Annotated in this window: 43 protein-coding genes and 1 other RNA gene (2 of these 44 cut by a window edge); 20 read left to right on the forward strand and 24 right to left on the reverse strand. The window is 60.0% G+C overall.

Translation table 11 applies throughout. From position 1 onward, the window contains the following. The 6 genes from carB to grpE form a co-directional block, all read right to left on the reverse strand. A protein-coding gene (carB, locus tag ACLEJU_RS10140; protein WP_435423101.1) for a carbamoyl-phosphate synthase large subunit crosses the window boundary here: on the reverse strand, positions 1 to 994 show its 5' end (the start). It extends 2,228 nt beyond the left edge of the window; the window shows 994 of its 3,222 coding nt (coding positions 1-994); the start codon lies at positions 992 to 994; its stop codon lies off the left edge, out of view. A 106-nt stretch (positions 995 to 1,100) separates the two neighbouring features. Then, the gene (gene carA / locus ACLEJU_RS10145) at positions 1,101 to 2,237 is read right to left on the reverse strand and encodes a glutamine-hydrolyzing carbamoyl-phosphate synthase small subunit (protein ID WP_435423102.1); all 1,137 of its coding nucleotides are present in this window, start codon (positions 2,235 to 2,237) and stop codon (positions 1,101 to 1,103) included. Positions 2,238 to 2,460: 223 nt separating this feature from the next. Then, entirely contained in the window at positions 2,461 to 3,264 is an 804-nt protein-coding gene (dapB, locus tag ACLEJU_RS10150; RefSeq protein WP_435423103.1) for a 4-hydroxy-tetrahydrodipicolinate reductase, read from the reverse strand. 14 nt (positions 3,265 to 3,278) lie between these two features. Further along, complete coding sequence (dnaJ, locus tag ACLEJU_RS10155; protein ID WP_435423104.1) at positions 3,279 to 4,397, reverse strand: molecular chaperone DnaJ; 1,119 nt, start codon at positions 4,395 to 4,397, stop codon at positions 3,279 to 3,281. Between the two features lie 197 nt (positions 4,398 to 4,594). After that, complete coding sequence (dnaK, locus tag ACLEJU_RS10160; RefSeq protein ID WP_435423105.1) at positions 4,595 to 6,520, reverse strand: molecular chaperone DnaK; 1,926 nt, start codon at positions 6,518 to 6,520, stop codon at positions 4,595 to 4,597. Positions 6,521 to 6,622: 102 nt separating this feature from the next. Continuing rightward, positions 6,623 to 7,177, reverse strand: a complete 555-nt coding sequence (grpE, locus tag ACLEJU_RS10165; protein ID WP_435423106.1) for a nucleotide exchange factor GrpE — start codon at positions 7,175 to 7,177, stop codon at positions 6,623 to 6,625. 191 nt (positions 7,178 to 7,368) lie between these two features. Here grpE and recN point away from each other — a divergent pair, with 191 nt between their 5' ends. Further along, the gene (gene recN / locus ACLEJU_RS10170) at positions 7,369 to 9,042 is read left to right on the forward strand and encodes a DNA repair protein RecN (protein WP_435423107.1); all 1,674 of its coding nucleotides are present in this window, start codon (positions 7,369 to 7,371) and stop codon (positions 9,040 to 9,042) included. 74 nt (positions 9,043 to 9,116) lie between these two features. Here the strand turns inward: recN and fur are convergent, their stop codons facing one another. Further along, positions 9,117 to 9,521, reverse strand: coding sequence for a ferric iron uptake transcriptional regulator (gene fur / locus ACLEJU_RS10175; RefSeq protein ID WP_046788147.1), 405 nt, complete (start codon positions 9,519 to 9,521; stop codon positions 9,117 to 9,119). 97 nt (positions 9,522 to 9,618) lie between these two features. Between fur and ACLEJU_RS10180 the strand changes: the two genes are divergently transcribed. Further along, complete coding sequence (locus ACLEJU_RS10180) at positions 9,619 to 10,152, forward strand: outer membrane protein assembly factor BamE (protein WP_103448896.1); 534 nt, start codon at positions 9,619 to 9,621, stop codon at positions 10,150 to 10,152. A 61-nt stretch (positions 10,153 to 10,213) separates the two neighbouring features. Here the strand turns inward: ACLEJU_RS10180 and ACLEJU_RS10185 are convergent, their stop codons facing one another. Together ACLEJU_RS10185 and ACLEJU_RS10190 are read right to left on the reverse strand one after the other, a co-directional pair. Further along, positions 10,214 to 10,504, reverse strand: coding sequence for an RnfH family protein (locus ACLEJU_RS10185; protein ID WP_435423108.1), 291 nt, complete (start codon positions 10,502 to 10,504; stop codon positions 10,214 to 10,216). Beyond that, complete coding sequence (locus ACLEJU_RS10190) at positions 10,491 to 10,931, reverse strand: type II toxin-antitoxin system RatA family toxin (protein WP_110639672.1); 441 nt, start codon at positions 10,929 to 10,931, stop codon at positions 10,491 to 10,493. The genes ACLEJU_RS10185 and ACLEJU_RS10190 overlap by 14 nt, the downstream gene beginning before the upstream one ends. Positions 10,932 to 11,094: 163 nt before the next feature. Between ACLEJU_RS10190 and smpB the strand changes: the two genes are divergently transcribed. Next, positions 11,095 to 11,577, forward strand: a complete 483-nt coding sequence (gene smpB / locus ACLEJU_RS10195) for an SsrA-binding protein SmpB (protein ID WP_435423109.1) — start codon at positions 11,095 to 11,097, stop codon at positions 11,575 to 11,577. Between the two features lie 167 nt (positions 11,578 to 11,744). On the opposite strand, the gene ACLEJU_RS10200 is transcribed toward smpB, so the two are convergent. Further along, positions 11,745 to 12,512 (reverse strand): FCD domain-containing protein, encoded by a 768-nt coding sequence (locus ACLEJU_RS10200; RefSeq protein WP_085677195.1) that lies wholly within the window; start codon positions 12,510 to 12,512, stop codon positions 11,745 to 11,747. A gap of 257 nt (positions 12,513 to 12,769) precedes the next feature. Between ACLEJU_RS10200 and ACLEJU_RS10205 the strand changes: the two genes are divergently transcribed. From ACLEJU_RS10205 to ACLEJU_RS10245, 9 genes are all read left to right on the forward strand, one after another. Next, positions 12,770 to 14,440 carry a lactate permease LctP family transporter gene (locus tag ACLEJU_RS10205; protein WP_027917705.1) on the forward strand — a complete coding sequence of 557 codons (1,671 nt, stop codon included), beginning with the start codon at positions 12,770 to 12,772 and terminating at the stop codon, positions 14,438 to 14,440. Between the two features lie 63 nt (positions 14,441 to 14,503). Further along, positions 14,504 to 15,649, forward strand: coding sequence for an FMN-dependent L-lactate dehydrogenase LldD (lldD, locus tag ACLEJU_RS10210; RefSeq protein WP_435423110.1), 1,146 nt, complete (start codon positions 14,504 to 14,506; stop codon positions 15,647 to 15,649). A 75-nt stretch (positions 15,650 to 15,724) separates the two neighbouring features. Continuing rightward, entirely contained in the window at positions 15,725 to 18,535 is a 2,811-nt protein-coding gene (locus tag ACLEJU_RS10215; protein WP_435423111.1) for an FAD-binding and (Fe-S)-binding domain-containing protein, read from the forward strand. Between the two features lie 293 nt (positions 18,536 to 18,828). After that, entirely contained in the window at positions 18,829 to 19,125 is a 297-nt protein-coding gene (locus tag ACLEJU_RS10220) for a hypothetical protein (protein WP_159408791.1), read from the forward strand. A 102-nt stretch (positions 19,126 to 19,227) separates the two neighbouring features. Next, positions 19,228 to 19,619: a transfer-messenger RNA gene (gene ssrA / locus ACLEJU_RS10225) on the forward strand. A gap of 187 nt (positions 19,620 to 19,806) precedes the next feature. Beyond that, a complete protein-coding gene (locus tag ACLEJU_RS10230; protein WP_435422953.1) occupies positions 19,807 to 21,063 on the forward strand; it encodes an integrase domain-containing protein in 1,257 nt (418 codons plus the stop codon). Positions 21,064 to 22,009: 946 nt separating this feature from the next. Then, a complete protein-coding gene (locus ACLEJU_RS10235) occupies positions 22,010 to 22,993 on the forward strand; it encodes an integrase domain-containing protein (protein ID WP_435422954.1) in 984 nt (327 codons plus the stop codon). Next, on the forward strand, positions 22,986 to 23,201 hold the full coding sequence (locus tag ACLEJU_RS10240; protein ID WP_435422955.1) for a hypothetical protein: 216 nt from the start codon (positions 22,986 to 22,988) through the stop codon (positions 23,199 to 23,201). The genes ACLEJU_RS10235 and ACLEJU_RS10240 overlap by 8 nt, the downstream gene beginning before the upstream one ends. A gap of 155 nt (positions 23,202 to 23,356) precedes the next feature. Further along, a complete protein-coding gene (locus ACLEJU_RS10245; RefSeq protein ID WP_435422956.1) occupies positions 23,357 to 25,117 on the forward strand; it encodes a hypothetical protein in 1,761 nt (586 codons plus the stop codon). A gap of 175 nt (positions 25,118 to 25,292) precedes the next feature. On the opposite strand, the gene ACLEJU_RS10250 is transcribed toward ACLEJU_RS10245, so the two are convergent. From ACLEJU_RS10250 to ACLEJU_RS10260, 3 genes are all read right to left on the reverse strand, one after another. Beyond that, the gene (locus ACLEJU_RS10250; RefSeq protein WP_435422957.1) at positions 25,293 to 26,234 is read right to left on the reverse strand and encodes a hypothetical protein; all 942 of its coding nucleotides are present in this window, start codon (positions 26,232 to 26,234) and stop codon (positions 25,293 to 25,295) included. Positions 26,235 to 26,358: 124 nt separating this feature from the next. Beyond that, positions 26,359 to 27,831 (reverse strand): N-6 DNA methylase, encoded by a 1,473-nt coding sequence (locus ACLEJU_RS10255; protein WP_435422958.1) that lies wholly within the window; start codon positions 27,829 to 27,831, stop codon positions 26,359 to 26,361. Next, positions 27,824 to 28,417 carry a hypothetical protein gene (locus ACLEJU_RS10260; protein ID WP_213673524.1) on the reverse strand — a complete coding sequence of 198 codons (594 nt, stop codon included), beginning with the start codon at positions 28,415 to 28,417 and terminating at the stop codon, positions 27,824 to 27,826. Before ACLEJU_RS10260 ends, ACLEJU_RS10255 begins: the two co-directional genes overlap by 8 nt. A gap of 352 nt (positions 28,418 to 28,769) precedes the next feature. On the opposite strand from ACLEJU_RS10260, the gene hsdR reads away from it, so the two are divergent. The 4 genes from hsdR to ACLEJU_RS10280 all read left to right on the forward strand — a co-directional run bounded on the left by hsdR (position 28,770) and on the right by ACLEJU_RS10280 (position 35,566). Beyond that, complete coding sequence (hsdR, locus tag ACLEJU_RS10265; protein ID WP_435422959.1) at positions 28,770 to 31,133, forward strand: EcoAI/FtnUII family type I restriction enzme subunit R; 2,364 nt, start codon at positions 28,770 to 28,772, stop codon at positions 31,131 to 31,133. Between the two features lie 100 nt (positions 31,134 to 31,233). Further along, a complete protein-coding gene (locus ACLEJU_RS10270) occupies positions 31,234 to 32,703 on the forward strand; it encodes a type I restriction-modification system subunit M (RefSeq protein ID WP_248670377.1) in 1,470 nt (489 codons plus the stop codon). After that, the gene (locus ACLEJU_RS10275; RefSeq protein ID WP_435422960.1) at positions 32,700 to 34,442 is read left to right on the forward strand and encodes a restriction endonuclease subunit S; all 1,743 of its coding nucleotides are present in this window, start codon (positions 32,700 to 32,702) and stop codon (positions 34,440 to 34,442) included. Before ACLEJU_RS10270 ends, ACLEJU_RS10275 begins: the two co-directional genes overlap by 4 nt. Before the next feature lie 35 nt (positions 34,443 to 34,477). After that, entirely contained in the window at positions 34,478 to 35,566 is a 1,089-nt protein-coding gene (locus ACLEJU_RS10280; protein ID WP_435422961.1) for an endonuclease NucS domain-containing protein, read from the forward strand. Positions 35,567 to 36,013: 447 nt separating this feature from the next. Here ACLEJU_RS10280 and ACLEJU_RS10285 read toward each other — a convergent pair whose 3' ends face one another. The 3 genes from ACLEJU_RS10285 to ACLEJU_RS10295 form a co-directional block, all read right to left on the reverse strand. Further along, a complete protein-coding gene (locus tag ACLEJU_RS10285; RefSeq protein ID WP_435422962.1) occupies positions 36,014 to 36,580 on the reverse strand; it encodes a hypothetical protein in 567 nt (188 codons plus the stop codon). 234 nt (positions 36,581 to 36,814) lie between these two features. Then, positions 36,815 to 37,063: a hypothetical protein gene (locus tag ACLEJU_RS10290; protein ID WP_435422963.1), complete on the reverse strand. Its 249-nt coding sequence runs from the start codon at positions 37,061 to 37,063 to the stop codon at positions 36,815 to 36,817. A 182-nt stretch (positions 37,064 to 37,245) separates the two neighbouring features. After that, positions 37,246 to 37,437 (reverse strand): hypothetical protein, encoded by a 192-nt coding sequence (locus tag ACLEJU_RS10295; RefSeq protein ID WP_435422964.1) that lies wholly within the window; start codon positions 37,435 to 37,437, stop codon positions 37,246 to 37,248. Positions 37,438 to 38,201: 764 nt separating this feature from the next. On the opposite strand from ACLEJU_RS10295, the gene ACLEJU_RS10300 reads away from it, so the two are divergent. Further along, the gene (locus ACLEJU_RS10300) at positions 38,202 to 40,406 is read left to right on the forward strand and encodes a hypothetical protein (protein ID WP_435422965.1); all 2,205 of its coding nucleotides are present in this window, start codon (positions 38,202 to 38,204) and stop codon (positions 40,404 to 40,406) included. Further along, on the forward strand, positions 40,403 to 42,109 hold the full coding sequence (locus ACLEJU_RS10305) for a LeoA/HP0731 family dynamin-like GTPase (RefSeq protein WP_435422966.1): 1,707 nt from the start codon (positions 40,403 to 40,405) through the stop codon (positions 42,107 to 42,109). The genes ACLEJU_RS10300 and ACLEJU_RS10305 overlap by 4 nt, the downstream gene beginning before the upstream one ends. A 120-nt stretch (positions 42,110 to 42,229) precedes the next feature. Here ACLEJU_RS10305 and ACLEJU_RS10310 read toward each other — a convergent pair whose 3' ends face one another. From ACLEJU_RS10310 to ACLEJU_RS10325, 4 genes are all read right to left on the reverse strand, one after another. After that, positions 42,230 to 44,980: a helicase-related protein gene (locus ACLEJU_RS10310; RefSeq protein WP_435422967.1), complete on the reverse strand. Its 2,751-nt coding sequence runs from the start codon at positions 44,978 to 44,980 to the stop codon at positions 42,230 to 42,232. Next, positions 44,977 to 46,974 (reverse strand): hypothetical protein, encoded by a 1,998-nt coding sequence (locus tag ACLEJU_RS10315; protein WP_435422968.1) that lies wholly within the window; start codon positions 46,972 to 46,974, stop codon positions 44,977 to 44,979. Before ACLEJU_RS10315 ends, ACLEJU_RS10310 begins: the two co-directional genes overlap by 4 nt. Then, entirely contained in the window at positions 46,967 to 48,262 is a 1,296-nt protein-coding gene (locus ACLEJU_RS10320) for a hypothetical protein (protein ID WP_435422969.1), read from the reverse strand. The genes ACLEJU_RS10315 and ACLEJU_RS10320 overlap by 8 nt, the downstream gene beginning before the upstream one ends. A gap of 710 nt (positions 48,263 to 48,972) precedes the next feature. Continuing rightward, positions 48,973 to 50,496 carry an MFS transporter gene (locus ACLEJU_RS10325; RefSeq protein ID WP_435422970.1) on the reverse strand — a complete coding sequence of 508 codons (1,524 nt, stop codon included), beginning with the start codon at positions 50,494 to 50,496 and terminating at the stop codon, positions 48,973 to 48,975. Positions 50,497 to 50,738: 242 nt separating this feature from the next. On the opposite strand from ACLEJU_RS10325, the gene ACLEJU_RS10330 reads away from it, so the two are divergent. Continuing rightward, positions 50,739 to 51,602: a LysR family transcriptional regulator gene (locus ACLEJU_RS10330; RefSeq protein WP_435422971.1), complete on the forward strand. Its 864-nt coding sequence runs from the start codon at positions 50,739 to 50,741 to the stop codon at positions 51,600 to 51,602. A gap of 158 nt (positions 51,603 to 51,760) precedes the next feature. On the opposite strand, the gene gabP is transcribed toward ACLEJU_RS10330, so the two are convergent. The 3 genes from gabP to ACLEJU_RS10345 form a co-directional block, all read right to left on the reverse strand. After that, the gene (gene gabP, locus ACLEJU_RS10335) at positions 51,761 to 53,152 is read right to left on the reverse strand and encodes a GABA permease (protein ID WP_435422972.1); all 1,392 of its coding nucleotides are present in this window, start codon (positions 53,150 to 53,152) and stop codon (positions 51,761 to 51,763) included. 365 nt (positions 53,153 to 53,517) lie between these two features. Beyond that, positions 53,518 to 54,861, reverse strand: coding sequence for an MFS transporter (locus ACLEJU_RS10340; RefSeq protein WP_435422973.1), 1,344 nt, complete (start codon positions 54,859 to 54,861; stop codon positions 53,518 to 53,520). Positions 54,862 to 55,021: 160 nt separating this feature from the next. After that, on the reverse strand, positions 55,022 to 55,972 hold the full coding sequence (locus tag ACLEJU_RS10345; protein ID WP_435422974.1) for a 2-hydroxyacid dehydrogenase: 951 nt from the start codon (positions 55,970 to 55,972) through the stop codon (positions 55,022 to 55,024). Between the two features lie 99 nt (positions 55,973 to 56,071). On the opposite strand from ACLEJU_RS10345, the gene ACLEJU_RS10350 reads away from it, so the two are divergent. Beyond that, positions 56,072 to 56,959: a LysR substrate-binding domain-containing protein gene (locus ACLEJU_RS10350; RefSeq protein ID WP_435422975.1), complete on the forward strand. Its 888-nt coding sequence runs from the start codon at positions 56,072 to 56,074 to the stop codon at positions 56,957 to 56,959. A gap of 157 nt (positions 56,960 to 57,116) precedes the next feature. Here ACLEJU_RS10350 and gudD read toward each other — a convergent pair whose 3' ends face one another. Further along, positions 57,117 to 57,671: the final stretch of a glucarate dehydratase gene (gudD, locus tag ACLEJU_RS10355; RefSeq protein WP_435422976.1), read on the reverse strand. 801 nt of this gene lie beyond the right edge of the window; the window shows 555 of its 1,356 coding nt (coding positions 802-1,356); the start codon falls outside the window, past its right edge; its stop codon occupies positions 57,117 to 57,119.

A 57,671-nucleotide genomic window follows, 5' to 3' on the forward strand; every position in this document is an offset into this window, starting at 1 on the left:
GGGTGTAACCAATGGCCAGCTTGGCGGCGATCTTGGCGATCGGGAAGCCGGTGGCCTTGGACGCCAGGGCGGACGAACGCGAAACACGCGGGTTCATCTCGATCACGACCATGCGGCCAGTGTTTGGGCAGATACCGAACTGCACGTTGGAACCGCCGGTTTCGACACCGATTTCACGCAGCACCGCCAGCGAGGCGTTGCGCATGATCTGGTATTCCTTGTCGGTCAGGGTCTGTGCCGGAGCCACGGTGATCGAGTCACCGGTGTGCACGCCCATCGGGTCGAAGTTCTCGATGGAGCAGACGATGATGCAGTTGTCCTTCTTGTCGCGGACCACCTCCATCTCGTATTCCTTCCAACCGATCAGCGATTCGTCGATCAGCAGTTCCTTGGTCGGCGACAGGTCCAGACCACGGGTGCAGATTTCTTCGAATTCTTCACGGTTGTAGGCGATACCGCCGCCAGTGCCGCCCATGGTGAACGACGGACGGATGATGCACGGGAAGCCAAGCTTCTCGAGGACCGCATTGGCCTCTTCCATGCTGTGGGCGATACCGGAGCGCGGGCACTCCAGGCCGATGTCCTTCATGGCCTTGTCGAAGCGCGAACGGTCTTCGGCCTTGTCGATGGTGTCGGCGTTGGCACCGATCATCTCTACGCCGAACTTCTCCAGAACGCCGTGGCGCTCCAGGTCCAGGGCGCAGTTCAGAGCAGTCTGGCCACCCATGGTCGGCAGCACTGCGTCCGGGCGCTCTTTCTCGATGATCTTGGCCACCGACTGCCACTTGATCGGCTCGATGTAGGTGGCGTCGGCCATGGCCGGGTCGGTCATGATGGTGGCTGGGTTGGAGTTTACCAGGATGACGCGGAAACCTTCCTCGCGCAGGGCTTTACAGGCCTGGGCGCCGGAATAGTCGAATTCGCAGGCCTGGCCGATCACGATCGGGCCAGCGCCGAGAATCAGGATGCTTTTGATGTCTGTACGTTTTGGCATGGTTGTCACTCAAATCCGCGGGTCAGTCGGCAAGCCGTCTTGAACAATCTGGGTCAGGCGCTTCCGGGCGCGGCGCGAGCCGGCCCGGGGCCTTGATGCAGGATGCTCAGCGGCGCTTGGCCATGGCATCGGTGAAACGATCGAACAGTGGCGCGACGTCGGTCGGGCCTGGGCTCGCTTCAGGGTGGCCCTGGAAGCTGAACGCGCTCTTGTCGGTGCGCTCGATACCCTGCAGGGTGCCGTCGAACAGCGACTTGTGGATGGCGCGGACGTTGCCCGGCAGGGTGGTTTCGTCAACGGCGAAACCGTGGTTCTGGCTGGTGATCATGACCACGCCGGTATCCAGGTCCTGAACCGGGTGGTTGGCACCGTGGTGACCGTGGCCCATCTTCACGGTCTTGGCGCCGGAGGCCAGGGCCAGCAGCTGGTGGCCGAGGCAGATGCCAAATACCGGAATCTCGGTCTCGAGGATTTCCTTGATCGCCTGGATCGCGTAGTCGCAAGGCTCCGGATCACCAGGGCCGTTGGACAGGAACACGCCGTCCGGATTCAGTGCCAGCACTTCGCTGGCCGGGGTCTGGGCAGGCACCACGGTCACGCGGCAGCCGCGAGCAACCAGCATGCGCAGGATGTTCAGCTTGACGCCGTAGTCGAAGGCGACCACGTGGTATGGCAGGTCGGCAGCGTCGATGGTCGGGTGGCTGTCGGTTTTCAGTTCCCACACGCTGGAGCGCCACTCGTAGCGTTCATTGGTGGAAACGACCTTGGCCAGGTCCATGCCCTTCAAGCCCGGGAAGCCGCGGGCAGCAGCGATGGCGGCTTCTTCGCTGATGTTGTCACCAGCCAGGATGCAGCCGTTCTGAGCGCCTTTTTCGCGCAGGATACGAGTCAGGCGACGGGTGTCGATGCCGGCGATGGCAACGACGTTGTTGGCCTTGAGGTACTCAGGCAGCGACTGGGTGTTACGCCAGTTGCTGGCCAGCAGCGGCAGGTCACGGATGACCAGGCCAGCGGACCAGACACGGTTCGACTCGGCGTCTTCCGGCGTGGTGCCGGTGTTGCCGATGTGCGGGTAAGTCAGGGTAACGATTTGCTGCGCGTAGGAAGGGTCTGTAAGGATTTCCTGGTAGCCGGTCATAGCGGTGTTGAATACCACCTCACCAACGGTCTGACCGTCGGCACCGATGGCTTCACCGCGGAAAATACTGCCGTCGGCAAGGGCGAGTATGGCTGGCTTTGTCAAGAAGACCTCCCGTAAATCAAGCATGAAAGGGCGATCGCAGGTTGCAAAAAAGCGGAGTGACGTATGGACACGTCACCCCGCTTTTATGTGCTGAATTCAATTCGCTGCGCGCTTTTAGTGGACACACTAAAGCTGTAGCTTACAGAAAAGTGCGTTTTCGGTCTACCGCATATGTGTCTCTAAAACACATGATTGCGACAGAGGGCGCAGCGAGCCGAACTGATCAGCGCAGCTCGAGCACGTCCTGCATGTCGTACAGGCCTGGCTCGCGCCCGTCCAGCCACAGCGCCGCACGCACCGCGCCCTTGGCGAAGGTCATGCGACTGGAAGCCTTGTGGGTGATTTCCAGGCGCTCACCTTCAGCAGCGAACAGCACGGTATGGTCACCGACCACATCGCCGGCGCGCACGGTGGCGAAGCCGATGGTCTTGCGATCACGCGCGCCGGTCTGGCCTTCACGGCCATACACCGCCACTTCCTGCAGATCGCGCCCCAGCGCATTGGCAACCACTTCACCCATGCGCAGCGCGGTACCCGACGGTGCATCGACCTTGTGGCGGTGGTGCGCCTCGATGATCTCGATGTCGACATCATCACCCAATACCCGCGCAGCCATGTCCAGCAGTTTGAGGCTGAGATTGACACCAACACTGAAGTTGGCAGCGAACACGATCGGGATGTCCTTGCCCGCCTCGACGAGCAATTGCTTTTCCTCGACAGTGAAACCGGTGGTACCGATGATCATCGCCTTGCCGTGCTTGCGGCAGAACGCCAGGTTCTTCAGCGTCACCGAAGGGTGAGTGAAATCGATCAGCACGTCGAATTCGTCGGCAACCTTGGCCAGGTCATCGGACAGCAGCACGCCGATCCGGCCCAGCGCTGCCAGTTCCCCCGCATCTGCCCCCACCAGCGAGCTGTCCGGACGATCGATCGCCGCCGTCAGCCCCGCACCCGGGGTTTGCTGAACGGCTTCGATGAGGGTCTTGCCCATCCGCCCCGCTGCGCCCATCACTGCAATACGTCGCATAGCCATATTCCTTGTCAGAGATCGCCGAAGAAGCGCTTCACGCCATCGAACCAGCCACTGGCCTTGGGCGAGTTGTCGCCCTCCAGCGAGCTGCGCAGCTCTTCGAGCAGTTCACGCTGGCGACGGGTCAGGTTGACCGGGGTCTCGACCGCCACGCGGCACAGCAGGTCACCGGCACCACCACCGCGCACCGGGGCAACGCCCTTGCCACGCAAGCGGAACTGCTTGCCGGTCTGGGTGCCTTCCGGAATTTTCAGCTTCACGCGACCATCGAGGGTCGGCACTTCCAGCTCGCCACCCAGGGCAGCATCGGTGTAGCTGATCGGCACTTCGCAATACAGGTGCTTGCCGTCACGCTGGAAGATCTCGTGCTCGCGCACGTTGATCACAACGTACAGATCGCCGGTCGGACCACCATGGGTGCCCGCCTCGCCCTCGCCGGACAGGCGAATGCGGTCGCCGGTATCGACGCCCGCCGGCACCTTGACCGACAGGGTCTTGTATTCCTCGACACGGCCTTCGCCATGGCAAGAGGTACATGGGTCGGTGATGATCTTGCCCTGGCCGTGGCAGCGCGGGCAGGTCTGCTGCACCGAGAAGAACCCCTGCTGCATGCGCACCTGGCCGATGCCGCCGCAGGTCGGGCAGGTCGACGGGGTCGAGCCCTTCTTGGCGCCGGAGCCGTCACATGGCTTGCAGTTGACCAGCGTTGGCACGCGGATGCTGACCGTGGTGCCGCGCACCGCTTCTTCCAGGTTCAGCTCCAGGGTGTAGCGCAGGTCACTGCCACGCTGGGCACCGCCACGTCCGCCACCGCGACCGCCACCGAAGAAGTCGCTGAAAACGTCGCCGAAGATATCGGAGAAGTTGGCGCCGCCGAAGCCGGCACCGCCACCACCCATGCTCGGGTCGACGCCGGCATGGCCGTACTGGTCGAACGCCGCGCGCTTGCTGGCATCGGACAGTACTTCGTAGGCCTCGTTGGCTTCCTTGAACTTGTCTTCCGACTCTTTATCGCCCGGGTTGCGGTCCGGGTGGTACTTCATCGCCAGGCGGCGGTAGGCCTTCTTGAGGTCAGCTTCAGTGGCGCCGCGCTCGACACCCAGGACCTCATAATAATCACGCTTGGACATAGGTCATTTGCACCTTGTGGGGCGTCCGGCATCTGCGCCGCGCCATCAGCACCTGCCTGCACACCACGAATGGCCCAGACAAATGCTGTAAAAAATCTCGAATTCCAGATACGCCAACGCGGGAGCAAGCCCCCGCGCGGCGACATCCTACCAGTTCACCGGCACAAGCCGGTGAACGGGTCGACAGCATGCAACGATTACTTCTTGTCGTCGCCTTTCACTTCTTCGAACTCGGCGTCAACCACGTCATCGTGCTTGGCTTCCGGCTCGGCTTGCTGAGCACCACCCTGAGGCTGTTCGGCTTGCTGCTCGGCGTACATCTTCTGAGCAACCGGAGCCGAAACCTTGGACAGCTCTTCGACCTTGGCGTCGATGGCAGCCTTGTCGTCGCCTTTGACAGCGGCTTCCAGGGCAACCACGGCGGCTTCGATCGCAGTCTTCTCTTCAGCAGTGACCTTGTCACCGGCGTCAACGACCATCTTGCGAGTCGAGTGCACCAGCGCGTCACCCTGGTTACGGGCAGCGGCCAGCTCTTCGAACTTGCGGTCTTCCTCGGCGTTGGCCTCGGCGTCACGCACCATGCGCTCGATTTCTTCGTCGGACAGGCCGGAGTTGGCCTTGATCACGATCGACTGAGCCTTGCCGGTGGCCTTGTCTTTGGCGCCGACATGCAGGATGCCGTTGGCGTCGATGTCGAAGGTCACTTCAATTTGCGGCACGCCACGTGGCGCTGGCGGAATGTCAGCCAGGTCGAACTTGCCCAGCGACTTGTTCTGCGCAGCCTGCTTACGCTCGCCCTGCAGCACGTGAATGGTCACAGCGCCTTGGTTGTCGTCGGCAGTCGAGAACACCTGCGACTTCTTGGTCGGGATGGTGGTGTTCTTCTCGATCAGCGCAGTCATCACGCCACCCATGGTTTCGATACCCAGGGTCAGCGGGCTGACGTCCAGCAGCAGCACGTCTTTCACGTCACCGGCCAGCACGGCGCCCTGGATGGCAGCACCCATGGCCACGGCTTCGTCCGGGTTGACGTCCTTGCGCGCTTCTTTACCGAAGAAGTCGGCAACGGCCTTCTGCACCATCGGCATACGGGTCTGGCCACCGACCAGGATCACGTCGTCGATCTTGCTGACGTCGATGCCGGCGTCTTTCAGGGCGATGCGGCAAGGCTCGATGGTACGGTTGACCAGGTCTTCTACCAGCGACTCCAGCTTGGCGCGGGAGATCTTCACGTTCAGGTGCTTCGGCCCGGTAGCGTCTGCAGTGATGTACGGCAGGTTGACGTCGGTCGACTGCGCCGAAGACAGCTCGATCTTGGCCTTTTCAGCAGCTTCTTTCAGACGCTGCAGGGCCAGTGGATCGTTCTTCAGGTCCATACCGGACTCTTTCTTGAACTCGTCCACGAGGTAGTCGATCAGGCGCATGTCGAAGTCTTCGCCACCCAGGAAGGTGTCGCCGTTGGTAGCCAGCACTTCGAACTGATGCTCACCGTCGACTTCGGCGATTTCGATGACCGAAACGTCGAAGGTACCACCACCCAGGTCATAAACGATGACAGTGTGGTCGCCCTTGGCCTTGTCCATGCCGTACGCCAGTGCAGCAGCGGTCGGTTCGTTGATGATGCGCTTGACGTCCAGACCGGCGATGCGACCGGCATCCTTGGTGGCCTGACGCTGGCTGTCGTTGAAGTACGCCGGAACGGTGATGACCGCTTCGGTCACGGCCTCGCCGAGGTAGTCTTCGGCGGTCTTCTTCATTTTCTTCAGCACTTCGGCGCTGATCTGCGGGGGAGCCATGTCCTTGCCGCTGGCCTGCACCCAGGCGTCACCGTTGCCGCCCTTGACGATCTTGTACGGCACCAGCTTGATGTCTTTCTGTACGACGTCTTCATCGAAGCGGCGGCCGATCAGGCGCTTCACGGCGAACAGGGTGTTGTGCGGGTTGGTGACAGCCTGACGCTTGGCCGACTGACCTACCAGGATTTCGCCGTCGTTGGCATAGGCCACGATCGAAGGGGTAGTACGCGCGCCTTCGGCGTTTTCGATGACCTTGACGTTACCGTTTTCCAGAATGGAGACGCACGAGTTGGTGGTCCCCAGGTCGATACCGATGATTTTGCCCATGTTAACTCTCCCGAAACTTGAATTTGGCGGCAGCGGCTACTTCTGGCCAACTGCGGTAATACTTGAACGCTTGACACCTAAATGGGGATGCCCCGACAGATTTCAAGCCTTCTCATCGATAGAAGGTTGCGCTGCGGCCGGCGCCTTGCTCACCACCACCATGGCGGGGCGCAGCAGGCGACCGTTGAGCAGGTAACCCTTCTGGAACACGTTGAGCACGCTGTTCGGCTCGACGTCGGCGTTTTCCTGCATGGCCATGGCCTGGTGGTGCTCAGGGTTGAACGGCTGGCCGTGCGGCTCGATGGCTTCGAGGTTGTAGCGCTTGAGGGTGTCCTGGAACATTTTCAGGGTCAGCTCGACGCCATCACGAATGGTTTTGACCTGTTCGTCTTCGGCACTGGAGTGCGCCAGGGCCAGCTCCAGGCTGTCGATCACCGGCAGCAGGTCGCCAGCGAACTTCTCGAGGGCGAACTTGCGGGCCTTGTCGACTTCCTGTTCGGCGCGGCGAATGCTGTTCTGCGCTTCGGCAGCAACACGCAGGGACTGATCCTTGGCTGCGGCCAGCTGCTCCTCGAGCTCCTGAACGCGGGCGCCGTTATCCACTGCACCAGCCTCTTCGGCGTTAAGGTCTTTTTCATTCAGCTGTTCGTCAGCCATGGGTTCTCTCCTCCGCAATTTCTGTTGTACGAGCAAAGCTCGCCGTGTCTGCCGGCTATATGGGGCCGGAAAAACCAGCTTCAAGGGGCAAGTGGGTTTTGCAGGCCGCAACAGAATCCGCCAGAGGGCATTGGCAGGGCTGAAAAAAGTACTGTATAAATAACCAGACCTGAACTTCGGGAGCCGCCCCCATGCTGGTGCACCTGTCCATCCACAACTACGCCATCGTCGAACACCTCGACCTCGAAATCGCCCGCGGCATGTCGGTCATCACCGGCGAGACCGGTGCGGGCAAATCGATCATGCTCGACGCCCTCGGCCTGGCCCTGGGCGACCGTGCCGACAGCGGCGCGGTGCGCCCCGGCACCGACAAGGCGGACATCCTGGCCACGTTCGACCTGGTGGACATCCCCGAAGCCCATGCCTGGCTGGCCGAGCGCGACCTGGACAACGACGGCCTGTGCATCCTGCGCCGGGTCATCACCGCCGAAGGCCGCAGCCGTGGCTACATCAACGGCACACCCTGCCCTCTCGGCGACCTCAAGGCGCTTGGCGAGCTGCTGATCGACATCCACAGCCAGCATGAACACCAGTCGTTGCTGAAGACCGACACCCACCGCCGCCTGGTGGACGAATACGCCGGCGCCATCGACCTGGCCCGCCAGGTACAGCTTGCCGCCAAGCGCTGGAACCAGACCCGCCTGGAGCTGGAACGGCTGAGCAATTCCGGGGACGAGCAACGTGCCCGCCATCAGCTGCTCAGTTACCAGCTTGAAGAGCTCGACAACCTCGGCCTGGGCGAAAACGAACTGGAGCAGCTGGAGCAGGAACACAAGAACCTGACCAATGCCGAAGCCCTGTTCGGCATCTGCCGGCAGGTCATCGACCAGTGCAGCGAAAGCGATTCGGGCAACGTGCTCAGCGCCCTCACCTCCAGCCTCAATCGCCTCGGCGCTGCAGCAAACGCCCCGCGCGCACTGGGCGAAGCCGCGAACATGATCGCCAGCGCACAAATTCAGGTAGAAGAAGCGATGGGCGAGCTCAACCGCTTCCTCGACAACTTCGATGCCGACCCCATGCGCCTGCAAGCCCTGGAAGAGCGCCTCGACACGATCTACACCCTGGCGCGCAAGCACCGCGTGCATCCCACCGAGCTGCCGCACCTGCAGCAGCAGCTGATGGACGAACTCGAAGGCCTGAACGCCAGTGACGAGTCGATCGAACGCCTGGGCGAGGAGCTTGGCGCCTTTGCCCAGCACTATAAAGTGAAGGCACTGGAGCTGAGCGCCCTGCGCCAGCAGGCAGCCAAACAGCTGGCTGTCGCCGTGGAGCAGGAGATTCAGCGCCTGGGCATGCCGGGCGGCCGGTTCTGCATCGAACTCACCCCCAACGAAGGCAACGACCTGTCGCCGCACGGCCTGGAACAGATCGAACTGCTGGTCAGTGCCAACCCCGGGCAACCACTCAAGGGCTTGGCCAAGGTAGCGTCCGGGGGCGAGCTGTCACGCATCAGCCTGGCAATCCAGGTGATCACGGCGCAGACCTCGCGCATACCAACCCTGGTGTTCGACGAAGTCGACGTCGGCATTGGCGGCCCTACGGCCGAAATCGTCGGCCAGTTGCTGCGCCGCCTGGGCGAGCGCGGCCAGGTCCTGACCGTGACGCACCTGCCCCAGGTGGCGGCGCAAGGGCACCATCACCTCTTCGTGCACAAGGTGCGCAACAGCGATACCACCCACACCGCAGTAGCCAATCTGGGCAAGCGCGAGCGGGTCGAGGAAGTGGCGCGGATGCTCGGCGGCATCGACCTGACCAAGGAGTCCCTGGCCCATGCGCGCAAGATGGTGGTTTCCGGCAAGGCTTGAGAGCACCTTCAGCCTCCCAGAAAGCACAAAGGCGACCCGAAGGTCGCCTTTGTCATTCATAACGAGCTAAATCGTTACTTTTTCTTACGCACATAGAGGACCAGATTGTGGTCCACAAGCTCGTAGCCATGCTCGGCCACGATCTCTTTCTGGCGGCGCTCGATTTCAGCATCCATGAACTCGATGACTTCGCTGGTATCCACGTTGACCATATGGTCGTGGTGACCGCCGTCAGCCAGCTCGAACACCGCGTGGCCACCGTCGAAGTTATGGCGCACCACCAAGCCAGCTGCTTCGAACTGGGTCAGTACGCGATAGACGGTTGCCAGACCGACGTCCTCGCCAGCCTCCATCAGCGCCTTGTAAACATCCTCGGCGCTCATGTGACGTTGCTCGGTGGAGTCGAGCATCTGAAGGATCTTGACTCGAGGCAGGGTCACCTTGAGACCGGCTTTGCGCAATTCGCTATTTTCAACCATGGTCAGCTTTCTCGCCGATGCTGCTTCGCAGCTTCTCTTAATACGGGTATGATCGGGGTTTACGTTGTCCAGCCAAGATAGTGGAAGTCGCCCACCGATGCAAAACACCAAGCTCTTGCTAAACAGCCTCGCCCTCGCGGGACTGCTCGCACTCGCCGGTTGCTCGTTTCCCGGGGTTTACAAAATCGACATCCAGCAGGGCAATGTCGTCACGCAAGACATGATAGACCAATTACGCCCCGGAATGACCCGTCGGCAAGTAAGGTTTATCATGGGCAACCCGTTGCTGCAGGACACTTTCAACACCAACCGTTGGGATTACCTGTACAGCCTGCAACCTGGTGGCGGCAAACGCCAGCAGGAACGCATGAGTATCTTCTTCAACGACAGCGACCAACTGGTCAGCCTGTCTGGCGACTTCATGCCAGGTGTAAGCCGCGACCAGGAAATCCTCGGTGGCAGCAGCAACACCACGGTAAGCCCCGCCACCCAGCCAGAGCAGGCCAAGCCGCAGCCGGAAGAGAAGCCAGCCAAGCCAGGCTCGACGGAAGAATCCATCCAGCGCGAGATCGATACCATCGAGACCACCCCAGTGCCGACACCGGCACCGCTGGAAACCTCGCCGCAGTAATTGCCGGCCAGATGAAAAAGCCCGGACCATGGTCCGGGCTTTTTATTGCCTGCCAGAGCAGCTAGCGCTTGGCCTTGGCCTGTGCGGCACGCTGCCTGCGCGCCTCGATGGGGTCGATCAGCAGAGGCCGGTAGATCTCCAGGCGGTCCCCCTCCTCGACCCCGCGCTCGTGCGCATCCGCGACCACCTTGCCAAAAATGCCCACCGGGCATTCCTCGACATTCAGCCCGCCGACCTGCGCGGCAATCCCGGACAGGCGCAATGCTTCACGCACAGTCGCCCCATCCGGCACGTCACAGACCAACAGCCACTGGTGCTCGGCCGTGGCGTAGGCCACTTCAACCTTGACCATTGAGCTGCTTGGCACGCTGGCAGAACGCATCCACCAGGGTATTGGCCGCCTGGTTGAACAGCGGCCCTAGCGTGGCACGCACAATTGCGCCAGCGTAGTCGAAGGTCAGGTCCAGGCTGATCTTGCAGGCCTTTTCACCGAGCGGCTTGAACACCCAAAGGCCATGCAGCTGCGTGAACGGCCCCTCTTCCAGGTTCATCTCGATGGACTGCCCCGGCACCAGCACATTACTGGTGACGAACTGCTGGCTCATGCCGCCCTTGGCCACTTCCAGCTTCGCCCGCATGTGCGTGTCGCTGGCCTCGATCACTGTCGACGCCGAGCACCAGGGCAGGAATTCAGGGTAGCTGGCCACATCATTGACCAGATCGTAGAGCGCCTGGGCAGGGTACGGCAGCAGGGCGGAACGTTGAATATGGGTAGTCATCCAGGCGTCACTTCCAAGGCTGGGTGGCGGCGCTTCGCAGCGTGCCGAAAACAGGTTCTGTGCATAGAACAGGCCTTGTATTGTCCGGTATTCATTGCAGTGGCTCAAGCACACCGAAATCCCGTAGCCGACCGCGCGATGACTTGCCTATAATGCCGCCCCTATGGCTAAACAAAAGAAACATCCGACCGGGACCATCGCGCAAAACAAAAAAGCGCGACACGATTACTTCATCGAACACAAGTTCGAGGCCGGGCTGGTCCTGTCCGGCTGGGAAGTAAAAAGCCTGCGGGCCGGCAAGGCGCACCTGACCGACAGCTACGTGCTGCTCAAGGATGGCGAAGCCTGGCTGTTCGGCAGCCACATCACCCCGCTGACCGCCGCCAGCACCCACGTCATCGCCGACCCCATGCGCACCCGCAAGCTGCTGCTGAACAAGCGCGAGCTTGAGCGCGTGGAAGCCGCCGTGGCGCAGAAAGGCTATACCTGCGTGGCGTTGGCGCTGTACTGGAGCAAGCACCTGATCAAGTGCGAGATTGCGCTTGGCAAGGGCAAGAAGGAGTTCGACAAGCGCGACACCATGCGCGAACGCGACTCCAACCGCGAGCTGCAGCGTGCGGTGCGGAACAGGGGCAAGGAAGAGTAACTCCTGCCCTGTGCGGCCACTGTAGGAGCGGCCTTGTGTCGCGAAAGGGCTGCAAAGCAGCCCCAGCAGATCAAGCTGCGAAGCTGAGATCCTGGGGCCGCTTCGCAGCCCTTTCGCGACACAAGGCCGCTCCTACAGGAACCGCGCGCACTACAGGCAAACACGTTTCAACGCCCGCTGCGCCGCTCCGCCCGCGCCACTCGCTGGGCCTCATCCTGCGCCTCTTCCAGCACTTCCTGCACATACAGAATGTGCCGGCTGGACACCTCCCGCGCATCCTCCGCCCTACCCTCGACAATCGCCAGGTACAACTCGCGGTGCTGACTGATCAGCATGTCGCGTGTTTCCGTGCGTTGCTGATACATGCCACCGATGTTGGTCACCACGTTGCGCTTGAGCAGGTCGAACAAGCCACGAATGGTATGCAGCAACACCGCGTTATGGCTGGCCTCGGCAATCGCCAGGTGGAAGCGTGCATCGGCCGCGCCCTCCTCCGCCCGCGTTACCTCGTCAGCGCGTGCATAGCAATCCTGCAAGGTATCGAACGCCGCCTTCAGCCGCGCGCGATCAGGCTCGGTGGCACGCTGGGCCGCGTAATAGGCGCATGACGCCTCCAAGGTATGGCGAAACTCGAGCAAGTCGCGCTGCGCTTCGGCACTGTGCTCGAGCAACTGCAGCAGCGGGTCGCTGAAGGTCGAGCCGAGCGATTCAGCCACGTAATTGCCGCCACCCTGGCGGCTCACCAGCAGCCCCTTGGCCACCAGCTTCTGGATCGCCTCACGCAGTGAAGGGCGCGACACACCGAACTGCTCGGCCAGGACGCGCTCGGCCGGCAGCCGCTGCCCAGAGGTCAGCGTGCCTTCCAGAATCATTCCTTCCAACCGATCGACGATGTCGTCGGACAGGCGCCGTTGGCGGACCTGATCAAAAACCATCACATGCTCTCCACAAACCCCCGGCTAATGTCAGGGGGGCGTCTATTCTCGCCGATCCGCGCCGCGCCAGCACGTATCAGCCGACGGATTTCGCGAGCAAGCAGCTGTCCGTTCATCGACCCGCGACCAAAGTTTTGCACGGGACAAATTGACACACCCACGACAGCGCTTTTAACCTAGCGACCAGCCATTGTAAATTGGTCTTACCAATTATCCAATGCCAGTGCCTGACCAACAACAATTAGGGGCCACCCCATATGCAAACCTGGCAACAACTCTATACCCCGCTTGGTAGTCTCGGCCTGTCCGCACTGGCGGCGGTCATCCCTATCGTATTCTTCTTCCTGGCCCTGGCCGTGTTCCGCCTCAAAGGCCACGTGGCTGGCAGCATCACCCTTGCCCTGTCGATCCTGGTGGCAATCTTCGCCTTCCAGATGCCTGTCGACATGGCCCTGGCCGCCGCAGGTTATGGCTTCCTCTACGGCCTCTGGCCGATTGCCTGGATCATCGTTGCCGCGGTGTTCCTGTACAAACTCACGGTCAAGAGCGGCCAGTTCGAAGTAATCCGCAGCTCGGTGCTGTCGATCACCGACGACCAGCGCCTGCAGGTATTGCTGATCGGCTTCTGCTTCGGCGCCTTCCTCGAAGGTGCGGCCGGCTTCGGCGCCCCGGTGGCCATCACCGCCGCACTGCTGGTCGGCCTGGGCTTCAACCCGCTGTACGCCGCCGGCCTGTGCCTGATCGCCAACACCGCACCGGTGGCCTTCGGCGCCCTGGGCATCCCGATCATCGTGGCCGGCCAGGTCACCGGCATCGACGCCTTCCACATCGGCGCCATGACCGGCCGCCAGCTGCCACTGCTGTCGCTGTTCGTACCGTTCTGGCTGGTGTTCATGATGGACGGCCTGCGCGGCGTGAAAGAAACCTGGCCTGCCGCCCTGGTCGCCGGCCTGAGCTTCGCCGTGACCCAGTACTTCACCTCGAACTTCATCGGCCCTGAGCTGCCGGACATCACCTCGGCGCTGGCCAGCCTGATCTGCCTGACGCTGTTCCTGAAAGTGTGGCAGCCCAAGCGCTCCTTTGCCGAGGCCAAAGGCAGCGTCGGCGCCGCCGTGGTACAGCCAAGCGGCAGCCAGCCGACCCCGTACAGCTTCGGCGAGATCTTCAAGGCCTGGTCGCCGTTCCTGATTCTCACCGTGCTGGTCACCATCTGGACCCTGAAGCCGTTCAAGGCAGCCTTCGCGCCGGGCGGCGCGATGTACAACTTCGTGTTCAACTTCGCCATCCCGCACCTCGACCAGCTGGTGATCAAGACCGCGCCGATCGTCACCGCGCCGACTGCCATGCCAGCGGTGTTCAAGCTCGACCCGATCTCCGCCACCGGCACCGCGATCTTCCTCTCGGCACTGATCTCCATGGCGGTGCTGAAGATCAACTTCAAAACTGGTCTGACCACTTTCAAAGAAACGTTCTGGGAACTGCGCTGGCCGATCCTGTCGATCGGCATGGTGCTGGCCTTCGCCTTCGTCACCAACTACTCGGGCATGTCTTCGACCATGGCCCTGGTGCTGGCCGGCACGGGCGCCGCGTTCCCGTTCTTCTCGCCGTTCCTTGGCTGGCTGGGCGTGTTCCTGACCGGTTCCGACACCTCGTCCAACGCCCTGTTCAGCTCGCTGCAGGCCACCACCGCGCACCAGATCGGGGTCAACGACACCCTGCTGGTGGCGGCCAACACCAGCGGCGGCGTGACCGGCAAGATGATCTCGCCACAGTCGATCGCCGTGGCCTGCGCCGCCACCGGCCTGGTCGGCAAGGAATCCGACCTGTTCCGCTTCACCGTCAAGCACAGCCTGTTCTTCGCCACCATCGTCGGCCTGATCACCCTGATCCAGGCCTATTGGCTGACCGGCATGCTGGTTCATCACTAAAGTGAAAGGGGCCGGGCGCCATCACGCGCCCGGCATCTCCTTCAACCCACGCTGCGAGAATCCATGATCATTTCCGCCTCCACCGACTATCGCGCCGCGGCCCAACGCAAGCTGCCTCCCTTCCTCTTCCACTACGCCGACGGCGGTGCCTACGCCGAGCACACCCTGCGCCACAACGTCTCGGACCTGGCCAGCATTGCCCTGCGCCAGCGCGTGCTGAAGAACATGTCCGAGCTCAGCCTGGAAACCAAGCTGTTCGACGAGACCCTGAGCATGCCCGTGGCCCTGGCCCCGGTCGGCCTCACCGGCATGTACGCCCGCCGTGGCGAAGTGCAGGCGGCGCGTGCGGCGGCGGCCCACGGCATTCCGTTCACCATGTCGACGGTGTCGGTGTGCCCGATCGAAGAAGTGGCGCCCGCCATCGACCGGCCAATGTGGTTCCAGCTTTACGTGCTCAAGGACCGCGGCTTCATGCGCAACGCCCTGGAGCGGGCCAAGGCCGCCGGCGTGAAAACCCTGGTGTTCACCGTCGACATGCCGGTGCCTGGCGCCCGCTACCGCGACGCCCACTCCGGCATGAGCGGCGCCAACGGCCCGATCCGCCGCGTGCTGCAGGCCATGACCCACCCCGAGTGGGCCTGGGACGTCGGCGTGATGGGCCGCCCGCACGACCTGGGCAACATCTCCAAGTACCGCGGCAACCCCACGGGCCTTGCCGACTACATCGGCTGGCTGGGCAACAACTTCGACCCGTCGATCTCGTGGAAAGACCTGGAGTGGATTCGCGAATTCTGGGACGGCCCGATGATCATCAAGGGCATCCTCGATGCCGACGACGCCCGTGACGCGGTCAAGTTCGGTGCCGACGGCATCGTCGTGTCCAACCACGGCGGCCGCCAGCTCGACGGCGTGCTGTCCAGCGCCCGCGCCCTGCCGGCGATTGCCGACGCGGTCAAAGGCGACCTGAAGATCCTTGCCGACTCCGGCATCCGCAGCGGCCTCGACGTGGTGCGCATGATCGCCCTCGGCGCCGACACCGTGCTGATCGGCCGTGCCTTCCTCTGGGCCCTGGCCGTGCATGGCCAGGCCGGGGTGAAGAACCTGCTCGAACTGTTCGAGAAGGAAATGCGCGTGGCCATGGTGCTGACCGGCGCCAAGTCGATCAGCGAGATCACCCGCGACTCGCTGGTCCGCGAACTGGCCGCCTGAGCGCCCCTCTACAGTACCGCCTGAATGACCGGGGCACGCCGCGCGCCAGACGCTGCGGCCCCGCGAGGAGATTGCATGAGCCTGCCCGCTGCGTTCCTGCGTGATGCCGAGCGCCTGATCCCCGCCGAACGCCGTTTCGACGACCCGACCTCCACCCTGGCCTTCGGCACCGACGCCAGCTTCTATCGGCTGATCCCCAAGCTGGTGGTGCGCGTCGAGTCCGAGGACGAAGTGGTCGGGCTGATTCAACTGGCCCAGCGCGATCGCGTGCCAGTGACCTTCCGCGCCGCCGGCACCAGCCTGTCCGGCCAGGCCATCAGCGACTCGGTGCTGATCGTGCTCGGCGATAACTGGAACGGCCGTGAAATCCGCGGCCAAGGTGAGCAGATCCGCCTGCAACCCGGCGTCATCGGCGCCCAGGCCAACGCCTGGCTGGCCCCGTACGGGCGCAAGATCGGCCCCGACCCGGCTTCGATCAATGCCTGCAAAATCGGCGGCATTGTCGCCAACAACGCCAGCGGCATGTGTTGCGGCACCGCGCAGAACACCTACCACACCCTCGCCGGCCTGCGCCTGGTGCTGGCCGACGGCACCCGCCTGGACAGCGAAGACCCGGCCAGTGTCGCGGCCTTTGAAAACAGCCACGCCGACATGCTCGAAGCGCTGGCCCGCCTGGGCCGCGAAACCCGCGCCAACACTGAACTGGCCAACCGCATCCGGCACAAATACCGGCTGAAGAACACCACTGGCCTGTCACTCAATGCGCTGGTGGACTACGACCAGCCGCTGGATATCCTGCAGCACTTGCTGGTCGGTTCCGAAGGCACTCTGGGCTTCATCAGCGCCGTCACCTACGACACCGTGCCCGATCACCCGCACAAGGCCAGCGCGCTACTGGTGTTCCCCAGCGTTGAAAGCTGCTGCCGCGCCGTCACCGTGCTCAAGCGCCAGCCGGTGTCCGCTGTGGAACTGCTCGACCGCCGCAGCCTGCGTTCGGTGCAGAACATGCCGGGCATGCCGCTGTGGGTTAAAGGCCTGTCGGACAACGCCTGCGCCCTGCTGATCGAGTCCCGCGCCGCCAGCCAGAGCCTGCTGCATGAGCAACTGCAGCAGGTGATGGCCTCGATCGCCGACTACCCGCTGGAGCAGAAGGTCGACTTCAGCGAAGACCCGGCCGTGTACAACCAGCTGTGGAAGATCCGCAAGGACACCTTCCCCGCCGTCGGCGCCGTGCGCCAGACCGGCACCACGGTGATCATCGAAGACGTCACCTTCCCCATCGAGCAACTGGCCGAAGGCGTCAACCGCCTGATCCAGCTGTTCGACAAGCACCACTACGACGAGGCGATCATCTTCGGCCACGCGCTGGAAGGTAACCTGCACTTCGTCTTCACCCAGGGCTTCAACAGCGCCGAGGAGGTCGCGCGCTACCAGGCCTTCATGGACGACGTAGCGCAGCTGGTGGCCGTCGAATTCGGCGGCTCGCTCAAGGCCGAACACGGCACCGGCCGGAATATGGCGCCGTTCGTGGAGCTGGAATGGGGCCATGACGCCTACCAGCTGATGTGGAAGCTCAAGCGCCTGCTCGACCCTAACGGCATCCTCAACCCCGACGTGGTGCTGAGTGAAGACCCGGATATTCACCTGAAAAACCTCAAGCCGCTGCCTGCCGCCGACGAGATCGTCGACAAGTGCATCGAGTGCGGCTTCTGCGAGCCGGTCTGCCCCTCCAAAGGCCTGACCCTCAGCCCACGCCAGCGCATCGTCATGTGGCGCGACATCCAGGCGAAGCAACGCGCCGGCATCGATACCCGCGAGCTGCTGCAGACCTACCAGTACCAAGGCATCGACACCTGCGCCGCCACCGGCCTGTGCGCCCAGCGCTGCCCGGTCGGCATCAACACCGGCGAGCTGGTGAAGAAACTGCGCAGCCAGGCCGCCAACCACGCCAAGGCCGCCGACTGGCTGGCCGAGCATTTCCACACGGCCCTGGGCGGCGCCCGCTTCACCCTGACCGCTGCCAACACCGCCCGCAAACTGCTCGGCGCCCCACGCCTCGGGCGCCTCAGCGCATCACTGAACAAGGCCAGCAAAGGCCGCCTGCCCCAGTGGACCCCGGCCATGCCACAGCCGCTGCGCACGATGGACTTCGGCCCGGCGAGCAACGACGCCCGCCCCCGCGTGGTGTACCTCGCCGCCTGCGTATCGCGCGTGATGGGCCCGGCCTACGCCGACCGCGAGCAAAGTTCGCTGCTAGACAAGACCCGCGCCCTGTTGGAAAAAGCCGGTTACCAGGTGGTGTTCCCGGACAATGCCGACAGCCTCTGCTGCGGCCAGCCGTTCGCTTCCAAGGGCTACCCCGAGCAGGCCGAGCACAAGCGCCAGGAACTTATCACCGCCTTGCTCCACGCCAGCCGCGGCGGCCTCGACCCGATCTACTGCGACACCAGCCCCTGCACCCTGCGCCTGGTGCAGGACCTGAACGAAACCCGGCTGGACCTGTACGACCCGGTGCGCTTCATCCGCACCCACCTGGTCGACAAGCTGGAGTTCACTCCCCAGGACGAGCCGGTGGCGGTGCACGTGACCTGCAGCACGCAGCACCTGGGCGAAAGCCAGGCACTGATCGACCTGGCAAGCCGTTGCAGCAAGCAGGTAGTGATCCCGGAAGGCATTCACTGCTGCGGCTTCGCCGGCGACAAGGGCTTCACCACCCCCGAGCTCAACGCCCACTCGCTGCGCAGCCTGAAGGATGCGGTGCAGTATTGCAGCGAAGGTATCTCTACCAGCCGCACCTGCGAAATCGGCCTGTCCAGCCACAGCGGCATCGACTATCACGGTCTGGTCTACCTGGTAGACCGCGTAACGAGAGCACGCGCCATCTGAGTTATCCCTGTGGGAGCGGCCTCGCCGGGGCGCCGGACCGGTCGGAAAGGGCTGCGAAGCGGCCCCAGGATTTCAGCTTCGCAACTTTGTTTGCCGGGGCCGCTTTGCGGCCCTTTCCGACCGGTCCGGCGCCCCGGCGAGGCCGCTCCACACAGACCGCATAGCCTGATCGACTGCAACATCCCGCCACACCCCAGCATGTCGCCAAGCCATCACCCCGATTGAACCCCCGCCAAATCACAGCAGTCCACCCTTATAGGCCCACTTCCAAGCGGCCATAAAAGGAGACACCCATGAAAGGTACCGCGCTTTCGGCCCTCTTCGCGGCCGCTACCCTCCTGGCTTCGCCGGTTTTCGCCGCCGAGGACCTGTGCACCGCCAACCTGCAGAAGATCGACGACAGCATGGCAACCGCCGGTGCAACCTCAGATGGCCTGGACAAGGCCGTGACCGAGCAAGTCGACAAAGCCAAGGCCGCCCAGGCTTCAGGTGATACCAAGGGATGCATCGCCATCACCAGCAAGGTGCTGGAGCGCTTGGAGAAGACCGAGAAAGGTAGCGGCACGTCCGGTGGTAGCGGCGGTGCTTGAGCCCTCGCAGCGCGGGCGACATGACCGGCTGTCGACGTCGCCCGCGCAATGGCGTATACTCCACCTCACGTGCCGTAAGGTGCGTTAGCCAAGAGCTAGTGTGGGGCCGATCAGGATTCGACGCCGGTAGCGAAACTCTAGGTGCATGCCGAGTTGGTAACAGAACTCGTAAATCCACTGTTGCAACTTTCTATAGTTGCCAATGACGAAAACTACGAGGGCTACGCTCTCGCTGCGTAAGCAGCTGAGCCCGCTCTCCTGGTAGCTTCGGCTCCAGCAATCATCAGGGGATGCCTGTAAACCCGAAATGATTGTCATACAGAACAGGATCGTCGTGTAGCACGTTGGGGGCAAAGCGACTAAAACTTACCCAACTCATCCAAAGCACCCTGCCCGTCGGGCGGCTGCGGATTAAATCAGTAGACACGGCTAAGCATGTAGTACCGACAGCGGAGTACTGGCGGACGGGGGTTCAAATCCCCCCGGCTCCACCAAATGATCAAACAAAGACGTCCACGGACGTCTTTTTTTGTGCCTGAAACTCAGTAAATACGCGGCCTCCAGCGCTTTTGTGGTCTTTTGAGAGTTTTTGAGTTCCAGCCATTCGGGTATTCCAGGCGGTATTCCAGCTCATCCGGTGCTAATCTTTGGAATACCGAATCAGTGCCTGAGGACAATCTCATGCCTGCTCATAACCTCCGCCTCTCCGATCGACAGCTCAAGGGAGTCAAACCGGCGTCCAAGGATTACGTCCTTACTGACGGTGACGGTTTGCAGCTCCGAGTACGCAGCAACGGCTCGTTGCTGTGGAATTTCAACTACCGCGAACCGGTGACCAAAAAGCGCATCAACATCGGTTTCGGGACCTACCCCGAACTGTCACTGGCGAATGCACGAAAGATGGCAGTCGAAGCGCGCGAGCTGCTCGCCCAAGGCATCGATCCGAAAGTGCAGCGCAATACGTTGAATGAAGCCAAGCGCGCAGAAACGGAACACACCTTCGAGAACGTGGCCACCGCCTGGTTCGAGCTCAAGAAAGACTCGGTCACCCCGGCCTACGCAGAGGACATCTGGCGGTCACTCACGCTGCACGTGTTCCCCGATTTGAAGACGACCCCTCTCGCGAAAATCACCGCGCCGATGGTGATCGGATTGCTTCGCCCAATCGAAGCGAAAGGTAGCCTGGAGACGGTCAAGCGTCTTAGCCAGCGGCTAAACGAAATCATGACTTACGGCGTTAACTCAGGCCTGATCTTCGCCAACCCGCTCAGCGGCATCAGGGCAGTCTTCAAGAAACCCAAGAAAGAGAACATGGCTGCACTTCCGCCCGAAGAGCTCCCCGAGCTCATGCTGGAGATCGCGAACGCCAGCATCAAACGCACCACCCGCTGCCTGATCGAGTGGCAGTTGCACACGATGACTCGCCCCGCCGAGGCGGCGACCACTCGCTGGGCAGACATCGACTTTGAAAGGCGTGTCTGGACTATCCCACCGGAGCGGATGAAAAAGCGCCGCCCTCACAGCATCCCGCTGAGTGATCACGCTGTCGCACTGTTGGAGTCACTGAAGACCCACAGCGGCCATCGCGAATACGTCTTCCCGGCAGACAGAAATCCGCGCACGCACGCCAATAGCCAGACCGCCAACATGGCGTTGAAACGCATGGGGTTCCAGGATCGGTTGGTCAGCCACGGCATGCGTTCGATGGCCAGCACCATCTTGAATGAACATGGGTGGGACCCGGAACTCATTGAGGTCGCACTGGCGCATGTCGACAAGGATGAGGTGCGCAGCGCCTACAACCGAGCCGACTACATCGAACGCCGACGACCGATGATGGCCTGGTGGAGTGAGTACATCCAGAAAGCCGCCACCGGCAGTCTGCTCGCCTCTGCATACGGCCAAGTCAGAGACAAGAACGTGGTACCGATCCGCTAGCTCTGTACAGCGCAAGAATGGCAGCAGCAACATTCGAGCGCTCAAGATTCGGAGCAGGCAGCCTCGCTTATCCGCTTTTGAACACGGGTCCATCCAAACAGGGCTGCAAAGCCGCCCTGTTTGGATGGACCTCACTTTGAAGAGCTAAAAGCGAACACGTTGTCCAGGATTTACCACGGAATTCCACCGATGGATGACCGCTTTTCAAGTCCCCAAGAGCGCTGAATTTCGGCCCTTGACCGGCTTTATCCACAGGCGTAGAACTGGCCGTGCAAGCGCTGTCGATGACAGCACCCCAGGTGACCCGAACCTTCAAGGTCACGCCGCTCTGCGGTGGTTCTCCCGAAGGGCGATTCGCATCCGGCAGCTCGCCCGGTCACCTCCCCCGGTGATGGATGCTCTCTAATCTCATGGCCCTCGTGCGCCAGCTACACCGTACTGTGCTGCCCTGCAGCAACCTATCCGCTTGGCCAAATCTGCGCCAACCTGTGCCCGTCTCTTTCTCCTGGAAAGAGACGGGCACTTCTACTACTGCTGCAGCCCTGATCGCACAAGGCTTTGCGGCATTCCCCCTCGTGACAATCGGCGTGACAAACGCCGATGTCACCAGCAACAGCGCTGTAGATGATGGTGCCGCAGACCACGGAATGGACTGCACCTGACTGACAGTCAGGAATGCCCCGGTCATCGCATTGCTGCTTGCACATGGCTCAGGATCTTCAGGCGCTGGTCTCGTCAGCCAGTGCTGCCTCCACCCGCCCACCGGTAACGGTGTTCAGGAGGCCAGATCATGAGATGCCCTTGCTCCCGGACGTAAGGAGCCGCCAGTCCCGCGAAGAGGACATTCCCCACAGGTCGCAGGGGCCTTGATCCCTGATAACACTCAACATTCTTGGCGGGATGACGTGGGGCGAGGATCGGAGAGCGAACGATGAGGTGATTCGACATGGCATTGGTGGGCAAACGCAATGGCCGCAATTTCGGCTACGGCAGGCAATTGAGCTACGCAGGACCGCAGGCGCTGAAAGACATGTTTGGCGGTGGCCACTACGGCACGGTCAAGGCGCACTGTGATCGCTGGCAGGCATTCGTGAAGTGGTGCCGCTCCGAACAGGGGCCAGGTATCAATGATGCGCGGCAAATTGATCGCAAGGTATTGGCGGACTATGCGGCGTATCTGCGCAATGCGGTTGAGTGCGGTAGCCTCGCCATCAGCACCGCACAAAACCGCCTATCCAGCGTTAACAGGACAATGGCGGCGCTGCGCGGTGATCAGTGTGTGAAATTGCCCAGTCCGAGCAAGGCATTGGGTATTCAGCGCACCGGCGTTCGACAGTCAGTGCCGCAGTGCCAAGACCGGGAAGCGGTGAAGCAGATCGTCGATGCGCTTTGCAGCAGTCATCAGCAGCGGGCCGCCGCAATCGTTCTGTTGGCACGAGCCACCGGCATGCGTTTGCGTGAGGCCATCTTGGCTGACCTACCACGGCTACGCCGAGAGGCTAAAGACCTCGGCAAGATCAATATCCAAGACGGCACCAAAGGCGGCCGCGTCGGAGCATCGGCCCCACGTTGGATTACGGTGGATCAGCGTGTTCGCGATGCTCTTGGATTTGCGGAGCAGGTTTCGCCAGCGGGTAGCCCAAACCTGATTGCCCCCGAAGAAAGCTACGTGGATGTTATGCAGTACGTAGTACGCCCCGCACGAGATGTCCTGCACAGGTGTGACCTCAAAGGATTTCATGAACTACGGTCGGCGTATGCATGTGAACGCTTTGAGCAGATCACCCAGCATCGAGCGCCTATCAATGGCGGTCATTGCTACGTGATAGACATGTGTCTTGATCGTGATGCCCGGAAGCAAATCAGCTATGAACTGGGGCACGGCCGAATCGATGTGGTCGCTGCCTATATAGGTGGGCGGCATGAGTAAGGCCTTCGATATGAAACTTTTCCTGGCTGGCGTGTTAACCGGCTCACACGCAACGCGGCAACGCCATTTGCGTCAGGCGAAACTCATTCAGGCTGAAATCGCATCACGCTGGCAGCGAGAAACACCCTGGGCTTGGCAGAGAAAACATGTGGTTTGGTTTCTTGAGCACCGCCTGAGTCAGCGGAGTGAGGCGACGCGCTACTACTAGCTACTGACTGTGCACTTGCTCGTTGAGCGTTTAGGCAGATCCTGGCAGTTCGACCGTTAGGCCAAGGCAATCAACCGTCAACGGGTTGTCGCTAGACCCAGGTCATAACTGGCACTATGCTACCTACGGCTGAAATTTCCACGGACGGGTGCTTGATGTCGCAAGATCTCCTACTTACACAGAATGCTCAATTTTACCGCCCTAGGGCCCCTTTCACTAAGGTTACGCTCACGGCAATCCTAGAAGCTGCCAGCTCCAATATGACTATTGGCAGCACGCTTATCGCGGATATTCTTGAACAGAATGATACGCTTTCTGATGGCAGCAAGTTCTCTTATAGTCTCCGCGTCTTCAAGACCGACCGTGATGTACATTTTTGGCAGCAACCGCTCAAAGATACAATCTATGCATTCATTTTGATCATTGCCATAGATGACTGTATTGCCATTTTCAAAAAGTCCTGTGCCAGCATAAAGGAGAGCATGGATAAGCATGCGAAGCTGATCCGGAGTAGTGAACTTACCTCTGCTTTTAGCGACATCGATGCACAATATCAAAAGATGGCGACACGCAACATGACCGTTTCCGATCGAGCCATGCGCGGTCGAGCCTTTGAAGCTTCAGATCTGAAAGGGCTTATGTCTGTACATGCTGCTGGGAGGTCAATCCCCTACTTTTTCAAGCTCAAATTGAAGGGGCGCACCAAGACCATTTCCGCGCAAAGCGGTCGCGTGGTTGAGGCATCGGACCGAAAATCGATTCACCACGCAGTGGAATGGGTCAGGGTACAGCTGCACGACATCAATAACCCTTCCACTGAAAAAGATTTCCTCAACAACTTTGCCAAATTCATAGATCTTGACTTGGTCTGGAAATCGAGCACACCAAACGCGGTTTTGCTGGAGCATTCGTTTTTTGTAGAAAACGTAATCAATCAAGGAATCCCTATTTTCTATACAACCAGACGTGGCCGTAGAATCGAAATGACATCTAAGCACGTCAAATCCTTGATTGCGGAAATGGAACAAGTTTATGAGGTCGGCCCGGCACCTGACCACGAACTTTTAGGTAGCATCAGACAGGCCAAGCTAAAGAAAAATCTTCACTCGATCGCTGTCAATAGCCGAGCGCTTCAAAACATTCATTTTGAGCAGAATGGCAAGAAGACGACGCTCCAGGCGTACATCAAGAAGCAGAGTTTAGCGACCATCACATTCTCCGACCCCAGGTACATGTACTTCATGGATCAGTGCTTTGAGGACGGTGCGGGGATCAACGAAATCCCTGCAATGCTTAGAACGTTAAAAGTCTTGCCAGAACTTGCCTCGGCGACTTCGGAGAAAGGTAAAATAACGAAAAAGATAACCAAGTTCGACTCCACGTCAGTCTTTGATATAGTCGAGACAGCACACAACGCCGATGACTACGTTTTCTGCGACGACCTTGGCAACGAATGGGCTGACCACATCACATTTAACCGAGCTGATTACTCCGTGTCTTTCATACACTCCAAACATGGGAAGCCCAGCAAGTCCGCCAGCAATTTACATGACGTCGTCGGCCAAGCCATCAAAAACATCGGAAATATGGAAGTTGACCCGAAGCTCTTCCTAAAAAAACATAAAGAAAAATTTCGTAAAAACTACAACTACGGCCTTTTAAAACGCACCAGAAAAAGCATTCCTGGGAAGTTCGAAGATTACCTTTACGGACTCAGACAGGACTATCGATTCAACCGCAGATGCATAATCTGCTGTTCGTTTATCTCGAAGAAAACAATCGAAAAAGAATTCAAAAAAATTCAGAAAGGGATAAATGTGGCAGGAAATATAACCCAGCTCTACTGGATCCTATCGTCATTCATGCATGCTGCCAAAGAAGCGGGAATCCATCCCATCGTTTACTGCCAAGAATAACGCAATAAACAATGAATCTCATAGCAGCTTACCATCTCCACGAGTTGCGCCTCAGAAACGCCACAAATAGAAGCAAAGGTGACACTAAAAACTTTTACATGACAGAAGCGACGTTGAGAGAAGCGCTAGGTCATTCGACAATAGGAGCCGGCCGGCGATGGGATGCAAGCCTTGCTCAGTAAAACATGCCCCGCAACAGTCGACGCCTTCTGATACCAAACACTTTGTCGTGGCGATCCTGCTTGCGTTTTGTAGCTTTCTTGGCCTTGTACACTGGCGCTGGAAGCATAGTCTTCTCATACTTGACGGCTTTGCCGCCGTTTTCCCGGTACATGAACAGTGCATCTCTGGTCAACAACCATTGCAGATGACGCCAATGGGGTGTCGCCTTGATATACAAACTAATCTGCGGATCGATCCATCCTGCAAACCAAGCGATCTGGTCTGCTAGCAAGCGCATGCTGGTAATGGTTTGCCGAGGCCGGCGAGGAACGAAACCTCGACGCCCATAGGCATCGAATTCGGCCGTTTTCCACAGTGAATCGTGATGGCCAATACGATTTCGGACGTCACGCATCTGGTAAAGCAGGCTAGCTATTCGGTCGACAAGGGCTGGATCACCGAAGACGCCATTGCTCAGATCAGGAATGCTCGGGAACGCAACTGCCAAAACGCGCGCCTGCATGCCTTTTGGGTGAGAATTGTGTTTCAACCCGTTTACGATTGCCTCCCAGAAGCCAAAGGCGACTTTCGCGACGATATCGTCCACGGTTACCCTGCAGCCCTTACCTTTGCTCTTCTTGATTTTTTCGACTGCGCCGAGCACATCGTCGTGAGTACGGGGACTCAGCTTGTGCCAAGACGTTAACCCACCGGGACTAGAGCGGTTGGGGCGCGTCTTGAGCATCCACTCAAAGCTTTCTGTGTTTCCGTAGTACTGCGACAGACCACGATGCAAAGCGTTACGCAAGCTCACCTCGAGGTCGCCCAAAATCGGTAACAGCGCTGCCCCTACCGCCTGGGTCCACGCATAGCAACCATAGAGGTCGCTCTCGCTAGTGGTTTTGAAGAATTCTTCGAGGGTTTTGAGCCGGGCAGCGGTCAGATGAACGAGCATGAGGCACCTTGTCAGCAGATCGATTTTCTACTATCTTGTTATTCGACACGCGGGTTTTCCGGATTTCCGGTCGTGCCCGTGTACCCTGAGTGAGAACCCCGCCTAGCTGCGGGGTTTTTGCTTTTTATGGCTTGGGTACACCTCGGTAGTCATAACCGATTCGTGCGAGCAGCTCCTCCAGCTTTTCTTCAAGGGTCGCCAGCTCACATTCGAGCTGCAGTCGCTCGGCCCGGAGCACGTCTACATTGACCGGCTCCTCCATTTCGACGTGCTCGACATAGCGCGGAACCGAGAGGTTGTAATCGTGCTGCGCAATCTCAGCCTGTGACACCACCCGCGCAACCTGAGCCACGTCGTTCCTCGCTTGGTAGGTGGCCTCAATGAAACTCAAGTCACTCTCATTCAAGCGATTACGAATCTTTCCAGACTCAAAAGTACGGCTAGCATCAACGAACAGCACGTCATCTGCTTTTCTGTCCTTACGCAGCAGCAAAATCGCCGTCGGAATACCCGTGTGAGTGAAAAGCTTGGGAGGAAGAGCTATCACCGCATCAATCAGCTTGTCGTTAATCAAGTGCATGCGAATCTGGCCTTCCACCCCGCTGCGGAACAGAACGCCATGTGACACCACCACCGCCATGCGGCCATGAGGCTTCAAGCTTCTGAGCATGTGGCTAATGAATGCGAAGTCTGCCGACGCGCGGGGCGGGATCCCGCGGAGATAACGCCCGAACGAATCACGAGTTGCATCCTCATGCCCCCACTCTCGTCTCGAAAAGGGAGGCTGGGACACTGCGATATCGAAGGTCATCAGCTCGCCAGCCTGGCTCAGCAGCGTAGGGTTTCGCAAGCTGTCACCCCATTCAAGGCGATAGCTATCCTCGCCATGCAGAACCATGTTCATCCGCGAAAATGCCAGCGTGTCTGCATTCACTTCCTGGCCATACAGACTCGCGCCCTGCCCAACATTGGAAAGCCGAGCCTGTTTTCCGCATTCAATTAGGGAACGGCCTACACCGAGGCACGGGTCATAGACCGACTCACCCGCTGCGGGACGCACCAGTCGTGCCAATAATCGCGAAACTTCCGGGGGCGTCACGGCCTCCCCATCGCGCTTGCCACAAGCGTCATCTATAAAAGCCCACAACGCATCACATACCTGTGCAGCAGTACATGGCGCCTTACGATGCTCACTATTGAAGTTCAGGACGGGAGCGTCGAATGCTTCCAGTAATTGGCTGAGCAAAATGTCTGCCCGCGCCGTCGCACCAAGCTTGGCCGAACAGAAATCGATACCGTCGAACATACCGGAGAGCTCATCGTTGGCTTGCTCTAACAAGCGCAGCGCATTATTGATACGCTCGCCGTTATAAGGTTCAGAGCGGGCACCCTTGAGCTGCTGAAAGTGCGCATGCTTTGGTACCCGATAGCTCAAGCGATTGCTGCATGCAGAGTCAGAAGCATCAGAAAGGTATTTCAGCACCAGCAAGGGCAGGACAAAGTGCTTGCTTTCTTCGCAAATACTACTCCCTCTGAAGACCTCAAAAATTTTGGCGATAGCCAAAGAAATCGCAGCGTCCTTATTTTGATCAGCCATGACTGGCGCCCTCTGCGTGCAGGAAAGACGACGTCACGTACGCAACCTCTTCCTTATCCAACTCACTCAGCCGATGCCGGATGGCCCCAATCCGCTGGACCGTGCGATCTAAATCGGCGATCAATAGCTGCTTGTCAAAGTCTGGCAGCTCTATTGCCAAGCTAAGCAGCGCAATTTTAGTGAGCGCTTTGATGCTAGTCCCAGTCAACATTGAGCCCAGCTTCGCCTGAGTGGATTTCTTGTTCAGGTACCATGCTAGATAGCGCGCATCCAGCGTGGAATGAGGTGTGATGATATTCAACTGACCCAACGGGAACACCGGCGCACTTGCACCTTCGTAGACCCACGATCTGTAGTAATCCCCCCTGGAGGGAATCACGACATCACCAGGCTGTAAGCATTGCCCGAGCAGGCTTTCATCAACCGAGATGCGCGGAAGTTCGTCCCAGCGCAGTGGCTTGGCGGATACCAAATCCCTGATGGCCAAAGCCCGCACGTTCCCGTCCGGAGCCTCTTGAGGAGCCTGGGTCCTGAAGACCATGGCCGTGCGGATTTGGGCGTGATTGCTGAGCTCAACGGCTTCCACTGCAAATAACTCTACTTCACCAAGATGAAGAGATAGTAATCGTGCCTAGCCCACCTCGCAAGTAGAATCATTTGCTGCATAGGAAATTTCCTGCAAGGCCTAGCAATTGACCTCACAAGACGGGCTCAAAGTCGGACAGAGGCGCGTCGAGTTAGACGATTCGAGGGGATCCGGTATCAATCCCGCTGACCGTACGACCGCTACCTCGTCGGTAAGAAAATCCACGGTTTCGACCGTCATCAGGGCATATGCAGGTCGGAGGATCGAACTGAGAGCCCCGCTTCTGATACTGGCAGCATGCCTCTATCTCTTCTGATAAAGTCCGCAGCATGTCATAGGGATACGGTCAGCCATGGACAAGAAATCACTTTCCGAGCGGGACATCTGTAGTAAATACATCGCCCCAGCTATCCAGCAATCTGGGTGGGACATGCACAAACAGGTGCGTGAGGAAGTCAGTTTCACCAAAGGCCGGATTATGGTCCGTGGCAAGCTTCACAGCCGGGGCGAAGCACGCCGTGCAGACTTCATTCTCTACCACCAAGCCAACCTGCCCATCGCTGTGATCGAGGCGAAGGATAACAAGCACTCGATTGGCTCCGGTATGCAGCAAGCTCTTGGCTATGCAGAAGCGTTGGATGTGCCGTTCGTATTCTCCAGCAATGGCGATGGCTTCCTCTTTCATGATCGCAGTGGGACAGGCAGCAAGGTCGAAACGGAACTTTCCCTGGATCAGTTCCCTAGTCCTGCCGAACTTTGGCACCGCTACTGCCAATGGAAGGGATTGGACAATGCTGCTCAACACAAGATAGAAGCGCCCTACTACGACGACGGCTCCGGCCGCATGCCGCGCTATTACCAAATGAACGCCATCAACCGCACTGTTGAGGCGGTAGCGCGTGGCCAGGACCGTGTCCTGCTGGTAATGGCAACTGGCACCGGAAAAACCTACACCGCCTTTCAAATCATCTGGCGACTGTGGAAATCAAAACAGAAAAAAAGAATCCTGTTCCTTGCCGACCGCAACATCCTGGTCGACCAGACAAAGAACAACGACTTTAAGCCCTTCGGCCAGGCGATGACCAAAATCGCGAGGCGCCAGATAGACACCTCCTACGAGATCTACCTGTCGCTCTATCAGGCGGTGACTGGCGCTGAAGAAGAGATGAACGTCTACAAGCAGTTCTCCCGCGACTTTTTCGACTTGATCGTGATCGACGAATGCCACCGAGGCAGCGCCGCCGAGGACTCCGCTTGGCGCGAGATTCTTGACTACTTCTCCAACGCCACCCATGTTGGCCTCACCGCAACACCGAAGGAAACCAAAGAGGTGTCCAGCATCACCTACTTCGGTGAGCCGGTTTACAGCTACACCCTCAAACAGGGCATCGAGGACGGTTTTCTCGCGCCCTATAAAGTGGTGCGGATAGACTTCGACAAAGACCTGCAAGGCTGGCGCCCACCCAAGGGCATGCTCGACAAGAATGGCGAGCTGATCGAAGACCGCATCTACAACCTCAAGGACATGGATCGCACCCTGGTCATCGAGGCGCGTACCCTACTGGTGGCGCAGAAGGTCACCGAGTTCCTCAAGGCCTCCGACCCGTTCCTGAAAACCATCGTCTTCTGCGACGATATCAATCACGCCGAGCGTATGCGCCAGGCCTTGCTCAACCTCAACCCCGAGCGCGTGGCTGAGAACCGCAAGTACGTCATGCGCATCACCGGCGATGATCAGGAAGGCAAGGCCGAGCTGGATAACTTCATCAACCCGGAAGAGCGCTACCCGGTCATCGCCACCACCAGCAAGCTGATGACCACCGGTGTTGATGCGCAGACTTGCAAGCTGATCGTGCTCGACCAGCACATCAAGTCGATGACCGAGTTCAAGCAGATCATCGGCCGTGGCACCCGCATCAATGAAGACTTCGCCAAATACTGGTTCACCATCATGGACTTCAAGAAAGCGACCGAGCTGTTTGCCGACCCGGCCTTCGACGGTGACCCGGTGGTGGTCTACGCCCCCGAAGGCAGCGAGCCGCCAGTCCCGCCCGACGATTTACTTGAAGGCGATGGCATCAGCGCAGGCAGCGATGGAGAAGGTGATGATCTGGACTTTACCGGCGAGGAAGACGGCAAGAGGCGCATCAAGTACATCATCGACAGCATCCCGATTTATGTCATCGCCGAGCGTGTGCAGTACTACGGCCCGGATGGCCGACTGATCACCGAATCGCTGCACGACTACACCCGCACCTGCGTACAAAAACAGTTCGCCTCGCTGGACGATTTTCTGCGCCATTGGAGTGATGCCGAGCAGAAAAAGGCCATCATCGACGAAATGGCAGCCCAAGGCGTGATGTGGGAGGCCCTGGCCGAAGAGGTGGAAAAGAAACAAGGCAAGCCACTCGATCCGTTTGACTTGATCTGCCACGTCGCCTTCGACCAACCGCCGCTGTCGCGTAAAGAGCGCGCCGAACAGGTGAAAAAGCGTAACTACTTCGCCAAGTACTCCGGTGCAGCCCGCCAGGTGCTGGAAGCGCTGCTGGATAAATACGCCGACACCGGCATTGAGCACATCGAAGACATCAAGATCCTTCTGCTCGATCCTTTTAACCAGCTCGGTGCCCCCGTCGAACTGGTTAAAGCCTTTGGCGGCAAAGCTGGCTACAACAAAGCTATCCATGAACTGGAAGACGCGCTGTACGCCAGTTAATCCTCTCTACCCGTAGGGTGGGCAACGGCGGAGCCTTGCCCACCTAAGCAGCCAACTCCATTACAATCCCCCGCTTTGCCACACCGATTGAGAATTCGTTATGTCCATCAGCTCCACCATCAAGTCCATCCAGGACATCATGCGCAAAGACGTCGGCGTCGATGGCGACGCCCAGCGCATTGGTCAGCTGGTCTGGCTGCTGTTCCTCAAGATCTTCGATGACCGCGAGCTGGAATGGGAACTGATGGACGACAACTACAAGTCGCCCATCCCCGACAGTTGCCGCTGGCGTACCTGGGCCGCAGACCCGGAAGGCATGACCGGCGATGCGCTGAAGGACTTTATCGACAACAACCTCTTCCCCCAGCTGCAGAACCTGCACGAATACAGCAACACGCCGTCGGCCTTTGTGGTTCGCAGCGTGTTTGAAGACGCCTACAACTACATGAAGTCCGGCCAGTTGCTGCGCCAAGTGATTAACAAGATTCAGGAAGGCGTGGACTTCAACAAAGCCCAAGAGCGCCACGAGTTCGGCAACCTTTACGAACAACTCCTGCGCGACTTGCAGAACGCCGGCAACGCCGGTGAATTCTACACCCCGCGTCCGGTCACCGAATTTATGGTGCGCATGGTCGACCCCAAGCTGGACGAAAAAGTCATGGACCCGGCCTGCGGCACGGGTGGCTTTCTCACCTGTGCCATCGAGCACAAACGCAGCCGCTATGTGAAAACCACCGAGGATGAACGCACCCTGCAGGCCAGCATTTTCGGCGTGGAGAAAAAGCCGCTGCCGCACCTGCTGGCCACCACCAATATGATCCTGCACGGCATCGAGGTGCCCAGCCAGATCCGCCACGACAACACGTTGAGCAAACCACTAATCAGCTGGGGACCGAGCGAACGCGTGCATTGCATCGTCGCTAACCCGCCGTTCGGCGGTATGGAAGAAGACGGCATCGAAACCAACTTCCCCGCTGCCTTCCGCACCCGAGAAACAGCCGATCTATTCCTGGTGCTGATCATGCAGTTACTGAAGGACGGCGGCCGTGCCGCCGTGGTGCTGCCCGATGGCTTCCTGTTTGGCGAAGGCATCAAAAGCCGCATCAAGGAAAAGCTGCTCACCGAGTGCAACCTGCACACCATCGTTCGCCTGCCCAACGGTGTATTCAACCCCTACACTGGCATCAAAACCAACCTGCTGTTCTTCACCAAAGGCACACCCACCAAACAGGTGTGGTACTACGAACATCAGTACCCGGCCGGCGTGAAGAACTACTCCAAGACCCGCCCCATGCGCATCGAAGAATTCGCCGTCGAAGAAGCATGGTGGGGCAGCGAGGCCGATGGCTTTTCTGCACGGAAGGAGAACGAATTCGCGTGGCAGGTCAGCATCGAAGAGCTGCAAGCCCGCAACTGGAACCTCGACTGCAAAAACCCGCATATCGGTGAGCAGATCAGCCATGACCCAAATGAACTGCTGCTTAACTATGCCAAGCTGCAAGGCGAAATCAGCGACCTGCGCGACCAGCTCAAGGCAGTACTGGCTGAAGCCCTGGAGCGTCAGGTATGACCGCACTGCTGACTGACAATCTCCCTTTGTTAGCTGGTTCACCTAATGGAATAAAAAAACTGCGTGAACTGATTTTGGAACTGGCCGTGCGCGGCAAGTTGGTACAGCAGATTTCGGATGATAAAAAATCGAGCTACTGGGTTGATCTTATTGAATTAGAGAAGACACGGCTGGTGGATGCTGGGCTTTTGAAAAAGCCAAAAAAGGCTTTTGGGGCGATGTTGGAAGAATTGAATGCCAAAATTCCGGGCTCGTGGTGCTGGGTGACACTCGCGGATATTACATTAGGTATGGACTCTGGCTGGAGTCCAGCATGTGAGCCAAATCCATCTCCGAGCAATGGCGTTTGGGGCGTACTGAAAACAACAGCTGTTCAGGTGATGCATTATCTTCAGGAAGAAAACAAGGAACTCCCAGCTAAACTTGAGCCTCGGCCTGATGCAGAAGTCAAAATTGGGGATATTCTTTTTACTCGTGCAGGTCCTATCAACAGAGTAGGGATTTCTTGCTTCGTCGAAAACACAAGACCCCGTCTCATGATTTCGGACAAAATCATCCGTTTCCATCCAGTAGAGGTTGGGGTATACGGTCGATACATAGCTCTTTGCCTGAACTCTGGTACTACGGCCAGCTATCTGGAGAACGCCAAATCCGGTATGGCTGCGAGCCAAGTGAACATTTCACAAGAAAAACTGAAGCTAGCCCCTATTCCTTTAGCTCCACTACCGGAGCAGCATCGTATCGTCGCCAAAGTCGATGAGCTGATGGCCCTCTGCGACCGCCTGGAGGCCCAGCAGACCGACGCTGAAAACGCCCACGCCCAACTGGTACAAGCGCTGCTCGACAGCCTGACCCAAGCCAGCGACGCCACCGACTTCGCCGCCAACTGGCAACGTCTGGCCGAACACTTCCACACCCTGTTCACCACCGAACCCAGCGTCGACGCCCTCAAACAAACCCTGCTGCAACTGGCCGTAATGGGTAAGCTGGTACCGCAAAACTCTAACGATGAGCCTGCGAGTAAGCTGGTGGAACGAATTCAAACCGCGAAGCAGCGCTATCTGGCCAAATCAAGGACACGTAAACAAAAGGATCTCACTACAGAATCGCGCTTGGAACCACCCTTTGAAGTTCCTGCGTGCTGGGAGTGGCAAACCATTGATGAAGTTCTGCACGTGACGGGCGGCGTTACCCTTGGGCGGAAACTTGGCGGCCGCAAACTGCTATCCAAGCCCTACCTCCGCGTGGCGAATGTCCAGCGTGGACGCTTGGAGCTGGACCACATTAAGGAAGTCGAAGTCCCGGAAGACGAAATCGAAAAATACCTACTTCAGAGTGGTGACCTGCTGATTACCGAAGGTGGTGATTGGGACAAGGTTGGGCGTACAGCAACTTGGCGTGATGAGCTACCTGAATGCCTTCACCAAAATCACGTTTTCCGGGCGCGTGCGGTGATTGCAGATTGGGAGCCACGCTGGGCAGAGATGTATCTAAACTCGGCCTCAGCAAGAGAATATTTCGCAGGCTCTTCAAAGCAGACCACAAACCTTGCATCCATCAACATGACCCAACTTCGGGCGTGTGCGTTCCCCTTACCCCCACTCCCAGAACAACACCGCATCGTCGCCAAAGTCGATCAGTTGATGGCCCTCTGCGACCAACTGAAAACCCACCTGACCGAGGCCCGCCAACTCAATGAACAACTGGCCAACACTCTGGTTGAGCAAGCCGTGGCCTAGCGGCTTGCAGGCTGCATTACGTTAAGGACAGCCCCATGCCCATCAAAACACAAATCTGGACGGTCGGTGGCCAACCCAGCCAGTTGCATGAGTGCATCCTGCCCAGCGAACAGTTGCTGGAAGACATGATCGTCAGCGCGCCACGGCTGCTGTCGGAGGAGTGGATGCTGATCGGCCGTCAGGAAAGCACCGGACTGGGAGGGCGAATCGATCTGCTGGCCATCGCCCCGGATGCCTCCCTGGTGCTGATCGAACTCAAGCGCAACCGCACCCCGCGTGATGTGGTGGCGCAGGCGCTGGACTATGCCTCGTGGGTGGAAAAACTGGCCGCCGAGGATATTGCCGCCATCTACAAACGCTATCGCCAGAACGCCGATTTGGCGGCGGATTTTCAGGCCTACTTCGGCCTGCCGCTGGATGAAGAGGCGCTCAACCAGAGTCACCAGATCATCATCGTCGCGTCCGGGCTAGACGCAAGCAGCGAGCGTATCGTGGCGTACCTCAGCGAGCGGGATATCGCCATCAACGTGCTGTGCTTTCAGGTGTTCCGGCAGGGCGAGCAACAACTGATTAGCCGTTCCTGGCTACTCGACCCCGTAGAAACCCAGGCCAATGCCAGCAACACCCGCAGCGACGGCCCTAGTGAGCCGTGGAATGGTGAGTTTTATTGCTCGTTTGGCCACAGCTCGACGCGTTCTTGGCTGGATGCGCAAGCCTTCGGTTTTATCTGTGGAGGTGGCGGCAACTGGTACAGCAACAGCCTGAAGATGCTCGCGCCCGGCGACCGGGTGTGGGTCAACATTCCGCAGCAAGGGTACGTTGGTGTCGGCCGTGTAACCGGCCGGACCACAGCAGCGGCAGACTTCACCGTGCCCTACAACGGCGTCGACACGCCGGTGCTGCAAGCCGCCAAACGTGGTACCTACCACGCCGAATACAGCAACGACCCAGAGCTGTGCGAGTACTTCGTGCCTGTGGAATGGCTGCAGACCGTGCCGGTTGAACAGGCCATCAAGGAAGTCGGTCTGTTCGGTAACCAAAATACCGTCTGCCGCCCAACCACACCCAAGTGGCGTTGGACGATAGAGCGGTTGAAGGTTCGTTTGCTCAATAAGTCGCAATGATCATTCGACTCATCCGGACAAGCTATCGGCTCTGGCACCTAGCGATCTAAATCACCACCGGTAATCTGCCCAGCCAAAAGGATAACAAGTCTGGCGGACGGTCGCGGAAATCACCTTGGCTAAGATAGTGGTGGATATGGCAGGCTCCATTCTTGGGGGTGCCGTGCTTCCGACTCGTTGACAGGAAACGGATTAGGCACTCTGCTCAATTCGAGCCCACCCTAGATAATTTGGATAATCAGATAACGATCCCCGAAGCTTTACCTTGCGTTCAGCGCAAATGGCATTCCAAACGGTATTCCACGTATCTAACAAGGATAACAAATAGGCCAGAAAATCAATTAGATGAACTCAAAATTCAAATCCCCCCGGCCCCACCAATAATCGTTCAACAACGCCCCCCCCCCACTTCGCTCCCTGACTTCCCCCCAAAGAAACCTACCTCTCCTACCGCCCCACCCCATTAACAAACATCACCACCTCCAACGCCCGCACCCCAGAAACCGCATACCCCATCTTGCCATTCACCGATTCATGAAGCCCACCAAACCGCCCATCCTTCCGCAACTCCCGCAGCCGCCCCAGATACCTTCCATACTCAGCCACATTGTTCACCCGATACTGATGCGGCTCCTTCAAATGCATGAATCGATAAATCCTCGAATCCCAAATCGCAAATTCCTTAGGATTCACAAAGTGCAACAGCTTGGACGCCCCCACCACCGATCGGTTGACCAACTGGGCAAGCTGCCCGATTTCAACCTCGCTGAGGCAACCCTCGGCTCGCGCCTTGTTGAGCAGCGCCGCGCCTTGGCGCACATCGAGAGACTCACTGGCATGTATCTCCAGAATGGTCGGCATCCACCCGTAAACCATATGTGCGGCACAAACGAAGTCCTGTTCGTCCAGTTCCTTGCGCGATTGCAGCGCGGCCAGAATGTGCGGGTATGCACGAATATACGACTGTGCCCGGTCTATCTGGGTCGTCGGTTCTAGCTGGAAAACGTCCTGCATGTGCAATGCCCTCAAACGGAAAATGGTCTCCCTGCATCAATCGGAAGCCTGTGCAAATGCTCCAAAGGACAGGCGACGCAGGGTTCGACGAAGAAGAATCACGGGGAAACAGGGGGGCAGCGATGGGGTCATAGAAGGCATTCTGCCGAGACGCTGCGACCAGAAACAACCTGGCCATCGCAGCGTTTCTGCAAGGGTAGAGGCAGGTCAATCAACCTGCCTTTACCCACTTGATCAATCAAACAGGCTTGCGATGCCAGCAATAATTGCACCGCCTACAGCCAGCGGTATCGCAACCGGTGCAGCTGCAACGCCTACTACGGCAGCCCCAACGGTCAGCGTGCCGGCTGCGACGGCACCAATTGCAGCGCCAGAACCCGCGGCCACGGCAGTTCTGCCGATACTCACTTCATCCGTACCGGTAATGGTTTTCGAAAGCTCATTGCCCGCCACCCCGATTCCAACCATTTTCTCGATCGTCATATCAGTCTTCCCTTGCTTCAGACAATAAACGCCACAGGCTGTACGCCGTGACACAGTGAATTGAACGTGACACACAGAGCTTGAAGTGCCTGTACCGGGGACAACTGCTTGTTTTGCCCCTCACCAGTAGTGGCACTATAGCACCATCGCAGTGATCAGAATCGTCCTGCGGTTGCCACTGCTTACTTACCGTTCCGAGCCTCGATCAACATACGCTCGAGCAAGGCGAGTAGGTCATCAGGGTCAATTTCTTCAAAGTCACCCTGCTCCTGCGCCAGAATCATTGCCGCGAACGCTTCGCTGTACTCGGCCTCATCTTCAGCCTGCGGGGCGAGAGGGTCATCCGAGTCGCCTCGTTCCTGTTCGTTACTCATCATGAACCCCACTGACAAAGTGCTCGTCAACCGAACGGTCGCAACAGCTTCGCCTTGAGTATCTCCAGCTGCTTGGCAGCCCGGACCTGCAGCTGGGTGTTCTGGCATGAAGGGCAGGTCGAGAACCAGTCTCGTCCCTCATACAACGCATCACTGGCCGGTATCGTCGTGGCATGCCAGCGGCATCTGGAACAGCTGAAGGTAAACGGATGAGGTGGTCTGGGCATTGGCGGCGGCACCCTTGGCGAGCTGATAACAAACGATGCGGTCGAACTTGCGGCCCTGTCTCAGGCCGGATCAGTGGCGCGCTTTTCCAGCTCTTGCTTCATCGCCAAGTATTCACGGACAAACTCGTAGCCCTTCTTGGCAACGACAACAACGCCAACAATTGCGAACAGATTCTTCATGGCATGACCTCTTCGAACAGAAAGGATGCTGGAACGCCGTTCACGCGTCATACCGGCAACCTTGCAGGTGGTGTCCAATGGCCATACCCTAGGCAAATTGCCACGCTACGTCGACGTTGTCTGTTCATACAGGTAAACAAATTGAGCGGGTTTCAATGTGCAATGCTGAGGTCTCTCACGTTCTGCGCAGCCCTGCCGACACAATACGTAAAGAATAAAGACACATAGTGCTGAACCGTAACCAGTTGCGTGACTGCTCGTAGGCTAGCCAAGCCTCTATCACTCCCCCTTTCCCTATGCCGCGCGTAAGCCGATTACTTCGCCATGCAAACCCAACAAGTCAAACAGGAAGACATCATGACTGCTGCTGAAGACCTCCCCGAGGGCCTCTATCTCAAGTTGATAGAGCACGTCAGCACCTTGCTCAAAGCGTTGGCGCGCAATGTCGACGATCCTAAGCTTGCCTCGGCTCAGGCAGAAGCACAGAACAGGCTCAAGGACATCGAACAGGCGCTGATCAAAGCCATCAACGACCTGAAGGAAAACGCCGAGCACAAGACTTTCACCGTTGCGTTCTACGGTGAGACCAACGCAGGCAAGTCGACGTTGATCGAAACCTTGCGCATTCTGCTCAACGAAAACACCAAGCAGGCGCAGCGCCAGCGTTTCAAAGAGCTGCAACAGCAGTCGGGGCTGAGCGAAACGGCGCTCCAGACACTGGAAGCTGAAATCGAGTCACTGAGCACGCGCGTGGCGCAGAGCGAAAGCGAACTGGCAGCCGTCAATGCGCGCCATGACCAGCGTCAGGTTGAACAACAGGTGCAGGAAGATGCCCTGAGCGCGCGGATCGACGAGCAAAAGCGCAACGCAGGCCTTTTCCAGCGAATTCTCAACTTGCTGCGCAAGCTTCCCGAGGAAATCGCACTGGTGCAGTTGCAGGCCGGTGCCGCCGTGCTGCCGGTGCAGCGTGAGGCCGAGCTGGCCCAGGTGCGTCAGCAGAGCGAGGATGTCCAGCGCCAGCTCGGCGAAAACCGCCAACGCCATGCAACAGCCATGGGCAGTCTGCAGCAGTTGGCCGACTACGAGGACGGTACCATCATCGGTGATGGCCGCGCCGACTTCACCCGGCAAACCCAGGCGTACACCTTCGACGCTGACGGGCAGCATTTTCAGCTGCTCGACGTTCCCGGTATCGAGGGCGACGAGACCAAGGTCAGCGAACAGATCAGCAAAGCGGTCAAGCGCGCCCATGCGGTATTCTACGTAACGTCCAAGGCGGCGCCACCACAAACCGGTGATGCCGGCCGACCAGGCACCCTGGAAAAGATCAAGGCGCAACTGGATGCACAGACCGAAGTCTGGACGCTCTACAACAAACGCATCACAAACCCGATAGCCCTGCAGAAGCCTTCGCTTGTGAGCGCTGACGAGCAGGCCAGCCTCGACGACCTGGACAAGGTCATGCGCGGGCAACTGACCGAGCACTACCAGCGCAGCATGACCCTCTGCGCCCTGCCCGCCTTCTATGCCGCCGCAGATTGCCTGGTGCCGCGCTCGACGGCTGCGCTCAGCCGCAAGAAGTTCCTCGATGCCATGCCGCCGGATGCATTGCTGGAGAAGTCCGGGATCAAGCAGTTCTACCAGCACCTGACACGTGATTTGGTCACAGATGTGAAAGCCAAGATCCGTCGTTCGAACATGAACAAGGTTCAGCTCGCAGTGGCCGACGTCAGCAAAGAGGTCAAGGCGATCCAGATGACGCAATTTGCCCCATTGGCGAAGAAGCTGCATGAGGAAGGCCAAAATGCCTGCGACCAGCTGCAGATCGCATTCAAGGCGCTCAACAGCCGCCTGCGCAATGTGGGAGAAAAGGCTGTCGGCGAATTCGAGGACGCGGTGCGCAATCGTATCTATGCGCGCATCGATGACAACATCAGCAACGACGACTTCAAGGCGGCGCTCGAGCATGCGTTCAAGGTCCAGCAAACCAAACTGCAAGACAACCTTCCCGCTGAACTCGACAAGCAAGTTGAAAAATTCCAGAGCGATGTCAGTGACATTGTTCAGCGTTTCGAGGCGCATGCCAAAGACCTGATGGCCGGTTACTCGCAAATCGGCAAGGCGCGCCTGGCAAACGACTTCAACCTGAAGGTGGACATCGACAACGGCATCAATGTGATAGGCCTACTGGCCAGCCTGGCCGGTGGTGCGGCGCTGTTCTGGAACCCGGTTGGCTGGGTGCTGATGACGCTCGGTATTGCTGGGGTACTGGTCGGTGTTGCCAAGGCGGTATGGGGCTTCTTTGACAGCGACTACAAAAAAGGCCAGCAACGCAAATCGGCCGATGAAAACCTCGAGAGCGCCTGCGAGTCCATCCGCGACAGCTTCCGGCAAACCCTGTTGCAGTCCCTGCCGCCACTGGAAGAAAAAATCGAACAGATCAGCACGGCCTTGCAGCAACCCGCGCAGCAAGCAAAACACATTCACCAGAAGCTCGACGCGGCCCATCTTGGCCTGAAAAAAATCGCCAGCGACCTCCAAGCACAAGGAACTGCAGCATGAATTCGACCCTTGAACTCTTTCAGAACCAGAACAACCAGGCACTGAAACTGCTGGAGAAACTGCGCGGGTTCCTCACCCAAGGTGCTGCGCTTGGCGTCAACATCGACCCGACCCTGCTGAGCAAGCTCGAGCATGCCAGCCAGAACCTGGCCAATGACAAGCTCAAGGTTGCCTTGATTGGTGGCTTCTCGGAAGGCAAGACCTCCATCGCCGCGGCGTGGATGGAGCGCCTGGACAAGTCCAGCATGGACATCAGCCAGAGGGAGTCCTCCAAAGAGGTGAAAGTCTACGAGGTCGACAACAACTTCGTACTGATCGACACCCCCGGCCTGTTCGGCTTCAAGGAAGAGTACAACTCCGATATCGATGCCATGGAGAAGTACAAGGACATCACCCGCAAGTACGTCAGCGAAGCCCACCTGGTGCTGTACGTGATGAATTCGACCAACCCGATCAAGGACAGCCACAAGGATGACCTGAACTGGCTGTTCCGCACGCTCGACTTGCTGCCGCGCACCGTGTTCGTGTTGAGCCGTTTCGACGAGGTGGCCGACGTTGAGGATGAAGCCAGCTACACGCAACACCTGCAAATCAAACGCAACAATGTCGAAAGCCGGCTGCGCGAGTCCATTGGCGCCACGGATGCCGAGGTGGCCGCACTGAGCATCGTCGCGGTGGCGGCAAACCCATTCGACATGGGCACCGAGTACTGGCTCGAGCGCCTGGGCCAGTTCAAGGCGCTGTCGCACATCGCCAGCCTGCAACAAGCCACGACGGGCAAGATTCAGTCCAGTGGTGGCCCGGCGGCAATCGTCGAGCAGGCACGCAAGAGCGTCATCCTCGATGTGCTGCACAAGGAGTTGCCGGTTGCGGTGCTGAACGACCAGCGCCTGGGCGATGAAGTGGAGCGCCTGAGTGGCGTCAGCCGCACGCTCAGCCGCCAGCTGATAGGCGCCAAGGGCCAGATTGCAGAGGTCCGTTCAGGGCTGCGCGAATTCGTCTCGCGCTACTTCGCCGGGTTGATCATGCGCACCCAGGGCCTGACCCAGGAAACCTTCAACGAGTTCTTCGAACGCGAGATCGGCCGTGACGGCGTCATGGTGACCACGCGCCTGCAAAATGAGTTCGATCAACAACTCAATGGTGTGAGCCAGGAACTCAGCCGCATGCGCTTGAGCTTCGACTCAGAGATCAACCACTTCAACACCAACGTGATCAACCTGGGCAAGCAAGGCGTCAACTATGTGGTCAAGGGCAACCTGATCAACAACGGCAGCATTCTGGCTGCCCGCGATGGCATCGTCAGCGTGGCCAAGACGTTTGGCGTGGACCTGGCCAAGACGCTCAAGTTCAAGCCTTGGGGCGCCGTGAACCTGGCCAAGAACCTCAATGGCATCCTGTCGGTGGCGGGCCTGGCGCTCGAGGCCTGGGACAGCTACGAGCGCAATAAGCGCGAAGAGCAGTTCAGGTCTGCCATTGGCGAAATGGTGGAAAACTTCAACAAACAGCGTGAAGAGCTGCTGGCGTTGATCAACCACCCGAGCTTCGAGACGCAGTTCTTCCCGGACTATGCCTCGCTTCAGAGCAATGCGGCAGACGTTGAGACTGCTATCCAGACGCAGAACCAGCTGCGTGGGCAGTTCCAGGAGTGGCGTCAAAGCGGTGAGTTGATCGAGGCGCAGTTCACCCGCATCGAGAGCTAAGGTTCGCGCCCAGGCCATCCATGCGTTCTGGCCGTGGGCGTCAACCGGGAAGATGAGGCCGCGCTGCGGCCCATCGCCAACATGCCGGTGGTGGACCGCAGTGCAGTCAGGCAGCACCCTTCAAGAACTGGCTTCTGGAACCATCCTGCACGCCGGCCGAGGAAACGGTTCCTGGCGTGGCGATCCGTCGTCGTCCCCCAGGGGGCTGAAGCTCGGAGCGCTAGCATTGAGGTTGTCCACGAAATCCTCACTCAGACCTGCCGCTTGCTTGAGTGAGGGGGATATCACCACACCATGCAACTGCGCCCGCAGGTCATCCCAACGCTCGCGCAGTACCGCCCAGTTACCTTCATCGTAAGTACCGCGAAACACCACCGGGCGCACCTGAATGGTAGGCAACTGCGCACCCGGCTCACTCAGCGCTTTTTCCAGTGTGCGCTCCCAAAGACTACCGACACGGTCCACCCGTCCAATCTGCTGCTCGACGACGCCTGGGTTCCACTCGGGATGCAACAGCACCACCGTCTTGCAAGCTTTGTGCAGGTTCAAACCTTCCCGACCGACCACGGACTGGGCGACCAGAACACGCGGGTGGCTGTGGGGCCGGTTGAACGCGAGCTGAATCAAACGCCGGGTTCGGGCTTGGGTGCCACCGTACATCAAGCGGGCAAAGCCACCTTCCTGACGGCTGAATTCATCCTTGAGGCGATCCTGAAGTTGGTTCCACACGTGCTCGGCCTGCTGCGCCCCAAACAGATCGTCGCTCCCTTCGTAACCTTCCTCGCGCTCACACAGGGCTTCGACAAGCTCTTCAAACGCTTCGGCCAGGTGCGTCGGCGAGTCATGCTCATGCTTGGGCGTCAGCGCATGAAGCGCCTTGGCGACCAGTACCAACGGCGAATCACCGCTTCCTTCATGGCGTTCGATGGCGCGGCGCATCTGGACAAACAGCTGTTGAGCCCGGCGCTTGCTCAACCCAGGCTCAAGCAGCTGCAGCAGTTGCTCCCGGTCCTGGCGGCGGCTTGACTCGAGCGCTCGGTACTGTTTCTCCAACTCAAGGTCCAAGCGCGCGCGCTCAAGCACACCCACACGCTCGAGTTGACGATGCGCGGCTTGGACTGCAGCCCACTCGTCATCATGCACCTTGGCTTGGGCCCAGGGCTCTGCGCGGTCCAACGCACGCAGCATGGCCCTGGCATTGAGCAATGTGACCATCGCCTGCAACGGTGCGGTAAAGCGGCCAAACACCAAGACCTTTTCCGTTTCCGCCGATGGCCGCGAGCCCTGCGTCACCTCCTCGATGGCCGTCACTGCGGCCAAAATTGCCGGGTGGTCAAACAGGGGATCGTCACTTGCCTGAAACGCCTTGCCGATTACCGACTTCCACCAGATGGCCCGCTGTTGTCTCTTGTCCTGATTGCCTAACGCACCGGGCTGTTCGGGGAGCGTCGTGATATCGCCATCCAACTCTTGCTGTTGGCCGTCACGCTCGTCGTCCTGCTTACCATGGTCGAGTAACGCTGCAATGCCGTGGCCATTACCTATGGTCAAGCGCAAGCGCTTGGAGAGTGGGTCGTCAGCCTGGCGGGTAACCACCGAAAGCGCTTCCGCGGCGCACACTGCCTGCTTCCAGGCCGGGGACAAGGTTCGCGTATCGACGGGGATTTCCAGCTCGCGCCGGTAGCCATGCAAAGGTGCCCCGCTGCAGGCCGCATAGTCCCGGACCGACTTGAGCTCGCGCTTGTCGCGACGCAATAGATAAGGCCTCAAAGCCTGCTGGAACAGTGCGGCGACATGCTTGAAAACATCCTGCGCCTGCTCGTTGTGCGGGCACGCCCGCACCCAGGCGCATGCTTGTGAATATCGCTGGAAAATATCCCCCTCTGCCTCGGAATAACCAACGCCCTGCGCATCGATGCGCCCGAGCGTCTGATGCCATTGACTGGCATCCAGCTCGACCGGTGTCGCGGTCAACGCAACGCGGCGCGCGACGTCACTGCGCAAGACGACACTGTCGAGCATCCGTGACAGGCCGCTTTCATCACCACGGCTCTTGTGCGCTTCGTCGATGATCACCAGGTCGAACACCCCCAGCCCGAGGCCGACAGCCTGTTCCAGAGCGGGACGCAAACCAAACTCATGATCGCGCCGGTATCCTGCACGTGCCATGACACCCGGCCAGGGCGTTTTCGAAGAGAGGTCGCTGATCTGTCGGCGTGCCGGGTGCTCCTGCGGCAGGCTTTTGATGAACCCGACAATGGACTGCGCAGCTTGCAAGGGGGTCTCTACCCACCACTCGTCGAGCGTCGCATAACCTCTTTCCGGCCAGGGCTGCCGCCCTTCCTGCAACGGGTTGAATCCATTGGGCGCTCGCCCCGTCGTCGCACGCCGCCAAAATGCGTACAGTGCCGGGAGCAGGGCCCAGCGCCAGGTGCTACTGTCTTCGCCGAGACGCCAGTTGGCAAAAGCATGGGAGATCATCACCAGGTTCTGCGCAAACCAAGGCGTTTGCGCAACGCCCTGCGAACGGCAACCTTCAAGGAACTGCCAGAGGCTGCGCAGCAAGGCAGGCGCCTCTACCCCGCCACCGCGAAGCTCGTCCTGCCACTGAAAACCCAAGCCCGGTGGCACCAGAATGGCAACCCGCCCTCCGGCCTTGATGACACTGTGGGCCAATGCAATCGCAATGCGAGTCTTGCCCATGCCGACCTCGTCGGCAATCACCACGCCGTTGTTGGGCAGCCGAGTCGCCAGGGCACGCACACTAGCGCACTGGCCTTCGTTCAACGTCCACTCCTGGCGTCCACCCGCGTCGGCCAAGGCTTGCAGATGCTCGGCGACCGTGCGCCAACCTTCGAAGCTGCGCCTCATGCTGCGTCTCCTGAGATGTCCTGGAGGTTGGCGGTCTGCCAATGGTCTTCCAACCGCGCCAGCGTCTGTTCGTACAGAGCGCCCTCGGGGGAACTTGAGTTCTCCGCAAATGCAGGCCGGAACGAAGACACTCGCAGAGGGCTTACAGGGTTCAGGCCCAGTTCACGGAAGTACTCCAGTACCTGACTGTCTCGGATTCGCGACAGCGTCTGCTCAAGTCGTGCACACCAGGCCTTCCAATCCGCAGGCAGAAGGCTGGTCTGGCGGTCGGCTATGTTTTCCAGCAACTCCATCATCTGCCGAACCGGGTAGGCAGCCACCGCAGCCCCTTTACCGTCCTTGCCTTGGCTCTCAGTGCCCGCCTCGATGTCCTCGGCTTCCGCGTCCATGCCGTCATACACCGCTGGAAATTCCGCAAGCCCCCACCACGCTTCGGAGAAGTCCAGGGCCGTTAGCGGTGCCGCGGCCAACCGACCAAACTCATCCATGACCGGCACCTGGCATTCATACCGATTACCCTGCGCAAGCCAGCGCAAACGCACCTGGCGAGGCCGTGGCCCCAGCCAGACAACACCTTGATCATCCACCGCGCATGCCTCGCCCGCAGTACTCAGTACCTCGCACTGCGTCAGCTCATCTCCCTGGGCCAGCAAATGCCCGCCATCGCGCGTGGGCGACCATTGCAACCAGGCCAAAGGCGGCGCGATGAAGCCGTCCTCGGCGGGCGGCAAGCGTTCGCCAGCACACAAGCCTGCCCCACAGGTGATTTCAGCTGCCTGACGAATGGGCAAAAAGCGCTCGACCGCCATCGTGGACGCAGCGTTTGCGCCCTCCCCCCACTCCAGTCCCTTGGGTGCGAAGATCACCCCTGCCTCAAGATTCCCACCTTGTGTGGACATGCGGCTGGCGAAACCGGGATGGGTCAAATTACCCGAGCCAAGGTACACCCAGGCGCTTAGGCACGCACCGCTGCCGCTTCTTCTTCCGGCACTGAACAGGAACTTGGCATGCAAGGCTCGCCCGCCGTGTTTACCGAACACGGCTTCCATCTGGTCGGCAGGCCACACTTTCCAGCCCTGGGCATTGAGCGCATCCAACGCACCCGCGACACCCTGGCACGCCAGCGGGTTGACGAATAGATTGATGCGCGCCGATCGGGTCAGCAGCTTCTCCTCGCTCAGTCGGGAGACAATACTGTTCAGAACACTGGGCACCGCACCTTGCCGTTCGCCGAGCTGAGACTCGAAGAAGCCTGATGCCATCGCCAGATAGTTACGTCCCCCTTCTGCGCCACAGTCTTTGATGGCGTCAGGCAGCTGGGCCAGGAAAGAGCGCTGGCGATTGTCACGGAAACGCACCTTGCCACCGGCACGCTTGATGCACTTGTTCAACCAGTGGTCCAGGGCCTCCCGGGCCTCCTGAGTCGGGCCGTGATGCTGGGCGACGCATGCATCCAGCAGGCGCAGGTCGAACTGCCCTTGCAGATAGCGGAACATCAAGGTGGCCGCTTTCACGTCAGCACATCGCAATGCAACCTCTTCATTCGGCGCCGCGACCTCCTCCATGTTCAGGTCTATGGACCAGGCCAGATCCAGGCTGTCCTCTACCGTTTGGCGCGTCCAGTTACCCGTGGAGACCAGTAACCTGATCCGCCAGCGACCATCTCCGCATACGTGCCTGAACCCCAGCAACGCCACTTTGGCATGCAACAACCTGAACTTGCGACTGTTCAGACTCAGCAGGGGGAGGTGCACCAAACCGGGCACCTCGACCGGGTCAATGGCGGGGTGCCCTGGGTCGAGCATCAGCGCCAGCGACAGACTGCCCCGCGCCGCACGCTGGGCCTGGCTCTCGCGGGTAAAACGTTCGATGGCGTCGTTGAGGAACAAGGCGTCGGCCGAATACCCGCAGAGCCAACCAAAACTCCCGAGGTAATCGTCCGGCGCGTCAAAATACTGGGCCAGAGACGGGATGCTGCGATTCTGCTCAACCATAGGCCACCTCCTGCAGGCCCGAGCTTTCAAACCCAGTCAGGTCCTGGTTCAACCACCAAAGGTTGCGAATTCGACCTGAGATGTTTTCGGGCCACACAGGCTCTGTGCTCGCGGGGGCCGGCACCTCATCCAGGTCACTCTCTGTATCTGCATTTACCTGGCTTCCCGGTTGAAATGCGGGGCCGGCACACACCTGACGGCCCACCATCTTCAACACCCGCCCATCGCGCCCAACCAACCGCTGTAGCACTTCGTCTTGTGCTTCACCCACAACCTCCCGGCAGAAGGTGGTGGCCTCCTCGTCAGCATGACGAAGCTCAAGGAAGGCCTGCGCCTTGGCCCGCAATTCGGCCATGCACGCTTGAATGTTCGTCGGTAACGGCGAGCCAAGATTGAAACGAGCATCAGGTGTCGCGAGAAAGGCCTCCACTTCATCCAGCACCGTGTAGGCCGCATCCCGCGCGGCGAAGAAGCGTGCTCCGGCGCGCATGTCGCTCCAGTGCTCGGCATCTTGTATCTGAGTCGGTTGCTTGTCCCAGTCCTGCGGTTGCGCGTCGAGGCCATGCGAGCGCACCCATGCCAGTGCATCACTGCGCCGCTGGCGCTCCCAGCCAGGACGACCAGACGCCCCTTGGCACAGACGCTCCAGCAAGAACGTCCGAGCGCTGCCTGGCAGCGGTTCCTGAGGTGAAAGTGCTCGTTTGAGCGTATGGCTTCCCATGCTGCCTTCGTTGCCACACACCCATCGCAACAGATGGTCGGTAAGGTCGCGGTTGTGAGGTCGCAGGTCGCGGGTGGCTAATTCGATAAGCTTCACTCCTGCGTCGCTGGAGGTGTAGCTGTTGAATCGGCTACCTGACGCTTCCACCAGGCCCAGCGCAGGCAGTGCCGCAACCGTGGCCATGCGCATCGGCTGCGTCACGTAGAAACCAGGGCGGCTCGCATTGGCGAAAGTGAAATCCGCCAAGGTGCGGCCGGCCAACTTGGTCCGGCCCTTGACACGACCATCCGCTGCGCTGTCGCCTCCGTTGATGGCCAGCCAACAGGCCAGCGCCTCGATCGCATTGGCAACCGCAATCTTCGATACCCTTTGCCCTTGTGCCTGAGCCCTCTGGGCCACCAATACACCAAGCGTCGGAAGTAACAGCTGCTTGCCAAACCAGACCCCGCCCAGCCCTGGTACCGCAAGCTCGTTGAAAAGCCTTGTGCTCGCTGCGAGCCCTAGCGTGCGCGTACGACGCGTGCTCTGCACCGCGCCCGGCCCGAGAATTCCCCACTGAAATGCCATTGTTCGATCCTTGATTCACTTTGCGGGGCCCATTACAGCGGCCCGTGCTCATGCTCTTGCATACCGGTGCAAAAAATAAGGGCGCCTGTTTGCAGGCGCCCTCCGCTGTTGAGCCAGACCGGCCCATAATTCGCGCGCAATCCAACCCATGCAAGCCGCCTTGCGGGTAGTATCGAATCGCCATACCCTAAGCAAAATGACCAACCACGTCCACGTTGTCTGTTCATACAGGTAAACAATTGGAGCAGGTTTGAGTTCCCTGGCCAGGGAGGCCTCAGCGCCAACTGCCACCAGGCAGCAACTGTGGACCGAACGCTTTGCCAAGGGCCGAAAAATCGCACAGCAAGCGCTGGCCAGCCGCAACACTGCCGCTGAACGAAGCACAAACTACTCACCCATCACACGCGATAGGAAATCAAACCATGTTTATGGTCACTGCATTAATCCGACTTATTTGGTCACTCACCATCGGATTAGTTTTTTTCACCTTTGGGCTCGTACTGTTTCTGCTCTTTGATATTTTCAAACCGTCGTCCGATGTGGGCTACCGGATTCTAAATTCCATGTACAAATTCGGCAGCCTGGGCGTATTCAAAGGACTCAGGATGGTACAAGACCAATTCGACATCCGAGTCGAGAAGCGTCGCGGCCCAGCGGTCGGACAAGGCGACACGGATGCTCTGAGTTAAATACCAAGTTCTCAATCCCCACTAGGCAGCTTGCTGGATGATTGGCTCAAGTGGACGGCTCAGCAGCGCGCCGACGAGCACAGCGAGTACCAATGCTGCGCTGCCGGCGCAGAGCAGCATCGCCTGGAACCCACCCATGAACGCCTGCAACGCCAAGGGCGCCACAGCATCGCGCAAACTCGGCTCGACCATCGCCAGTGCCGCAGGCACATCACCCGCAGCCACGCGTGTGGCCATCGCGCTAACATTGCCCAACTGATCCGGCGCCACCTGCTGCAATGCCTGGCGCAACAACTGCTCACCCCGTGCGGCCAACACCCCGCCGAAGATACCGATAGCAAGCACAATCGCCCCAAACCGCGTAGTCGTACTCAACCCCGAAGCCATCCCCGTCCGCTCCCGTGGCACACACGCCATGATGTTCTTCTGCGTATCCCCATTAAGCAGCCCAGCCCCCGCCCCCAAAACCAGACTGGCCAAGGCAAACGCCCAATACCCCCCAACACCCACAGCCCAGGCACACAGCAGATTTCCCACCCCCACCAACACCAACCCCAGTGCAAATACCTGCGCCGGACTCAACCGCCCAGCCAGTCGCATCCCCCACCGCGGCGTCAGCAACATCGCCACCGCAAACGGCAACATCCCCGCCCCCGCCGCCAGCGCCGACAACTGCAACCCGTTCTGCAGATACAACGGCAACAACGTCATCATCACCTGCGCACAAGCGGCGTAAGCAAACATCCCCAGCAAGGCCCCAATGAAGCGCCCGCTGCGCATCAATTGCAGGTCGATCATCGGCCTCTCCTGGCTCCGCTCAACCATGATGAACAGCCCAAACAGGAACACACTGATCAGCAGCCGCCCGAGCGTATCGACACTGCTCCAGCCCACCTGGTTGGCCTCGATCATCGCCCAGATCAGGCAGCCCAGGCTGCCGGCGAAGGTCAGGCTGCCCATCGGGTCGAGCCGCGCGGCATCGCTGTCGCGGGACTCTTCGATGCTGCGCAGCACCATCAGCGCCAGCACCGCGACCAATGGCAGGTTGATGTAGAAGATCCAGCGCCAGCCGAGGGTGCTGGCGATCACGCCGCCGAGCAGCGGCGCGAAGGTGATGGTCGCGCCCATGCAGGCGCCCCAGAAGGCCCAGGCGCGCATGCGTTCCTGTGGTTCGTGGAAGCGATGGCCGATGGCGGCCAGGGCCGCGGTCAGCAGCATGGCCGCGCCTATGCCTTTGGCTGCCCGGGCCAGGTCGAGGAACAGCAGGCTGGGGGCGGCGCCGCAGGCGAGCGAGGCGATGCCGAATACGGCCAGGCCGATCAGCAGCATGCGCTGGCGGCCGAAGCGGTCGGCCAGGCCGCCGGCGGGCAGCAGGCAGGCGGCGAAGGCCAGGAGGTAGGCGCTGACTACCCATTCGATATCGGCGAACGAGCCGGACAGGTCGCGGGCGATGCTCGGTAGGCTGACGGCGACGATGTTGGTGTCGAGGATGATCAGGGCGCAGACCAGGGAGGCGGTGAGCAGGGTGAAGCGGGCTGAGGGCATTGTTGGGCTCCGGTAATCGTTTGTCTGCCAGATCGCCGGGGCTGCTTTGCAGCCCATCGCCGGCAAGCGCGGCTCCCACAAGTACAGCGTCGCCCTTGAGTCTTGTGCTGTACCTGTGGGAGCTGGCTTGCCTGCGATGGACCGCGCAGCGGTCCCCTGCAGGTTGGAATCACCTTAATGCCTTCGGGCCCGAAGCTTGTTAGCCTCAACGGACAGCATCATTAGCCTGCAGGTAACACCGCATGGAGATCCGTCACTTCCGCTACTTCCTCTGCGTCGCTCGCCACGGCCACTTCACCCGTGCCGCCGAGCAGCTGGGCATCGCCCCGCCCACCCTCAGCCGGCAGATCCAGGACATGGAGCGCGAGCTGGGCGTGCGGCTGTTCGAGCGCAATCAGCGTGAAGTGAACCTCACCGCCGCCGGCCAGGCGTTGCTGATCGAAGCCGAGCATGCAGTGCGCCAGTTCGATGCCGCGCAGCTGGGCGCGCAGCGTGCCGGGCGGGGTGACAGCGGGCGTATCGAGCTGGGCTATGTGGCGTCGGCGGCGTACTCGGGCATGCTGCAGCGGCAGGTGGTCAGCTTCAGCGATGCGCATCCCGGGGTGCGCCTAAACATTCGTGAACTGCCCATGGCCGAGCTGCCGGGCATGGTGCGTGATGGCTTGCTCGACATGGCTTATGTACGCTCGCCGATGGAGCTGCCGGAAGAACTCGAAGCCATCGCCCTGCATCAGGAAGGCTTCGTGCTCGCCCTGCCCGCCAGTTCGCGGATCAACGAACTGGCGCAGATTCCGGCCGCACGCCTGGTCAACGAAACCTTCATCCTGCCCGAGCAAATTTCCGGCACGCTGGAGGTGGCGGCGCAGGGTGGCTTTATCCCGCGGCTGGGGCCTCAACCTGGCAGCCTGGTGGCGGTGATTACCTTGGTGTCACTGGGGCAAGGGATCGCCGTGGTGCCGGAGTCGGTGGTGCAGCGCATCAGCCTGCCGCAGGTGAACTACCGGCGCATTGCCGATTGCCAGGCCAGCTCGTGGTTGAGCCTGGTCCACCGGCGCTTCGAGAAAGCGCCAGCTGTGAATAGGTACATCGAGTTGGTAAGCGACTAGACCTCGAATAAATTGTCTCGCCACTGGTGAGACTTTTATCCAATTGTCGCACCACCGGTGCGACTACTTTTCTGCTGCACTTGTGACAGCAGTGCTGACACAAAAAACAAGGGCACCCATCCACTGGTGCCCCTGCCCTTGTTGCAAGGTGAACTCAATCACCCCATCGACCGCGCCCCCACCGTTTGCGCATGGCCCCGCGAGGTCACGATCCCCAGGAAGGAAATCACGATCGCCAGGCCCAAGGTCGAACTCACTTCCGCCCGGTGTTCAGGCGTGTACATCATCACCGCCAGCGCGCCGGCGATGAAGATGATCACCGCCCAGGTCAGGTACGGGAATAGCCACATGCGGAACTTCAACTCGGTATTTTCGCGCTCCAGCCGGCGGCGCATGCGCAGCTGGGAGATGGCGATGACCATGTACACCAGCAGCGCGATGGCGCCGGAGCTGGCCAGCAGGAACTCGAACACGCCCTTGGGTGCGAAGTAGTTCAGCACGGCAATGGCGGCGCCGATCAAGGTGCTGCCGAACACCGCAGCACGGGGCACACCGACCTTGGAGGTCTTGTTGAGGAACGCCGGGGCGTCGCCGCGCTTGGCCAGCGAATACATCATCCGCGAAGCGATGTAGATCGACGAGTTCATGCAGCTGGTCACGGCCACCAGCACCACCAAGTCGACCATGAACGCAGCGTTGGGGATGTTCATGATTTCCAGTGCGCGCTGGTACGAACCCACCACTGCCAGCTGCGGGTCGTTCCACGGCACCACCGAGATGATCACGAAGATCGACAGGATGTAGAAGGTGCTGATGCGCCAGATCACCGAGCGGGTGGCCTTGGCGATGTTGCGCGACGGGTCGCTGGATTCGGACGCGGCGATGGTCACGGCTTCAGTGCCGATGAAGCTGAACATCACGGTGATGAACGCACCGATGACTGCAGACCAGCCCTTTGGCGCAAAGCCGCCGTGCTCGGCGATCAAGCCGCTCAAACCACTGACCTCACGGTTGGGCAGCCAGCCCATCAGCGCGGCGAAGCCGAGGCCGATGAAGCCGAGAATCGCGGTGACCTTGAGGATGGCGAACCAGAACTCGAACTCGCCGTACTTGGCCACGCTGAACAGATTGGTACCCGCCAGCAACAGCACCGAAGCGAGGGCGAAGATCCAGCTGGGGATATCGGGGAACCAGGCGTTGAGCACATGCCCTGCCGCCAGTGCCTCGATCGGGATCACCAGCACCCAGAACCACCAGTACAACCAACCGATGGTATAGCCGGCCCAGCGGCCGATGGCCTGGTCAGCGTAGGTGGAGAACGATCCCGTGTCCGGGTGTGCCACGGCCATTTCGCCGAGCATGCGCATGACCAGTACCACCAGGGTCCCGGCCACGAAGTACGAAATAATGGTGGCTGGCCCGGCCGCCGCAATGGCGTGCCCTGAGCCTACGAAAAGTCCGGCACCGATGATGCCCGCAATGGACAGCATCGTTACATGACGCGGCTTGAAACCTTGTGCAAGGTTGCCATCAGATCCCACGGTGTTCATTGATCTTGTTCTCTTTTTGCTGACACAAGGAAGGGCGGGCAGGCGTAGGCGAAAATATCTCCTTTCAAATCAATAAGTCGACACGTTGCTGGTGCGCTGTTGTTGATCTTTGGCACACGTCACAGAGCAAGATGCCGTTGCAGTTCGGGCTTCATTTAAGCCCCGCGAGGCTGTGGGAAATTACACGAGAACGCCTCGGAACTGTTCGATCACGACAGCGCATTTCCATAAACGCCAGATGTCGCGAATGGCATATCCGATCACGTCAGGGGTCCATCTGGCGCTTTAGTTTTTCATTTGAATGTGTTTCCAGCGGGCACAAAAAAGCCCCGGTCTCCCGGGGCCTCTGCTGCTCAGGCGTCTGCCTACGCCTGCCCGGTACGCTCGAAGCGCCTGGCCAGCAACAGGTAAGCGAAGATCCCCAGCACGCCATGGGCGGCCACGAACCAGAGTGCGTTGTGGAACGAGCCGGTGCTGGCGACCACGTAACCGATCACCAGCGGGGTGACGATGCCAGCAATGTTGCCGATGCCGTTGAACACGCCTCCGCACAGGCCGACCATCTTCTTCGGCGCCACATCCGACAGCACCGCCCAGCCCACCGCCGCCAGGCCCTTACCGAAGAAGGCCAGGGTCATCAGGGCGATCACTGCGGCGTTGCCCTCCACATAGTTGGCCAGCACCAGGCTGGTGGACAATGCCATGCCAATCACGAACGGGGTCTTGCGCGCCTTGGACGGGTGCACGCCGCGGCGGATCAGGTAGTCCGAAACGAAGCCGCCGAGAATGCCGCCAGTGAAGCCGCAGATGGCTGGCAGCGCGGCGACCCAGCCGGCTTCCATGATGGACATGCCACGGCCCTTGATCAGGTAGATCGGGAACCAGGTGATGAAGAAGTAGGTGAGCGCGGTGATGCAGTACTGGCCGAGGTACACCGCCCACAGGTTACGGCTGGTGAACAGCTGCGCGATCTCGGCGCGGGTCGGTTTGCTCTTGGCCGTCTTGCGTTCCTTTTCCAGGTCGACCAGGGCGCCGCCCTCGCGCATGTAGTCCAGCTCTTCGCGGCTCAGCCCAGGCGCGCTGTGCGGTTCGTGATATAGGCGGAACCACACCACGCTCAGCGCCAACCCCAGCACGCCCATCCAGATGAACACCTGCTCCCAGCTCAGGCTGTGGGTCATCCACGCCATCAGCGGGGCGAATACCACCACCGCCATGTACTGCGCCGAGTTGAACAAGGCGGAAGCCGTGCCGCGCTCACGGGTGGGGAACCAGCAGCTGACAATGCGCGAGTTGGCCGGGAATGCCGGTGACTCCACCAGGCCAAGCATGAAACGCATGGAGAACAGCGCCACCGCCGCCGACACGCCGGCCAGGCCCAGCCAGCCGACCGTGCCTTGCAGCAGGGTGAACAATGACCAGAGGATCAGGCTGACGCCATACACCCGGCGCGCGCCGAAGCGGTCGAGCAGCCAGCCGCCGGGGACCTGGCCCAGGGCGTAGGCCCAGGCGAAGGCCGAGAAGATCATGCCCAGCATCACCGGGTCCAGGCCCAGGTCTTTCAGGACTTCGGTGCCGGTGATCGACAAGGTGGCGCGGTCGGCGTAGTTGATGACGGTGATGACAAAGATCAACGCCAGGACCAGGAAGCGATGGCGACCGATCCCGGCCACGGCCTGCGGTGCGGCGACGGCGGATTTGCTGTTCATGTGGACCCTCTTGCTTCTCGGTGGAAGCGATTGTTCTTGTGCGGAGAAGGTGTGGCCCTGGGGGCCTTGTGTTGCCTGTGCCGGCCTCTTCGCGGGGCAAGCCCGTTCCTACAGGACTTCACCAGCCTTTGTAGGAGCGGGCTTGCCCCGCGAAGAGGCCCTAAAGGTCGATCACCCGATTCGGCGGCACCTCGCCTCGAAAACAGGCCTCCAGGTTCTGCAAAACCATGCGCCCCATCTCCAACCGGGTCTGCAGCGTGGCGCTGCCGCGATGGGGCTGCAGGGCGACCTGGTTCAGGTCACGCAACGCCGGGGGCACATAGGGCTCATCGACGAACACATCCAGCCCGGCCCCGGCGATACGCTGTTCACGCAATGCCTGGACCAGCGCGTCCTCATCGACCAACTTGCCGCGGGCCACATTGACCAGGTACCCCTCCGGCCCCAGCGCATCGAGCACCTCGGCCGTCACCAGCACCTGGCCGCCATCGGCAGAAGCCGCCACCACCAGCACATCCACCGAGCGCGCCAACTCGACCAGGTCGGCCTCGTAGCGGTAACCGGTTTCCGGCTGCTCATGCCGCCCGTTGTAGGCAATGCACATGTCGAATGCAGCGGCGCGCCGAGCAATAGCCTTACCGACCTCGCCCAGCCCGACGATGCCCAGTTCGATGCCGCTGACCCTGCGCGCCAACGGCAGGTTGACCGTGCCCCACAATCCGTCGCGCACCAGCCGCTCACCCTCGCCCAGGCGGCGCAAGGTGCTGATGATCAGGCCCATGGCCAGGTCGGCCACATCGGCGGTGAGCACGCCCGGGGTGGTGGTGACATGGATGCCGCGGCTGGCCGCGTGGCGCAGGTCCACAGCATCGGTTCCGATACCGCTGATGGCAATGATCTCGAGGGCGGGCAACTGGTCCATCAGCGCGTTCGACAGGCCCTTGGCGCCACCGGTGACCACAGCGCGAATGCGCGGACCAACTTCGGCAAGCAGCTGTTGCGGGTGGTCATGCTGATATAGGCGATGCACGTGATAGGCGCTGACCAACTGGGCATCGATGGCCTCTGGTACGGATTGGGTCAGCAACACGTCGATGGGCTTGTTGTTCATCGTGGGCATCCGGCAGTTCGAAGACATGACTCGATGCTAGGCCCGCATTTGATACAGGTCTAATATAGATGCTGGATCAAATAATTCAGGAATTGAATCATGGAGCTGCACCAGCTGCGCTGCTTCGTGGCCGTCGCCGAAGAGCTGCATTTCGGCCGCGCCGCCACCCGCCTGCACATGACCCAGCCGCCGCTGAGCAGGCAGATCCAGCTGCTGGAACATTCCCTCGGGGTGCTGTTGCTGGAGCGCAACAACCGCCAGGCGCGCCTGACCCTGGCCGGGCAAAGCTTTCTCGAAGATGCCCGGCGCATCCTGCAAATCGCTGAATCAGCCAGCCAGTCAGCGCGGCGTATCGCCCATGGCGAAGCCGGCCGCCTGACCCTGGGCTTCACTGCCGTCGGCGCCTACAGCATGATCCCGCGCTTGCTGGTACACGCCGGGCAGAGCTTGCCGGATATCGAACTGGTGCTCAGTGAGCGCGTGTCGTCCACCCAGGTGCATGACCTGGAAGCCGGGCTGATCGATGTTGGCCTGGTGCGCCAGGTGCTGCCCAGCGCACGCGTCGAATACCTGCCGATCCACCGCGAACCCTTCGTCGCCGCCCTGCCCGCCGGGCATGCGCTGGCGGCACGCGAGCGGCTCAGGCCAAGCGATTTCGATGAGCAGCCGTTCGTGATGTACAGCGCCAACGAAGGGCGCTACTTCCATGACCGCATTGCCAACCTGTTTGCTCGGCATGAGGTGCAGCCGCGGTACCTGCATCAGCTGGGGCAGACGCATTCGATCCTGGGCTTGGTCAATGTCGGGCTGGGCTGTGCGGTGGTGCCAGCTTCGGCGCAGGCGTTGCGCCTGGAGCAGGTGGTGTTCAAGCCGTTGGTGGGGATGGAACAGCAGGCGGAGATCTTTCTGGCGTTTTGCCGGGATAACCCGAACCCGGTACTGGGGGGCTTTGTAGCGATGGCGCGGGCGTTCTTCGAGGCTGAATGACCTGAGCTGCACTGCTTTTTGTGGGAGCGGCCTTGTGTCGCGAAAGGGCTGCAAAGCAGCCCCGGCAATTCATGCATCTGCGCTGGCATCCTGGGGCTGCTTTGCAGCCCTTTCGCGACACAAGGCCGCTCCTACAGGCGCCGGCAGGCCCGATGTTTTAGCGCACCAGGCAAGGCCGCTTGTTGTCGAAACTCCAACCGGGAATCAGGAACTGCATCGCCACGCTGTCATCCCGCGCCCCCAGCCCCATGTTGCGGTAGCACTCATGGGCCTTGGCCAGCTGGTCTTCATCCAGCTCCACCCCCAGCCCCGGCCGCTCCGGCACCCGCACATGGCCGTCAACAATACGCAGCGGCTCACGGGTCAGGCGCTGGCCGTCCTGCCAGATCCAGTGAGTATCGATGGCGGTGATCTCACCCGGCGCCGCCGCAGCCACCTGGGTGAACATCGCCAGCGAAATGTCGAAGTGGTTGTTCGAGTGCGAGCCCCAGGTCAGGCCCCAGTCATTGCACATCTGCGCCACCCGCACCGAACCCTGCAAGGTCCAGAAGTGTGGGTCGGCCAAGGGGATGTCCACCGACTGCAACTGGATCGCATGGCCCATCTGTCGCCAGTCGGTGGCGATCATGTTGGTGGCCGTCGGCAGGCCGGTGGCACGGCGGAACTCGGCCATCACCTCACGGCCCGAGTAGCCGTTCTCGGCACCGCACGG

Source organism: Pseudomonas sp. SMN11, from assembly GCF_052041945.1.
Classification (GTDB): Bacteria; Pseudomonadota; Gammaproteobacteria; order Pseudomonadales; family Pseudomonadaceae; genus Aquipseudomonas.

Excerpts from the sequence above, each read along its gene's own strand:
- dapB (WP_435423103.1), bottom strand. The coding sequence starts at position 3,264 with ATGCGACGTATTGCAGTGATGGGCGCAGCGGGGCGGATGGGCAAGACC.
- ACLEJU_RS10240 (WP_435422955.1), top strand. The coding sequence starts at position 22,986 with ATGAGTAAGGCCTTCGATATGAAACTTTTCCTGGCTGGCGTGTTAACC.
- ACLEJU_RS10280 (WP_435422961.1), top strand. The coding sequence starts at position 34,478 with ATGCCCATCAAAACACAAATCTGGACGGTCGGTGGCCAACCCAGCCAG.
- ACLEJU_RS10185 (WP_435423108.1), bottom strand. The coding sequence starts at position 10,504 with ATGGTCAAGGTTGAAGTGGCCTACGCCACGGCCGAGCACCAGTGGCTG.
- ACLEJU_RS10235 (WP_435422954.1), top strand. The coding sequence starts at position 22,010 with ATGGCATTGGTGGGCAAACGCAATGGCCGCAATTTCGGCTACGGCAGG.
- ACLEJU_RS10310 (WP_435422967.1), bottom strand. The coding sequence starts at position 44,980 with ATGAGGCGCAGCTTCGAAGGTTGGCGCACGGTCGCCGAGCATCTGCAA.
- ACLEJU_RS10300 (WP_435422965.1), top strand. The coding sequence starts at position 38,202 with ATGACTGCTGCTGAAGACCTCCCCGAGGGCCTCTATCTCAAGTTGATA.
- hsdR (WP_435422959.1), top strand. The coding sequence starts at position 28,770 with ATGGACAAGAAATCACTTTCCGAGCGGGACATCTGTAGTAAATACATC.
- ACLEJU_RS10330 (WP_435422971.1), top strand. The coding sequence starts at position 50,739 with ATGGAGATCCGTCACTTCCGCTACTTCCTCTGCGTCGCTCGCCACGGC.
- ACLEJU_RS10315 (WP_435422968.1), bottom strand. The coding sequence starts at position 46,974 with ATGGTTGAGCAGAATCGCAGCATCCCGTCTCTGGCCCAGTATTTTGAC.
- ACLEJU_RS10220 (WP_159408791.1), top strand. The coding sequence starts at position 18,829 with ATGAAAGGTACCGCGCTTTCGGCCCTCTTCGCGGCCGCTACCCTCCTG.
- smpB (WP_435423109.1), top strand. The coding sequence starts at position 11,095 with ATGGCTAAACAAAAGAAACATCCGACCGGGACCATCGCGCAAAACAAA.
- ACLEJU_RS10190 (WP_110639672.1), bottom strand. The coding sequence starts at position 10,931 with ATGACTACCCATATTCAACGTTCCGCCCTGCTGCCGTACCCTGCCCAG.
- ACLEJU_RS10275 (WP_435422960.1), top strand. The coding sequence starts at position 32,700 with ATGACCGCACTGCTGACTGACAATCTCCCTTTGTTAGCTGGTTCACCT.
- dnaK (WP_435423105.1), bottom strand. The coding sequence starts at position 6,520 with ATGGGCAAAATCATCGGTATCGACCTGGGGACCACCAACTCGTGCGTC.
- ACLEJU_RS10305 (WP_435422966.1), top strand. The coding sequence starts at position 40,403 with ATGAATTCGACCCTTGAACTCTTTCAGAACCAGAACAACCAGGCACTG.
- recN (WP_435423107.1), top strand. The coding sequence starts at position 7,369 with ATGCTGGTGCACCTGTCCATCCACAACTACGCCATCGTCGAACACCTC.
- gabP (WP_435422972.1), bottom strand. The coding sequence starts at position 53,152 with ATGAACACCGTGGGATCTGATGGCAACCTTGCACAAGGTTTCAAGCCG.
- ACLEJU_RS10340 (WP_435422973.1), bottom strand. The coding sequence starts at position 54,861 with ATGAACAGCAAATCCGCCGTCGCCGCACCGCAGGCCGTGGCCGGGATC.
- ACLEJU_RS10285 (WP_435422962.1), bottom strand. The coding sequence starts at position 36,580 with ATGCAGGACGTTTTCCAGCTAGAACCGACGACCCAGATAGACCGGGCA.
- ACLEJU_RS10245 (WP_435422956.1), top strand. The coding sequence starts at position 23,357 with ATGTCGCAAGATCTCCTACTTACACAGAATGCTCAATTTTACCGCCCT.
- ACLEJU_RS10295 (WP_435422964.1), bottom strand. The coding sequence starts at position 37,437 with ATGAGTAACGAACAGGAACGAGGCGACTCGGATGACCCTCTCGCCCCG.
- grpE (WP_435423106.1), bottom strand. The coding sequence starts at position 7,177 with ATGGCTGACGAACAGCTGAATGAAAAAGACCTTAACGCCGAAGAGGCT.
- dnaJ (WP_435423104.1), bottom strand. The coding sequence starts at position 4,397 with ATGTCCAAGCGTGATTATTATGAGGTCCTGGGTGTCGAGCGCGGCGCC.
- ACLEJU_RS10205 (WP_027917705.1), top strand. The coding sequence starts at position 12,770 with ATGCAAACCTGGCAACAACTCTATACCCCGCTTGGTAGTCTCGGCCTG.
- ACLEJU_RS10325 (WP_435422970.1), bottom strand. The coding sequence starts at position 50,496 with ATGCCCTCAGCCCGCTTCACCCTGCTCACCGCCTCCCTGGTCTGCGCC.
- ACLEJU_RS10180 (WP_103448896.1), top strand. The coding sequence starts at position 9,619 with ATGCAAAACACCAAGCTCTTGCTAAACAGCCTCGCCCTCGCGGGACTG.
- ACLEJU_RS10290 (WP_435422963.1), bottom strand. The coding sequence starts at position 37,063 with ATGACGATCGAGAAAATGGTTGGAATCGGGGTGGCGGGCAATGAGCTT.
- ACLEJU_RS10215 (WP_435423111.1), top strand. The coding sequence starts at position 15,725 with ATGAGCCTGCCCGCTGCGTTCCTGCGTGATGCCGAGCGCCTGATCCCC.
- ACLEJU_RS10345 (WP_435422974.1), bottom strand. The coding sequence starts at position 55,972 with ATGAACAACAAGCCCATCGACGTGTTGCTGACCCAATCCGTACCAGAG.
- ACLEJU_RS10320 (WP_435422969.1), bottom strand. The coding sequence starts at position 48,262 with ATGGCATTTCAGTGGGGAATTCTCGGGCCGGGCGCGGTGCAGAGCACG.
- ACLEJU_RS10255 (WP_435422958.1), bottom strand. The coding sequence starts at position 27,831 with ATGGCTGATCAAAATAAGGACGCTGCGATTTCTTTGGCTATCGCCAAA.
- ACLEJU_RS10350 (WP_435422975.1), top strand. The coding sequence starts at position 56,072 with ATGGAGCTGCACCAGCTGCGCTGCTTCGTGGCCGTCGCCGAAGAGCTG.
- ACLEJU_RS10270 (WP_248670377.1), top strand. The coding sequence starts at position 31,234 with ATGTCCATCAGCTCCACCATCAAGTCCATCCAGGACATCATGCGCAAA.
- ACLEJU_RS10200 (WP_085677195.1), bottom strand. The coding sequence starts at position 12,512 with ATGGTTTTTGATCAGGTCCGCCAACGGCGCCTGTCCGACGACATCGTC.
- ACLEJU_RS10250 (WP_435422957.1), bottom strand. The coding sequence starts at position 26,234 with ATGCTCGTTCATCTGACCGCTGCCCGGCTCAAAACCCTCGAAGAATTC.
- ACLEJU_RS10230 (WP_435422953.1), top strand. The coding sequence starts at position 19,807 with ATGCCTGCTCATAACCTCCGCCTCTCCGATCGACAGCTCAAGGGAGTC.
- lldD (WP_435423110.1), top strand. The coding sequence starts at position 14,504 with ATGATCATTTCCGCCTCCACCGACTATCGCGCCGCGGCCCAACGCAAG.
- fur (WP_046788147.1), bottom strand. The coding sequence starts at position 9,521 with ATGGTTGAAAATAGCGAATTGCGCAAAGCCGGTCTCAAGGTGACCCTG.